This window comes from Lysinibacillus sp. FSL L8-0126, from assembly GCF_038630385.1.
Classification (GTDB): Bacteria; Bacillota; Bacilli; order Bacillales_A; family Planococcaceae; genus Lysinibacillus; species Lysinibacillus fusiformis_D.
Genome location: NZ_CP152028.1, coordinates 229,398 through 287,068, shown reverse-complemented (window position 1 = coordinate 287,068; position 57,671 = coordinate 229,398). Strand labels below are relative to the sequence as shown.

The following is a 57,671-nucleotide window of genomic DNA, read 5'->3' as shown; positions in this document are numbered from 1 at the left end:
GAAAAGATTGCCCTTGGCTGGCATTTAGATGGCAAGGCTTCTGCGGTTGTGGGGACACATACACATGTACAAACGGCCGATGCAAGAATTTACCCGAACGGCACAGCCTATATTACGGATGTAGGTATGACAGGTCCATATGATGAGGTTTTAGGCATGACGAAGGATAGTGTCATTTATAAATTCCAAACAAATATGCCATCCCGTTTTGAAGTACCGAAAAAAGGACGAGAGGTTTTAAGTGGTTTCTTTGTAGAGATGGATGATCGAACAGGGAAAGCTACTGCCTGTGAACGCATTTATATAAATGAAGATTATCCGTTTCAAGGATAAATAAGTCGAAGTATGTTGGTTTACGACTCTTTTGCTGTGGATACAGGTTTATTTGTGAAACTAGTCTATTTCCGTTTTGCGGAGCATAAAATGTGCTACGGACAATAACTTGAGGTCCAAAAAGGGGGACATGAGTTGTTGAGCGTAAACACTATTCGCGAAACGGGGAGGAATAATTGTGGATTCATTAAAAGTATCATCACGCTCTAATCCAAATTCAGTTGCAGGTGCATTAGTCGCGGTAATCAGAGAAAAAGGGCAGGCAGAAATGCAAGCAGTTGGGGCAGGTGCACTTAACCAAGCCGTAAAAGCAGTGGCCATTGCACGCGGATTTGTAGCGCCAAGTGGCACAGATTTAATTTGCGCACCGGCGTTTGCCGATATTTTAATTGCTGGTGAAGAACGTACAGCCTTGAAGCTGCTCGTGGAAAAACGTATTCGATAAAAAAGTAATGAACTAAAATGCCTTGTCACATAATAACGTGGCAAGGCATTTTTTCGTTTTCCTGTTTACATATGATACATGTCACTTGAAATAGAGGTGTGATTTTGCTTGGATTTGAAAATTACAACTTTATGAACAGGATTTTCAGTCAAAGGTCTGATTTTCGCCTAAATCGTTGAGAAACAATAGTGCAGAAGGTTTCTTCGTGTTAAACTTATGAAGGAAAAATAATAGTACACATTGGATTTAAGGAGTTGTTGACATGTTACATCAGCTTTCATGGAAAGTCGGTGGGCAACAGGGTGAAGGGATTGAGAGTACAGGTGAAATTTTCTCAATGGCAATGAATCGTCTAGGCTATTTCCTATACGGTTATCGTCACTTCTCTTCTCGAATTAAAGGTGGCCATACGAATAATAAAATTACAGTTCGTCCAACAGAAGTGCGTGCAATTGCGGATGATTTAGATATTTTAGTGGCATTCGATCAGGAAACAATCGATGTCAATTATAAAGAGCTCACAGAAAACGGTGTTATTTTAGCGGATGCAAAATTTGACCCGGTCAAACCAGAAGATTCAAAGGCGCCATTATTTGCTGTTCCATTTACAGAAATAGCAGCAGAGCTTGGTACATCGTTAATGAAAAACATGGTAGCCATCGGAGCAACAGCATCATTGCTTAACCTAGAGGATGCAGTGTTCCAAAATGTTGTTGATGATATTTTTGGGAAAAAGGGCGAAGAGGTCGTTCAAAAAAATATGGAAGCCATTACACGTGGTCGTCAAATTATGAATGAGCTTTTGGGTGAACGTGTAGGCCAATGGGAACTTGCACCTGCAGACGGCAAACGTCGTATGTTTATGATTGGTAACGATGCAGTGGCACTTGGTGCATTAGCTGCTGGGACACGCTTTATGGCAGCATACCCAATTACGCCAGCTTCTGAAATTATGGAATACTTAATTAAGAAGCTACCGAAATTCGGTGGGACAGTTATCCAAACGGAGGATGAGATTGCTGCGGCAACAATGGCAATCGGAGCTAACTTTGGTGGTGTACGTTCCTTTACTGCTTCAGCAGGCCCTGGTCTTTCATTGATGATGGAGGCAATTGGTCTTTCCGGTATGACAGAGCAACCATTAGTAGTAGTAGACACGCAACGTGGAGGCCCTTCAACTGGACTACCAACAAAGCAAGAACAATCGGACTTAATGGCTATGCTTTACGGAACACATGGAGAAATCCCTAAAGTAGTCATTGCGCCTTCAACAATGGAGGAAGCATTTTTTGATACAATCCAAGCATTTAATATTGCAGAGGAATTGCAATTACCAGTTATTTTAATGACAGATTTACAATTGTCTCTAGGGAAACAATCGGTAGAACCGTTTGATTACGATAAAATTGAAATTCGTCGAGGTAAAATTGTGATTGATGACCTTGATGAGGCTGTCGATAAAGCCTACTTCAAACGCTATGAAGATACTGAAGATGGGATTTCACCTCGTGTTTTACCAGGTACATTGCATGGTATTCACCACGTTACAGGTGTTGAACATGATGAAACAGGGAAGCCATCTGAGGCAACGGGCAATCGTCAAACACAAATGGATAAACGCTTCCGTAAATTAGAGAGTTTGAAATTTGATAACCCTGTCTTTGTCAATGCACCACATGAGGAAGCGGATATCTTATTAGTAGGCTTTAACTCAACAAGAGGAGCTATCGAGGAAGTGCAAGAACGACTTAATGCGCAAGGAATGAAAGTGAATCATGCGCATATTCGTTTAATTCACCCATTCCCATCTGCGGAAATGGCACCTCTTGTAGCACAAGCGAAAAAAGTGATCGTTGTAGAAAATAACTATACGGGTCAATTGGCTAATATTATGAAGATGAATATTGGTGGTCACGATAAAATCGCGACAATCACTAAATATAATGGTACGCCATTCTTGCCAGGTGAATTAGAAAATCGTGTGAAGGAGTTGACTCGCTAATGGCAACATTTAAGGATTTTCGTAATACAGTGAAACCAAACTGGTGCCCAGGTTGTGGAGACTTCTCTGTACAAGCAGCTATTCAACGTGCTGCAGCAAATGTCGGAATTGAGCCAAATGAACTTGCTGTGATTTCAGGAATTGGTTGTTCAGGACGTATTTCGGGCTATATTAATTCTTATGGATTCCATGGTATTCATGGTCGTGCACTACCGATTGCACAAGGATTAAAAATGGCCAATCGTGATCTACATGTCATCGCTTCTGGTGGTGATGGTGATGGATTTGCTATCGGTATGGGGCATACAATTCATGCTATCCGTCGTAATATTGATATTACGTATATTGTAATGGATAACCAAATTTATGGTTTAACAAAAGGTCAAACATCGCCACGTTCTGCTGCTGGATTTATTACAAAATCTACACCAGGTGGAGCGATTGAACCATCATTGAAACCATTAGAGGTAGCATTAACAAGTGGTGCAACATTTGTGGCACAAGGCTTCTCTACTGATATTAAAGAGTTAACAGCTTTAATCGAAGCTGGTATCAACCATAAAGGCTTCTCATTTATCAATGTCTTTTCACCTTGTGTAACGTATAACAAAGTGAACACATACGATTGGTTTAAAGAGAATTTAACAAAACTAGCGGATGTAGAAGGCTATGATCACAATGATCGTGGTATGGCAATGCGTACAGTGATGGAGCATGAGGGCTTAGTAACAGGTGTTATTTATCATGATACGGAAACAACATCGTATCAAGAAAAAGTACCTGGCTACTCAGAGCTACCATTAACAGATATCGATATTAAAATGAGCGAAAATGATTTCAATGATTTAGTAAAAGAATTTATGTAAAAATGATAGAATCAAAGCATTTGGAATGAGGACATTCCAAATGCTTTTTTTATGCTTTAGTAAGGAATCGCGAGTAAAAGCCTAGCCACCGCGAGTATTTGATATTGAATCCTTATAAAATCCTTATAATTGTTTTTTATACTAAGGTCATCGAAAGGATGATGACTAATGATGACAGATTTAATATTGAAGATAGAAAATCTTAATAAGTCGTTTAAAGGGCAAAAAATTGTGGATAATGTATCGTTAGAAATCCAACGTAATACAGTCTACGGTTTACTTGGACCAAACGGAGCGGGGAAATCCACAACATTAAAAATGATGACAGGTATGTTACGACCAAATGCCGGAAATATCATTTTTAATGGACATACATGGACACGAAATGATTTACAGGACATCGGCGTGTTAATTGAAACACCTCCCTTGTATGACAATTTAACAGCAACGGAAAATTTACAAGTTCGCACGATAGCGTTAGGTCTACCGCAAAGTCGTATTGAAGAAGTATTAAAAATTGTAGATTTAACGAATACAGGAAAAAAACGGGCGGGGCAGTTTTCCTTAGGTATGAAGCAACGATTAGGTATAGCGATTGCGCTGCTAAACAAGCCAAAGCTGTTAATTTTAGATGAACCTACAAATGGACTGGATCCGATTGGTATACAGGAGCTTCGTCAGCTTATTCGCTCATTTCCAGAGCAAGGCATCACCGTTATTTTATCTAGTCATATTTTGTCTGAGGTGGAACAGGTCGTGGATGACATTGGCATTATTGCTGATGGCAAGCTTGGCTATCAGGGACCGGCACCACAAGGTCAGGAATTAGAATCACTGTTTATGCAGGTTGTAGCTACCAATAGAAAGGTAGGTTACTAGCATGATAGCCATAATGAAAGCGGAAAAATTAAAATGGAAACGAACATTTATTGCCAAACTACTTTGGCTTACGCCCCTTGTGACCTTACTGATAAGTGCCGTGCTGATGGGTGGCGTGTATTTTCAAACAGGTGCTTATAACTGGTGGTATACTATGCTGCTGCCAGGTGCACTGACGATTTGCTGTGCCTTAGTGGTCGAAAAGGATAAAAAAATAAAATACCATAGTATTCTTGCTTTACCACTGGATCTTAAAAAGATTTGGCTAGGAAAAATAGTATCATTAAGCATATGGCTTCTTTTGATTACGATTATTTTCTTTGGGGGAATCACGGCTGGGGGCAGGCTATTCGGTCATAGTTTACCAATAGCGAGCAGTTTACTAAGTACTTTTGTTATTTTCCTGACGTTTTTGTGGCAAATACCTTTATGTCTTTTCCTAGCAGCTAAATTAGGCACCTATTTAACCATCTTACTCAATGTAGTAGCCAATATCTTAGGGATTGTTGCCTTTGCGGATGGGGAACTATGGTATTACTATCCATTTGCAATTGGTGCACGTTTATTATGTTCTACACTTGGCATATTACCAAACGGTCTACCAGTACCACAAGGCAGTCCTTTATTGGATAAAGGCGTTATACTTCCGGGCTTACTGATAGCACTAGCTTGGTTTATGATGATTAGCTTTCTAACTGCGAAGTGGTTCCAAAAAAGGGAGGCGAACTAGCGGATGGACATGTTACGATTATTGAGAGTGGAATGCCTTAAAACAAAACGAACACCTTTTTTGCTGACACATATACTTGTCCCCCTTGCTATTTCTGGGCTATTTCTAGCCTACTACTCCTATTCGCCATGGGATTTTCAAGGAAAAGTAACTGCCTATTTTCAGGGGTTAGCTTGTGGGCTACCGATTATTATAGGATTAGTATGTGCTATGGCATCTGAGCAAGAAGCAAACGCTGGTCGTTTCCAAGGCATGCTAGCTACAACAAACATAAAAATAAAGGCATACATGAGCAAGCTCATCTTATTATTATTGTTTAGCTTTGGAGCCATCTTTCTATCTATAGCTATTTTTAGTTTTGGCTTTAGAGAATTATTACATGAAGTAGATTTGAGCTATTCATTTTATAGTATGGCTGCTTGTATTCTATTCGGCAGTCATGTGATTTTCTATATGTTACATTTATTTGTAAGCCTCCAATTTGGTAAAGGCGCTTCGATTGGTTTAGGTATTGTAGAAGCGCTGTTGGTCGCCTTATTGCTTACAGGCTTAGGGGATCGTATTTGGCCCTTTTTACCTTATGGATGGAGCGGTCATTTTGTTTCATTATGGATTTTAACATCGATGGGAACCGATTTAACATTGCTCAAAACAAGTATTCAAACTGGCATAATGGCGTGCTTAGGGGGTATCCTATTGACTTTTGCGCTGTCTTGTTTATGGTTTTGGAGATGGGAAGGTAGAGCATCTGAAAATTAGAGGGTGAATTATGGCAAATATATTAGTAGTGGATGATGAAGTAGATATTTTAATGTTGATAAAGAATGCACTTTATAAAGATAAACACTTAGTAACCATTGTGTCCGAACCGACAGAAGTAGGAAAGATGGATTTAGGTTCCTTTGATTTAATTTTGCTTGATGTGATGATGCCTATTATGGATGGCTTTACATTATGTGGGCAAATTCGGCATGCTGTAGATTGTCCGATTCTTTTTCTTACAGCTAAATCCTTAGAAGAAGATGTGATGTATGGTTTAGGCTTAGGTGCAGATGATTATTTGATTAAACCATTTGGCATTGGAGAGCTACGGGCAAGGGTGAATGCGCATATCCGACGGGAAAGCAGAGAGAAGCGGAACATCCTTTATAGTGATAAAGTTCATTTTAATCTTTCTGGTAAAGAACTGTTTGTTCAGAATGAGCGCATCCTGCTAACTAAAAGTGAGTATGAAATATGTGAATTTTTAGCACGGCATCGTGGGCAAGTTTTCTCAAAAGAACAGATATACGAATCAATTTTTGGGTTTGATGGCAAAAGTGACAGTACAGCGATAACAGAACATGTCAAAAATATTCGGTCAAAGCTACATGCGTTTGACATAGATGTTATTGATACGGTTTGGGGGATCGGCTATAAATGGAGATGATAAAACCGAGGAAAGGAACACACCTTCATACATTTTTCCTGAGATATTTATTCTTTCTTTGCTTAAGTATCATTTTATTAGGGGCACTATTAATCGGTTTATTCATGTTTGCTTTTTCAGCTACTATTATTTTGCCAGCCAATTATGCTGAAACACAAATCACTTTTGCGAAAGACCGTATTGCTACAAGCAGTGAGGTCACAGATGATATGATTCCTGATCTTGTAGACTACGCAGTGATTTCTAATAAGGGGGAATTTCTTTCTGGTACTTTAACAGAAAAAGAGGCTTCCCATGCATGGCGTTTAAAGCAAAGGGGAGAGACGAAAAGTAATGTTCGATTTTATGCATTTGTTGAGCGAGAACAGGAAGTGTGTATTTTACGCTATGGTTTAGTCCCTGAGTATCGCTCACCTGTTATGAGAAAATATTTACCTAATCCCCAATTAACGGCTTTACTATTGTTTATTATAGGCGTTATCGTACAGGCAACGGTGCTTGCTGTGCATTTCGGCAGAAGACTTAAACGAAAAATGTTGGGCCTACAAGAAGCCATTGAAAAAATCCAACATCAAAATTTAGATTTTCATATAAAACCATCTGGGATTCGAGAAATTGATGATATTGCACTCTCCTTTGAGCAGATGAAGGAGGCATTAAATACTTCATTGACACAACAATGGCAGGCAGAAAGAGCACGCAGAGAACAAATTTCTGCACTTGCTCATGATTTGAAAACACCTCTTACAATTATTAGAGGTAATGCGGAACTTTTATTGGATACTGTTCAAGATGAAGTACAAAAAGAATACAACACTTATATATTAAAAAATACGCTAGAAATTGAAAAATTCACAAAGCAATTAATGGATATATCCAATATGGAGCAAAGTGTTGGTGGTGTAAAAACAACTGTAGAGCTGGCTTCATTTATACAACAGCTAGAACAGCAAATGAAGGCGCTTGCTTTAGAAAAAAATCTTGAAGTTAGTGTAGAAAAGGATAAACTGCCTGATGCCTTTATGATAGAGGAAGAGCTTTTTTATCGAGCTTTATTAAATTTGATCGTTAATGCTATAGAGCACACGCCACATAATAGCAAAGTCACTTTATCTGTTCAGGGAGAGTCCGATATTATTCATTTTACTGTGATGGATAGTGGGGCTGGTTTTTCATCGCAAGATTTAAAGAGAGCCACAAAGCAATTTTATCGGGGAGATCCAAGTAGAAATGCAGCAAATCATCATGACATGGGGCTTTATATTGCCGAGTCCATCATTCAAAAACATGGTGGAACACTAACGTTGGCTAATGATTCAATAACGGGAGGAGGAAAAGTGATAATCACCATTGCGACGTCTTAATTATAAGATGTCTTTTTTTATTGTTAGCGATCAATCGCGAGTAAAAGTACTGCTACCGTGAGTAAAGACACTGCAATCACGAGTATTCAATGTACAATCGTGAGTAAAAGCACAATTAAAGGTTTCATGTAAAAATTGTAGGGGGTGGTGCGGGCAATGTTCTTTTAAAAAATGCTACAATAAAAGAAAAAAAGAGGCGATGCACGTGAATAACGTCATTGATTTTATTGCAAAGAAAAAGGAACGTGAAGATCGAAAGCGTGCTCAGGATTTAGAGCGTTATGTAGCTACACAGTGTAATTTTCAGCAACCTGAAAATATTGATGCTCTTGTAGATGACAAACTGATTGAAGTGAAGGATCATACGTTGTTTCTGGGCTTTCTATCTATTTTAAAAGATGAGCAAATTGAGCCGCTCACGATTTTTCAAGATGTCTTTACGTTAGAACCTTCTCGTTTTGAGATGTCCTACAATATGAGATGGTGGTCAGTTGTGCAACTGGCGTTTACATTTTTAACAATTTTAAAGGAAAATGAGCCGCATACATATGCAGATTTTTTAGGTCTCTCCAAATAATCTAGGTATGTGTACGTCTGGTAAAGCCAACGTACACATACAAAACTAGATTTCTTCTTCATCTCCTCCATTCAGCTTTACAATGCTCCTTCACTTATTAAGTATTTTCATAGATATTTATAATTTCTCAATAATTTTTACTAAATATTTTTAAGACCTCCATACTTGCTTAATGTTTGTTTTATACCATTAGGGTTGTAAGCAAATAAAAATAAACCAAAACAAATGGAGGGTCCAACACATGGCAATTCAAAAATTGTGGAAAAAAGGTCTAATCGGTGCATTAGCCATTTCCATGTTGGCAGCTTGTTCTGACAGTTCATCTAGTGCAAATGAGGTAAACAAGGATTTATCGCTTGAAGAAATTACAGAAAAAGCAAAGGAAGAGGGCATTGTTAACTCTGTTGGTATGCCAGATACATGGGCGAACTGGGTGGAAACTTGGGAAGAGCTAGGAACCGAATATAGCATCAAACACAAGGATACGGATATGTCGAGTGCTGAGGAATTAGCGAAGTTTGAAGCAGAGAAAGATGATGCGACAGCAGATATTGGGGATGTTGGAATTGCTTTTGGACCAATCGCCAAGGACAAGGGCTTAACATTACCATATAAAACTTCCTACTGGGATGAAATACCGGATTGGGCAAAAGACGATGAAGGAAACTGGATTGTTGGCTATACTGGAACAATTTCATTTTTAACAGATACAAATAATGTAAAGAATGCCCCGACCTCATGGGAGGATCTGAAAAATGGGGATTATACAGTCAGTATTGGAGATGCATTAACAGCTAACCAAGCGCAGTTTGCTATTTTAGCAGCAGCTATGGCCTTTGGTGGAGATGAGTCAAACATCCAGCCGGGCGTTGATTTCTTTGCTGAATTAGCGAAACAAGGTCGTTTACAGGGGGATCCATCAGTAGCAAACTTAGAAAAAGGTGAAATCGATGTAGCGATTTTATGGGATTTTAATGCATTAGGCTATCGTCACCAAATCGATGAGGAGCGCTTCGATGTAGTGATACCAAAGGAAGGATCTGTTACTTCTGGTTATGCAACAATTATTAATAAATATGCCAAAAACCCTCATGCTGCCATGCTAGCACGTGAATACATTCTATCTGACGCTGGTCAAGAAAATTTAGCAAAAGGCTATGCGCGTCCGATTCGAGACAACGTAGAACTTCCACAAGATGTAAAGGATTTATTATTACCAGCAGATATGTATACGAATGCACAGCCAGTAAAAGATCAAAAGAAATGGGAAGAAACAACAAAGCAAATCCCTCAACTCTATCAAGAGCAGGTGTTAATCCATGCAAAATAACAAAGTGGTTCTTATTGTCATCGATGCATTGCGCTTTGATACAGCCTGTACACATATGGGATTCTTGCACCATTTAGTGGAGCGTCAGGTGGCTGCTCGCTATAAGATTTGCGCAGAGGTGCCATCATTATCAAGGCCATTATATGAGACGATTTTAACGGGGACACCCCCCATTGTTCATGGCGTTACTAGCAATATGACGGTACGCTTATCGACGCAGAAAAGTGTCTTTCATGTCGCGAAGGAGCATGGTTTATCCACGGCAGCCTCCGCCTATTATTGGGTGAGTGAGCTTTATAATAGAGCACCATTTAACTATATGGAGGACAGGCTACAGCTTGATACGCAATTACCGATTGACAATGGCTTGTTCTATTTTGAGGATCATTATCCAGATAGTCATGTATTTGCTGATGCAGCTTGGTTAATGGATCAAAAGCAGCCTGATTTCCTTTATATTCATCCTATGAATGTTGATGATGATGGTCACAAATTTACGGCGGATTCTGCACAATACCGCAATCGTGTGTTAGCGATGGATGCTCTGCTCTCATTATTTATTCCAAAGTGTATGGCACAGGGCTATGAGGTAATTGTGACGGCTGACCATGGTATGACAAGTGATGGTAATCATGGTGGAACAACGCATGAGGATCGTCATGTCCCACTGTTTGTCATTTCGGATTCCGTCAAGGCTGGTATAAAAGAAGAGATTATTTCGCAATTACAAATTGCACCACTGTGCTGTCATTTATTAAATATGGAGCCTGCGGATGATATGGAGCCCCTTTTGCTAGAAGGTGTGTATACAGCAAAAGAGGTGTAACTAATAGTAGTCGCTCCTTTTAGGTTGGAGCGACTACTATCCTTCTTGAGCCGCAAGTAATTATAGAAAGAAGTGGTTGTGTTGATATCGAAGCGGCAGTCCATTGCCTGGCTTTCGCCTTTTCTTGTACTACTCTTATTATTTTTCCTAGTGCCTTTACTGTATATGCTTATTACGAGCTTTCAAAATAGTGAGGGCTTTACATTAACGCAATACGAGTCCATTTTTACGAACGACTATATATTGCAAGGCTTTAAAAATAGTATTACATTGTCTGTTGTATCGGCTGTTATTGCATTAGTAGTCACATTGTTCGCTGTTTATGCCATGATGAAGTTGACTGAGCCAGTACGGGAGAAAATTTTAATACTAACGAACTTAACATCCAATTTTTCAGGTATACCGCTAGCATTTGCTTTTATCGTTTTACTTGGTAATAGTGGTCTATTTACATTGTTATTTGAAAAATGGGACATTGATGCTTTGACATCCTTTTCTCTTTATAGCTGGGGTGGTTTATTACTTATTTATATTTACTTCCAGCTGCCATTATCGCTAATGTTGTTATATCCCATTTATGATGGGATTCAGCAACAGTGGAAGGAGGCAGCAGCTTTATTAGGAGCGTCTAGTTGGCAATTTTGGCTGAAGATTGGTTTACCAGTTATGTTACCTGGGATTGTAGGAACGTTTAGTGTGTTATTTGCTAATGCAATGGGAGCGTATGCCTCTGCCTATGCTCTAACAAGCAGTAATTATAATTTAGTGGCCATTCGTATAGGTTCCTTAATAAAAGGTGATATTTTTGCTCAGCCAGAGCTAGCTAGTGCCATTGCTGTTATATTAGCAGTGACAATGGTGACAGCCATGCTAATTAGTGAGTGGAGTATCTCTAAAACAAGGAGGAAAGTAAAATGAAAAAGCGAGGCTTGGCTGATTTCTTTTTCCTCTTGTTAGTGGGGTATTTACTATTGCCAGTATTGGCAACGACGCTTTATGCATTTGCATCGAAATGGAATAAAACAATATTACCAGAAGGACTTACATTAAAATGGCTTGCCACATTGTTTCAGGATACCGATTTTATCCAGGCATTTGGCCGTTCTGTGTTATTAGCAAGTGGTGCGGTTAGTATTGCACTCCTTGTCATTGTGCCAGCCATTTTCGTTATTGTTTTGTATTTTCCTACATACGAAAAATGGATACAGATAGCAGTGGTCATGGTCTATTCTTTCCCTGCAATCATTTTAGCTGTAGGGCTCATTCGAGTGTATAGCCAAATAGGTATACCAATGATATTCGTTGTTCTAGGAGCCTATGTGGTGGGGATTCTTCCTTATATCTATCAAGGAACAAGAAATAGTTTAAGAAATATAGATGCAAGGCAGCTACTTGATGCGGCCCAATTGCTTGGTGCATCAAAAAGGCAGGCTTTCACAAAAATTTTACTGCCTAGCGTTTATCCAGGCTTATTTGCAGGTGCTTTGTTATCATTCTCCGTCTTATTTGGTGAATTTGTTTTGATTAACCTTGTGGTTGGTTCTCGCTTTGAAACAGTTCAAATTTACTTAATGAAAAAGCTTAGCACAAGTGGACATATTGCAAGTGCAGTTGTTTTTATCTATATCGTGCTAATGGGTCTATTAACATTTGTCATTGCCATTGTAACAAAACGATCGAAAGGTGCTACAAATCTATGAGTTATCTTATTATTGAAGGGCTTCATAAAAAATATGGACAAGCAACGGTTTTAAGCAATATTCAGATGAATATCCAAAAGGGTGAATTTATTACATTGTTAGGTCCTAGCGGCTGTGGCAAGAGCACCATTTTGCGCATTGTGGCAGGCTTAACAGATGCATCGTCTGGTAAAATTACAATTGAAGGAAAAGATATGAGTGGCGTACAGCCAAAGGATCGTCAAGTGGGCATGGTCTTTCAATCCTATGCACTCTTTCCTAATATGACTGTGCAAGAAAATGTTGCCTTTGGTTTGCGCATGCAAAAAGTCAATGCGGCAGACATCGAGCAGCGTGTTCAAGAAATGCTAGCCCTCGTTCATCTAAGTGAGAAAGCCAATGCTTACCCGAACGAATTATCGGGGGGGCAACAGCAGCGTGTTGCTCTGGCACGTGCGTTAATCGTCCGTCCTAAAGTGCTGCTATTAGATGAACCCCTTAGTGCACTCGATGCTCAAATTCGCAAGAAGCTACAAGCAGATTTACGAGCTATTCAACGTAAGCTCAATATGACAATGATTTTGGTAACGCACGATCAGGAAGAGGCTATGGCCGTTTCAGACAGAATATTTGTCATGAATAATGGGAGCATTGCTCAAAACGGTACACCAACAGAGATTTATACAAGACCGAATAATGAATTTATTGCAAACTTTATTGGGCATTATAATGTCTTTACACGCGAGACTTTAGAAAACATGCTTGGAGAATCTTTAGTCGAGCAAGCCTCTAAATTTGCCATTCGACCAGAAGCACTGCATCTCAATCAACGAGAAGGAGATATGTGTCTAGTAGGAATCGCTAAACAATCATTAATGAGTGGCAATATTATTCGTACTACATTTGATGGTGAAACGGTGTTTACAATGGAACAACTACATCAACAAGGCTATTCGATTGAAATGGGCAAACCCTATAACTGTTATGTCGCAAAAGAAGATGTGATTGCACTATCATGACGTACGCCAAACTTGAAAGATTTGATTTTATATTAAAGCAATTAGAGAGAGACGGGAAAATCATTGTTGCCAATATTGCCGATGCCCTTCAGGTAGCACCAGAAACAATTCGCCGAGATTTTGATGAATTAGAGCAGCAGCATTTATTATCGAGAGTCCATGGTGGGGCTATTAAATATACGAACGTGCGCAACGAGCCTGTATTTTTACGCAAGCTGCAAATGCAAAAAGAGGCAAAGCGCCAAATTGCTCGTATGGCAGCAAAACGTATTTGTGATGGTGATACCATTGCAATTGATACAGGTACGACAACGGTCCATATGGCCGATTTTTTACTAGCGGTTGATGATATAACGGTTGTAACGAACTCGATTGCAGCAGCAATACAATTTAATTTAGCCATAGAAGAACGACGTATGACAGGCAAGGTCATATTACTAGGAGGCACTGCGAATCCAAAACAATCTTCAGTTGCAGGTGCTATGACTTTAGAGATGCTTGATAATATGAATTTTGATAAGACATTTTTATCGTGCGGTGGCATTAGTGAGGGCATTGTTTATGATTACGATTTGGATGAATCCCTTATTTCTAAGAAGATGCTCAAGCATAGTAAAGTGAGTTATTTATTAGCCGATGCAACCAAAATAAATGGCAAATCATTTTTTCAAATTTGTCATCTTGATGAATGTACAGAAATTCTTTGTGAAAGTACTTGTCCATTAGAATGGCAAGCCTATGAGGAAAAATGGACGGTATGTAATGGAGGGAAAAGCTGATGACAATTGATTATCATGTACATTTAGAAGAGGGACCTTATTCATTTCGCTGGCTAGAGCGTACATCACAGGCACTGGAGTTTTTCCAGCATGAGGATGAGGCGAAAAAAGGCTCCAAGCAACAAATGTCCTGTCAAGTACAGCGGTTAGTACAGCGAGTACAAAAGGGGTGTTATAGTGAGGAATGGTTGGATTTATATCTCGAACAGGCCAAGCAGCTTGGCTTGCGTGAGGTAGGCATTGTTGATCATTTATATCGTTTTCAAGAAACGCGTGCCTATTTCGAACGCTTTATGAGGTTGGATGATAGTGAGATTGGTCAAGTACAGCGCTATTGGCTAGATCGCGTGATGACAGAGAATATAGATGCCTTTGTGTCGACCATTCAGCAGGCGAAGGAAAAATGGCATCAACATGGCATTACTTTGAGACTGGGTATAGAGGCAGATTATTTTATTGGAGGGGAAGAGCAATTAGCTGCTTTATTAGCTGGTTATCCTTGGGATTATGTGATTGGTTCTGTCCATTTTGTTGACGGCTGGGGCTTTGATAATCCTCAAACACAACATCTTTTTGAGCAAATGGATCAGTCTGCTTTACAACAAAGTTATGAGCAATTTTTTAAGGTTGTCGAGCAAATGATTCATTCCAATATGTTTGATTTTGTTGCACATTTAGATAATTTTAAAGTATTTAATTATCAGGTGGAGAATCATGCTTTTCTTGATGCCTGGTATAAACGGATTGCCCAGGCCCTAACGACAACTCAAACTGCCACTGAAATCAATGCTGGGCTGTATTATCGTTACCCTGTAAAGGAAATGTGCCCAGGCCCTCGTTTTTTACAAACCTTACTTGACCATGGAGTGGCTTTTACTATATCCTCTGATGCGCATTTCCCTGATGATCTAGGTAAATATACAAGTGCTAATACCGAGCTACTAAAAAATCACGGTGTTCAAGCTATTGTTGCTTTTGAGCAGCGAGTCAAAAAAATGATAGCATTAACGTGATGGAAAAAAGGTGATGTCAACAGCAGAAACAGCCATTTTGAAAGGCGAGGGGTTGATTTCCGTTCTGCCAGCGTCCTTTCCAGGGGGCGTCCGACGAGCTGCTTCACTCACTCCGTTCGCTCCAATGTCTCAACTGTGACGCTAATCCCCTAGGAGTGACGTTGGCTCCGCTCCAATCAACCATTCTGCAAAAGTGTCTTTTCCTGAACAAAATAGCCCATTATTTATATTATAAGAGAGGATAGCCTCTTATTTTCAATGTGGAGAAGTGATGTGTGACAACACCCCTCCATAAAGAGTAGTGAATACCTTCACTTGAACCTTTGCAAAAAAAGTTAACATTTTTATGGAGTGGAAGGCTACTTGACTCCCGTGGGATAGCGAGACAGGCGAGCCGACAGGAAAGTAAGTAATCTGCAACGGAAATCCATTTTCACCTTTCACAAAAATTCTATGGATAGTTTTGTTTTTCAACACTATGAAAAGGCACTAAAGTTACATAATAGTGCCTTTTCATTCTGTTACATAAGTATAATGTAGCTGGCATACAAATGATTAAATTCATTTTTATAATGTGAGGCGAGTCAAATTGACATGTATAAAAGAACAACCCTTTTTACCTATTATTATACAATCGGGTCAGTATGCCTACGGGGTTGCCCGCTCTTTTTATGAAGCGTATCGTATCAAGAGTCTTGTTATTGAGCCCACTGTAAAAGGGGCAACAATGCGTTCACTCTTTTTGGGAGGCTCACAGGGAATTGCTACGCAAAATAGTAGCATTCTGGATTTTCACTATGTAGAGCGTCTAGATGACCCTGCCCATTTTGTACAAGCTTTAATCGAGGTTGCCATGCAGTGCCAACAGAATAAATTGATTTTAATCGTTTGTGACTGCTATTATGCAGAGCTTATCATTGAAAATAAAGAACGGCTTGAAACATATTTTATTTTACCTTATATAGATCAAGCTTTACTAAAGAAGGTGCAAACGAAGGAAAAATTTTATCAGCTTTGTGATCAGTATAAGTTAAACTACCCCAAAACCATGATCATAACTAATGAGCATCACGCAGTCAGCGAACTCCCTTTCCAGTATCCCATTATCATTAAACCTTCCAATGCAGTGACATATACGCACTGTTCATTTCCCGAAAAGAAAAAAATATTTCTTGCAAATAATGCCAGTGAGATGCAATACATTATTCGCAGTATTTATCGTTCAAGCTATGAAGATTCCTTGATTGTTCAAGAATTTATTCCAGGTGATGATTCTTCTATTCGTGTACTAGATGTATTTGTAGGAAGAGATCATAAAGTCAAATTGATGTGTGTCAGCAATAAACTGCTTGAAGATCCTTCTCCGCAAAATAAAGGTATTTCTTTAGCTGTTATGACAGACTACGATGAACAGCTAATGGATTCCATTCGATACTTTTTAGAGGACATTGGCTATACAGGTTTTGCTAATTTTGATATGAAATATGATGCTCGAGACGGGATCTATAAGCTATTTGAAATGAATTTGCGAGCAGGGGCTTCCAGCTACTATGTGACGGCGAGCGGTCATAATTTAATGCAGTATATGGTGGATGATTATTTGCTTGGCGTTTATCATGAACGAACGTATGTCCAAACTAAGCATCTATGGTCACTACTTCCGCTAAAAACTTTATTTAAACACATGAACAATGAAAAATTAAAATTAGAAGCAAAGCGATTAGTGAAAGAAGGACAATACACAGATGCATTACTGTATAAAGAAGATATGAATATTAAACGTTGGATGAAGCTGAAATTGTATAATCAGTACTTACATGTAAAGTACAGCAAGTATTTTAATGAAAGCGATGGTTAGCATATGTAAACGAAAGGATAGCGCTTCAAAACTGAAGGATAGAACGCTAAAGCTGATGGATAATTACTCCTATCATCATGTAATTAAGTCGAAACCACGACATTTGAGGCGCAAACCTTGTAGGAAGTATCAACTATTCAGTATAATAATAAAATGGGAATTCAAGTGCATGGATTTCGTTTGAAAGGAGTTACCTGATTGCGATGAATGAGGAACAACGCTTAGCTAATCAACAGGTCAATCAACCAAAAAAAGAAGACAAGCCTGAAAAGGATTATAGTAAATATTTTGAGAAGGTCTTTACAGCACCTTCCTTAAAAGATGCTAAAAAACGTGGCAAAGAAGATGTCAAGTATCATAAGGATTTTAGCATTGCAGAAGAGTTCGCAGAAATGGGCAAAGATCGCACCTTCTATATTCGTACTTATGGCTGCCAAATGAATGAGCATGACACAGAAGTGATGGCCGGGATTTTTATGCAGCTTGGTTACACACCAACAGAGATGATTGAAGAGGCTGACGTTGTCTTGCTGAATACATGTGCTATTCGTGAAAATGCAGAAAACAAAGTATTTGGAGAACTGGGTTTCCTGCTGAAATATAAACGAAAAAACCCTGAGATGCTTATCGGGGTTTGTGGCTGTATGTCGCAAGAGGAATCTGTTGTTAATAAAATTTTAAGAAGCTATCCACACGTCGATATGGTATTTGGTACGCACAATATTCACCGTTTACCAAACATTTTAAAAGAAGCCTATATGTCGAAGGAAATGGTGATTGAGGTTTGGTCTAAAGAAGGCGATGTCATTGAAAATCTGCCGAAAAAACGACTTGGCTCCATTAAGGCTTGGGTTAATATTATGTATGGTTGCGATAAATTCTGTACGTATTGTATCGTTCCGTATACTCGTGGTAAAGAGCGCAGTCGTCGTCCAGAGGAAATCATTGCCGAAGTTCGTGAGTTAGCGGCTGCAGGCTATAAAGAAATTATGCTGCTGGGACAAAATGTCAACGCTTACGGGAAGGATTTTGAGGATATCGACTATCGTCTTGGCGATTTAATGGATGAATTAAGAAAGATCGATATTCCACGTATCCGTTTTACTACGAGTCATCCGCGTGATTTTGATGATCATTTAATCGAAATCCTTGCAAAGCGTGGCAACTTAGTGGAGCATATCCATTTACCAGTTCAATCTGGCTCGAATGACGTCCTAAAAATTATGGCGCGTAAATACACACGAGAGCATTTCCTTGGTTTAGTAGACAGAATTAAAGCCGCAATACCTGAAGTAACATTAACAACAGATATTATCGTTGGCTATCCGAATGAAACAGAGGAGCAATTTGAGGAAACATTGTCCTTATATCGTGAAGTTGGCTTTGAGGCTGCATTTACGTATATTTATTCTCCTCGTGAAGGAACACCAGCTGCCAAAATGGTCGACAATGTACCTGAAGAGGTGAAAAAAGAGCGTCTTCAACGTTTAAATGAAGTGGTGGGTGAATACTCACGCAAAGCATTAGAACGGTTAAATGGTGAGGTTGTCGAAGTATTAGTTGAAGGTACAAGTAAACGACGAGACGATGTGCTAGCGGGCTATACGCGGAAAAATCGTTTAGTTAACTTTAAAGCACCAGCAGAAGTAATTGGTCAATTAGTAAAAGTAAAAATAATAGAGACTACATCTTATTCACTTACGGGTGAATTTGTGGAAGTCGTAAAAAATGAAAAGGTGGAAGCGTAAATGACACAAGTGTTATATACAAAAGAAGATTTAATTAAAAAATCACATGAAATTGCACATATGATTGCAAATACACCAGAGGTTGAATTTTTCAAAAAGGCAGAAGCACAGATTAATGAAAATCAACAAGTACGTGAACGTATTGCAAGCTTAAAAAGCTTACAAAAACAGGCGGTTAATTTCCAACACTTAGGGAAAGAAAAAGCATTAAAAATGATTGAAGATAAAATTGCTAAAATCGAAGAAGAAATTAATGCTATTCCAGTTGTGCAACAATTTAAAGAATCACAAGGCGATGTCAATGACTTATTGCAACTGGTATCGAATACCATCGCAAATAATGTTACAAATGAAATTGTTCGCTCAACTGGTGGCGATGTTCTTCGTGGTGAAACGGGTTCATACGTAGAAAATACTCAGCCAGGTAGCTGCTCTTAATAAATCCTCGAAATCAAAGCTCGAATGACAGCATTCGAGCTTTTTTCATGTCTTCTTCTATTGAAGCATTCCCATGCTATAGCAGACCTCTCACGGAAAAAGATTTGGACGATACTTTTCATTCTCTAAAAATATATGTTCACCCAATGGGCGCTACCTGCATATGATGGAGTGAAAAGAGTCGAAGGAGGAATTGCGCTGAAACGTTTACGACAAATCGTGACGAAAGCAGTAGTTGCCAAAGGGAAGAAGAGAACGGAAGAACGTGTAACATTATCACCAACAAATAAACCGACAAGTATTTTAGGATGCTGGGTAATCAATCATACTTGCTCTGCGAAAAGAGTCGGGAAATTTGTAGAAGTAACTGGGAAATTTGATGTCAATGTGTGGTATGCCTATAGTAACCATTCGAAAACAGCTGTGTTTTCCGAAACGGTTCACTATAAAGACAAAGTGAAGCTTCATTATCGTGAAGGTGAAATTAGCGTTGGTGATGATGTTCGTGTACGTGTGATACAAGAACCAAATTGTATTGAAGCGATTATCTCTCCATGTGGTACGAAGTTTGAAATTGTTGTAGAACGTGAAGTAGTTGTCGAAGTAATGGGTGAAACAACAATTTGTATTAGTGTCCATCCATTAGACTATGAAGAAGATTGGAGCTTTAATGATGAAAGTTCTTCATCCTCCTCATCAAGCTCCAGCTCATCTTCCAGCTCTGATGGAGAAAGCAGGTATGTGTTAGAGTCCTCATCGTTTCCTGATGAACGACCAAGATAAGTCTAAAAAACATCATTTTTTGATACATGCGAAATGCTAGCATCTTAAAAAAGGTGAAGGAAGCGTTTCGCATGTATCTTTTGTTATAATAAAAATATCTATATGGTAAGAGCGAGGTAAATAATTATATGACAACATATACACCAATGATGCAACAGTATCTACAGGTAAAGGAAGACTACAAAGATGCCTTTTTATTTTTTAGATTAGGTGACTTTTATGAAATGTTTTTTGAGGATGCCATCAATGCCTCACAAATTTTAGAGATTACATTAACGAGCCGAGATGCAGGCGCAAAAGAGCGAATACCAATGTGTGGTGTGCCGCATCATTCGGCTAAAAATTATATTGAAACACTTGTGCAAAAGGGCTATAAAGTGGCGATTTGTGAACAAACAGAAGATCCAAAGCAAGCAAAAGGTGTGGTCAAACGTGAAGTGGTTCAGCTTATCACACCCGGAACCATTATGGAAGGTAAGGCGCTTGACGGTAAAACCAACCACTTTATTGGGGCAGCAGAGCAATTAGATGACACGACATTTGGCTATGCCTATTTAGATTTATCGACAGGTGAAGCAGTGGCTTCTTCTATTGAAGGCGATGGAAAAGCCCTCTTAATGCAAATGCAGGCTTATGGTATTCGAGAGCTTATTGTAACGGATAGTTTACAGCTACTATTAGCAGAGCACGCCGTTCATGCTGGGATTGTGCTATCAGTTGAAGTGGATGAAATGCCTATGGACAAAGCAGCAAGCTATTTAGAAGCCGTACCTCAGCCATTACAAGTTGCCTGTCTTCGTTTGTTAGCGTATATCGATCAAACACAAATGCGCTCTTTATCGCATATTCAAGCTTTCACGTTTAATGAAATTAAAAATTATTTACGCATTGATTCTAGCTCCAAACGAAATTTAGAGTTGATTCAATCGATTCGTGGTGGAGACCAAAAAGGAACACTTTTATGGCTATTAGATGATACCGTGACAGCAATGGGTGGGCGAAAATTAAAACAATGGCTACATCAGCCGCTGGCTACTCGTACAGCGATTGAGGACAGGCTGGCGATTGTCACGGATTTATTGGAAGAATATTTTGTGCGCACTGAGCTACAAGCTTCCTTAAAACAAGTATATGATTTAGAGCGTTTGGCTGGTCGTGTTGCGTTTGGCAATGTAGGCGGACGTGATTTAGCCCAATTACGTGATTCATTGCGCCAAGTGCCAGCTATTCAGCAGCAGCTGATGGGGGCAAATAAAGAGACGTTACAGCAACTAGGTGCAGCACTTGATACATGCACAGATGTCGAGGCTTTATTAGCAATGGCGATCACTGATAATCCACCTATTACCATTAAAGAAGGGGATGTCATCCGTGATGGCTACAATGAGCGCTTAGACGAACTACGCTATGCTGCTCGCAACGGTAAAGATTGGATTGCCCAACTTGAACAAGAAGAGCGAATGAAAACAGGCATTAAAAATTTAAAAATAGGCTATAATCGAATTTTTGGTTACTATATTGAAATTACAAAATCGAATATTCATTTAGCGGACTTAACACGCTATGAGCGCAAACAAACGTTGGCGAATGCAGAGCGCTATATTACACACGAACTAAAAGAAAAAGAAGCATTAATTTTAAATGCAGAGGAAGAAAGCTTAACATTAGAGTACAATCTGTTTGTGGAAATTCGGGAGGCATTAAAGGCATATATCCCACGTGTACAAGCACTTGCAGCAAGTATTAGTGAGCTAGATGTTTTACTAAGCTTTGCAAGTGTTTCAGAAAAATATCGTTTTACAAAACCAGAATTTCATGGTGGACGTGCGCTCGAAATTATAGAGGGACGACATCCAGTTGTTGAAAAAATGTTAAATAAGCAAATGTATGTACCAAATGATTGTGTGCTAGAAGAGCAGCATAATATGATGCTTATTACAGGGCCGAATATGTCTGGTAAAAGTACTTATATGCGCCAAGTAGCCTTAATTGTTGTTATGGCGCAAATGGGCTGTTATGTACCTGCTGAAAAGGCGAGACTGCCTATTACCGATCAAATTTTTACGCGCATTGGAGCGGCTGATGATTTAGCAGCAGGACAATCCACATTTATGGTAGAAATGCTTGAATCACAACATGCTATTATGCATGCAACAAAAAATAGCTTGATGCTATTTGATGAAATCGGACGTGGCACATCGACTTATGACGGCATGAGTTTGGCACAATCGATGATGGAATATATTCATGATAAAATCGGTGCAAATACGTTGTTTTCTACGCATTATCATGAATTAACGGCACTGGAAAAGGATTTACCTCGCTTACAAAATGTCCATGTATCGGCTACGGAAAAAAATGGAACGGTTGTGTTCTTGCATAAGGTGAAAAAAGGAGCCGCTGATAAATCCTATGGTATTCATGTAGCACAGCTCGCACAATTGCCAGAAGAAATTTTAGCGAGAGCGCGTGTTTTACTGGAGAATTTTGAGGCTGGGAAAGAAGTAGTTGCTGAAACACAAGTAATGGCTGAACAACCCGTGCAAATGTCTTTGTTTGCAGAGGAAGAGCCGATTTCACCAGCCGAGGCAGAGGTGCTAAAAAAATTAGAAAAAGTCAATATTTTAGGCACTTCACCTATGCAGGCAATGAATATTTTATATGAGCTACAGCAAGAGCTAATCAACGTAAAAAAATAGATAAAGGAGTGATACGTTAGTGGGAAACATACAAATTATGGACGAGTGGCTATCCAATAAAATCGCAGCAGGAGAGGTAGTAGAAAGACCAGCTTCTGTTGTCAAAGAGCTAGTGGAAAATGCCATTGATGCGGGGAGTACGTCCATTGATGTTTTTTTACTAGAAGCGGGTCTCACTTCCATTCAAGTAATAGATAATGGTAATGGTATGGATGAAGAGGATGCATTGATGTCATTCTCTCGCCATGCTACTAGTAAAATTCATCAGGAACATGATTTATTCCGCATTCGTACACTTGGTTTCCGTGGGGAAGCATTGGCATCCATTGCTTCTGTTTCTAAAATGACGCTGATAACATCAAATGGTGAATCTGGAACGCATTTAGAGCTTGAAGGTGGACATATCCTAACACATAAGCCTGGCCCTTTGCGTAAAGGTACGGATTTAACGGTATCTCAGCTATTTTTTAACACGCCCGCACGCTTAAAATATATGAAAACTATTCAAACTGAACTTGGGCATACGATAGACCTAATGAATCGCCTAGCACTTAGCAATCCACAAATTGCATTCAGATTACTGCATAATGGTCAACAATTATTGCAAACCAATGGGCGAGGAGATGTGCAACAAGTACTGGCCGCTATTTACGGTGTACATAATGCCAAGAAGATGGTGCCGTTCCAAGGCGAATCATATGATTATCGAATTTCTGGCTTTGTGTCCTTGCCTGAGGTGACACGTGCTTCCAAAAATTATATGTCTCTGTTTGTTAATGGTCGCTGGGTCAAGCATTATTTAGTGCAAAAAGTGGTTGTGGATGCCTACCATACGTATTTACCCATCGAACGCTATCCGATAGTTGTCCTTTATATAGAGGGAGATCCTTATTTAACAGATGTCAATGTGCATCCTGCGAAACATCAAATTCGTTTAAGTAAAGAGCCAGAGCTTTTGAAATTAATCGAGGAAACCATCCGTGAAAAAATACGCAGCGTTATTCGCGTACCTCAGATGGAGAAGAAAGAAAAAAGTGTCAAACCTACTAATGAGCAACTTAATATTTGGAAGCCTGCTCCCAAAATAGATGTAGAGAAGATGCATGCAATTGTTGAGAAACTATATGATGTCCAAACCATTCAAGAGAGCAATCGTGAACAGTTGGTCGTGCCAGAGCCTGTACCTACTATGATAGAGGATAGCTGGCAGCCCGATCTGCGATTGGAGACTGAGACAGTTGAACAAGTAACCAGTGTAGAACAACAAGAAGTAATTGAGAATGAGTCTACGAAAGAGCCATTTCCTGAACTAGAAGTAGTTGGGCAAATCCATGGCACATACATTGTTGCACAAATGGAAGATGGTTTTTATTTAATTGATCAACATGCTGCACAAGAACGCATTAAATATGAATTTTTCCGTGAAAAGGTCGGTCAAGTCAATCCGCATGAACGTCAAGCATTATTGCTTCCACTAACTTTCCACTATGCGGCCGATGAAGCACTTATTTTACGAGAATACAAGCATGAGCTAGAAGCTGTAGGTGTATTTTTAGAGGAATTTGGTCAGTCATCTTTTGTTGTACGTGAGCACCCAAGTTGGTTCCCACAAGGGGAAGAGCAGGAAATCATTGAGGATTTAATTGAACAGGTGCTAACAACGAAAAAGGCCGATGTCAAAAAATTACGTGAAGCAGCGGCGATTATGATGAGCTGTAAAAAATCGATCAAAGCCAATCATTATTTAACAAAAGAACAAATGGAAACATTACTACGAGATTTACGTAATGCAGATAATCCATTTACATGCCCTCATGGACGTCCAGTGCTTATTCATTTTACATCGTATGAAGTGGAAAAAATGTTCAAACGGGTTATGTAGAGACAAGGGGGAAGTTGGGATGGGCGAATTTATTTTAGCGATTGATCAAGGAACGACAAGTTCAAGGGCTATTTTATTTAATAAAAAAGGTGAAATTGTTCATGTCGCACAAAAAGAATTTCAGCAAATTTTTCCGAAGGCTGGCTGGGTAGAGCATAATGCAAATGAAATTTGGGGTTCTATTCTAGCCGTTATTGCGGCGGTCTTAACCGAAAGTGGGCACGAAGCAAGTGAGGTACATGCCATTGGTATTACCAATCAACGCGAAACGACAGTTGTATGGGATAAAAAGACAGGTCAGCCCATTTACAATGCGATTGTCTGGCAATCGCGCCAAACACAGGACATTGTGAATACCTTAAAAGATCAAGGCCATGAAGAGCTTTTTCAGCAAAAAACAGGGCTACGCCTAGATGCTTATTTTTCTGCAACAAAAATTAAATGGATTTTAGACAATGTGGATGGCGCACGCGCAATGGCAAACAATGGAGATTTGCTATTTGGGACGATTGATTCTTGGATTGTTTGGCGATTATCAAAAGGAAAGGCTCATGTAACCGACTATTCAAATGCAGCTCGAACATTGCTTTACAATATTCATGAATTGCAATGGGATGATGAGCTTTGTCAGCTTTTAGCTATTCCAATGTCAATGTTACCTGAAGTGAAAAATTCATCTGAAATATACACGGAAACAGCACCAAGTATTTTCTTTGGTGAAAAAATTCCGATTGCAGGGATTGCAGGTGATCAACAAGCCGCTCTTTTTGGTCAAACTTGCTTTACAAAAGGAATGGCTAAAAACACTTACGGTACTGGCTGTTTTATGCTATTAAATACAGGCCAGCAAGCAGTGACCTCTGAAAATGGTTTACTGACGACTATTGCTTGGGGGATAGATGGAAAAGTGACCTATGCATTAGAAGGTAGTGTTTTTGTAGCAGGGTCAGCAATCCAATGGCTACGAGATGGGCTACGTATGATTCGTACTGCTGAGGATTCCGAAACCTATGCTAAAAAGGTGAAGAACACGGATGGTGTCTACATTGTCCCTGCCTTTGTTGGTCTAGGAACTCCTTATTGGGATACAGATGCTCGGGGTGCCATTTTTGGCTTAACACGAGGAACATCAAAAGAGCATTTCATCCGGGCAACACTTGAATCATTAGCCTATCAAACAAAGGATGTACTGGATGCAATGGAAGAAGCAGCGGGTACCCCGATTGAAGTACTCCGTGTCGATGGTGGGGCTGTTAAAAATCAGTTTTTAATGCAGTTCCAAAGTGATGTTTTACAGCTACAAGTTGAGCTAGCACAGCTTAATGAATCAACAGCACTAGGTGCAGCCTATTTAGCAGGTCTTGCCACAAACTTTTGGCCAAACCAAGAGACCTTATCTGCATTATGGATGAGTGGCCAAACCTACCAACCACAAATGGAGGACGAGCAAGCCACAGCTCTTTATACTGGCTGGCAAAAGGCTGTAGAGGCCACACGAATTTTTAAATCATAGCTATTGGGGGAGAAAGGTATGTTTTCATTTGAGCATCGTCCAAAAATTTTATATTATCTAGAGCACTATAGCTTTGACGTATTAGTCATTGGTGGTGGTATTACAGGTGCAGGAATTGCATTAGATGCCGCATCAAGAGGCCTTTCTGTCGCATTAATTGACATGCAGGATTTTTCAGCTGGTACGTCGAGCCGTTCAACCAAGCTGATTCACGGTGGCCTACGTTATTTAAAGCAATTTGATGTGGGTGTCGTAGCGGAAGTGGGGCGTGAACGTGAAATCGTTTATGATAATGCGGTTCATGTCACAACGCCTGAAAAAATGCTATTACCTTTATATAAGAAGGGCTCACTTAGTCCGTTTACAACATCTATAGCATTAAAGGTTTATGACCGCTTGGCGGGTGTCAAAAAACATGAACGTAGAACAATGTTAAACGTCCAAGAAACCCTAGCATTAGAACCTTTACTTAATGAAGATGGACTTGTGGGTGGAGGGTATTATGTTGAATATCGTACGGATGATGCACGTCTGACGATTGAAGTATTGAAAAAGGCTGCAGAATATGGAGCATTGTGTCTCAATTATGCAGAGATGACGGAATTTATCTACAAAAAGAAAAAGCTTGTTGGCATTAAAGTGAAGGATCATGTTACGGGAACAATACTCGATGTACATGCAGCACAAATTGTCAATGCTACAGGCCCTTGGGTAGATGACGTACGACACAAGGATAAAGTAACAGATAACAAGCAATTACGTCTGACAAAAGGCGTTCATATTGTCCTCAACCAAAAGGATTTTCCACTGAAGCAAGCTGTTTATTTTGATATTCCTGATGGGCGTATGGCTTTTGCAATTCCGCGAGATGACAAAACCTATATAGGGACAACGGATACAGTCTTTGAGGGAAATCTTGTACACCCTGTTGCTACACAGCAAGATGTAGATTATTTAATTGAGGCTGCTAAAAAAGTCTTTCCAACTGCTACTATTACAAGAGAAACGATTGAATCATCCTGGGCAGGAGTACGCCCGCTCATTTATGAAAAAGGAAAGGACCCTTCTGAAATTTCAAGGAAAGATGAAATATGGACAGCGCCAAGTGGTTTAATGACAATCGCTGGCGGTAAGCTCACAGGCTATCGTCAAATGGCTGAAACAATTGTCGATAAAATTGTAAAAGCTCGTCGCTATAAGCATGCAAGTGCTTGTTTAACACGTGAGCTCTCACTGTCTGGTGCAAAAGGAATCAACGCGATTAATTTCCCTGACTATATGGCTTATAAAGCACGAGAAGGTGTACAATACGGCTTAAATTATGATGAAGCCAAACAGCTTGTACAAAAGTATGGCACAAATGTAGATGGATTATTTAATCGTGTTAAATTTTTACATGAACATGGCAGTACAATGCCTCTAGCTTTACACGCTATGCTACTGTATGGCATGGAAGAGGAAATGGTCTATACACCGAGCGACTTCTTTATTCGTCGTACAGGCTTGCTTTACTTCGATATTGAGGCTGTCAAGCTTTATAAGCAGCAAGTAATTCAAGTGATGCAACAACACTTGAATTATACGGAGGAACAAAAACACAAGTATATGGCTGAATTAGAGCAAGCCATTAAGGATGCAACAAATTTTGTGAAAAAAGGGGAGTAAGGGATGGAGCGTTATATTCAAATGTCGGATGGACATTTTGTCTTTACTCGAACATTGGAGCCCACAACGCCATGTATTGGTCATATTCACATTTTGCATGGTATGGCAGAGCACAGTGGTCGCTATTTAACATTTGCTAAAACACTCAATGCGGCAGGCTATGCTGTGACGATGCACGATCATCGTGGTCATGGTGAAACGGCGGCCTATAATGGCACGTTAGGTTTTTTTGCTGAAAAGAACGGCTTTGAGCGTGTGGTAGAAGATGCCCATGAAGTGGTCACGCAATTACATGCACCTTATGCAAATGTACCATTCATTATTTTTGGTCATAGTATGGGGTCATTCATTACTAGACGATATATTCAACTGTATGGTGAACAAGTAGACAATGTTATTCTCTGTGGTACGGGAAATGTGACAGCCCTGCATACTGTTGGAAATATCGTAGCCAAGGTATTAGCTAAGGGGCTAGGGAAAGAAACTGAAAGTAAGCTGCTAAATCAATTGAGTTTTGGTAGCTTTAATAAACAGTTTCCAAATCCAAAGACGGCCTATGACTGGCTATGTTCTGTCCAACAAGAGGTGCAGAAGTATATAGATGACCCATATTGTGGCTTTATTCCAACCAATCAATTTTTTGTCGATTTAACAACGGGCTTTGCAACACTTAATCGTAAAAAAGAATTAGCAAAAATAAGAAAAAATCTTCCTATTCTCTTGATAAGCGGAAGTAAAGACCCGGTTGGCGAACAGGGGCTGGGCGTTTACACAGTTGCTGAACAATTGGCAACAGTAGGAGTAAAAGATGTAACGGTTTATTTATTTGAGGACAAACGGCATGAAATTTTAAATGAAGACAATCAAGAAGCGGTCTTTCAAGTATTATTACGGTGGTTAGAAAAATATGATAGAAACTAAATTACAGCAGGCAGAGGTCGTAGCGATTGTAGGACCAACTGCCTCTGGTAAAACAGCTTTAAGCATTGAACTGGCGAAAAAATATAACGGTGAAGTCATTAATGGCGACTCCATGCAAATTTATAAAGGACTCGATATTGGGACTGCTAAAATTAAGGAAGAAGAGATGGAGGGCGTACCACACCATCTACTCAGTTTTTTAGAGCCGACAGAATCTTTTTCAGTAGCGGATTATCAAAAATTAGTCCGAGCAAAAATTGCAGAAATCCAATCTCGACAAAAATTACCCATTATAGTAGGTGGCTCAGGCTTATATGTACAAGCGGTCCTCTATGATTTCCAATTTACTGATGAGAAAGTTGATGAGGAAGCACGAAAAGCCTACTATGATGAATTAGCAAAGCTTGGCCCTGAGGCAATGCATAATAAATTAAAACAACTAGACCCTCAAACAGCGGAGACGATTCATCCAAACAATACGCGTCGTGTCATTCGTGCATTAGAAATGCTGGAATTAAGCGGTGTATCCAAAGCAGCTGAAGCACAAAACCGAGGGGAAGTACCTCTCTATAAGCATGTCATTTTGGGGTTAGGTCAAAATATGACCCGTGAAGTGCTTTATGACCGCATTAACCGTCGTGTTGATTTAATGATGGACAATGGCCTTTTAGAAGAGGTCAAAGGTTTATGGCAGCAAAATATTCGAAATGTGCAGTCCATACAAGCAATTGGCTATAAGGAATTGTATGATTATTTGGATGGCAAATGTACCCTCGAAGAAGCTATTGATAGCTTAAAACAAAATTCACGCCGCTATGCAAAAAGACAACTTACCTATTTTCGCAATAAAATGGATGTCCATTTTATTACGACGGATGAACAATTATAATAATTAAGAAAAATTTCTAAAAATTACTAATTGATAAATTGGTAGAACATGCTACTATAGGAGTGAAGAGGTAGAAAGTTAGTGGGGAGGCTATTTGATGAAATCAATCAACTTGCAAGATACGTTCTTGAACCAACTACGTAAAAACAGTGTTTTTGTAACTGTATTTCTGTTAAATGGATTTCAGTTAAAAGGGACTGTGAAATCATATGACAATTTTACAGTTTTATTAATGGATGCTGAAAATAAGCAGCACCTAATCTACAAGCACGCCATTTCTACATTCGTTCCAGCAAAACAAATAGAGTTTTTAGAGACAGAAGGATAAAAAATTGTTAAACAGCTTGTGTTCACCACACTGGCTGTTTTTTTTGTTACAAGCTATAATGTAAGTGGAATTTGAAATTTTGGAGGAAAAAAGTTCATGAAATCAATGGAAACAACACAATTACTAGAACGATTAGATGCAAATGAGGACCTATATATTATTGATGTACGTGAAGAGGATGAAGTAGCACACGGCATGATTCCTGGTGCCAAGCACATTGCCCTTGGGACAATCCCGGAACGTTTAGAGGAATTAGACGTAGAAAAGCCATATATTGTTGTTTGTAAGGCTGGTGCTCGTTCTGCTAATGCATGTGCTTATTTAGAAGCGCAAGGATTTGATGTAACAAATCTTGAAGGCGGCATGCTAGCTTACGATGGGGAATTAGAATTTAAATAAATGCCAAAATGAAAAATAAAACCATCCATAGCATTTTTGTGAAGGGTGAAAATGGATTTCCGTTGCAGGCTACTTGCTTTCCTGTGGGCGAGCGCCGAGCCGCTTCCTCCGTGCAGAGGCTCGCCTGTCTCACTATCCCACGGGAGTCAAGTAGCCTTCCATTCCAATGCATAAAAATGGTACCTTTTTAGCAAAGGTATTCACTACTCTTTATGGAGGGGTGTTGTTACTTACCACTTCTTCACATTGAAAATAAAGGGCTATCCTTTCTCTCATCAGACAAATAATGGGCTATTTTGTTCACTACGGTTCGTATGAAAGAGAAGGAAAAGCCACTTTTACATATGGTTGATTGGAGTGGAGCCAGTGTCACTCCTAGGGGATTTAGTGTCACAGAGGGGACCTTGGAGCGAACGCAGTGAGTGAAGCGGCTCATCATCGGACGCCCCCTGAAAGGACGCTGGTGGAACGGAAATCAACCTCTCGCTTTTCAAAGTGGCTGTTTCTATCATTGATATCACCTTTTTTATATACTTATTTTCGGAGTGTGTTCATGATGAGGCTGAAATTTTTTTCAAAGTTAATATACGGATTCACATTTTTTTGCCCACGAACCTTTAAAGCATAACTGGAAAAATTTAAACCAGCACCATATATTTGTAAAGCACCATTCGCAAGATCCCCCTTTTGAAGAAGTTCAAGACCATCTTTTAAGAAATTTTCACTCTCATCGAAGTGACATTCCGTCATGTATTTATCCCCGCTATAATATAACTTCAAATTTTCGATGATTATATTCGCTGTTTCGTTACTTATACTAGCATCGACATTCATTAATAACTGATTGATTGGTTTCACTAACTGAGCGTAGTGACTATCATAATTTTCACAAGTCTCCGCAATGGCATTTCTCAATTCTCTTGCATTCATCCTAATTCCTCCTCAAAGAAAATTTATGACCTACCTTACATTATACATACTCGTAATATTATGAAGGGATTAGTGATCCCTTTCTTTATAAAACTTACTCTTTAATTTTCAGAAATATGTTACAATTAAGTAGGTGAAGGAGGGATTTTGTATGTTTCGTTCAATAGCACCCCCAACAATGTCTTTACAGTAGAATCTACTGTTTAGGCATACAATAACAGTTTGCTCATTTTCAATAGATTCTACTGTATAGGTTAATACTTTATACGTAGAAAGTAGGAATTTGTAATGAGCGGAAAATTAGCATTTGTATTATCCATGATTATTTTTGGAGCAGTTGGTGTTTTTGCCAAGTATATTCCGTTAACTTCAAGTGAAATTGCTTTTTGGATGAGTTTAATAGGTGCTTGTTTTTTAGTAGTGATTTTTATTTATAAAAAGGGGAATTTTTCGAAATTAGAGATTATAAAAAATAAGTGGAAATTAATACTTTCTAGTATCGCCTTGTGTGGGAACTGGATTTTTTTATTTCAGGCTTATAAAGCAACAACGATTGCCAATGCTGCATTGAGTTATTATTTTGCACCAGTACTCGTTATCTGCTTATCTCCAATTATTTTAAAAGAGAAGCTAGTTGGCAGAAAAATAATGTATGTCTGTGTGGCCCTTATCGGACTATATTTGATTGTCCAAAGTCAAGGCACTGGGGACAGTGAGCATTTTATAGGCATTGTCTACGGTCTTATCGCGGCATGCTTTTACACAGCGCTAACATTGACAAATAAATTTATATGCGGCTTAAAGGAACCAGAAAATACAATGATTCAACTTTCTTTAGCAGCATTTTTCCTTAGCTTCTATCTACTTGGAACTACAGGATTTCAGGTCATGAAAATCAGTTTTGAATCAGTCCTATTCTTAATTACATTAGGCATTGTCCATGCAGGGGTTGGATTTTTATTGTTCTTTTTAGGCATGTCACAGTTAAAAGGACAAAGTATAGCCATTCTTAGCTATATTGATCCACTGACATCATTAGTAATTTCCACGATGATTATAGGAGAAAAAATGGCGCTTCTACAAATAATAGGAGCGGTCCTATTATTAGGCTCAACATTGCTAAGCGAAATAGAAAAAGAATAGGTAACCGAAGAAATGGTACAAGGCGAGTATTCTAATATTGACAGAAAAAATACGCTGTCGTAGATTATAAATAGTTTAATAAAAGCATTAGGTGCCCAATAGGGAGAATAGGGAATAAAGTGAAAAACTTTAGCGGACCTGCCACTGTATAAGGGAATGTCATCGTAAATGCCACTAGCGAATCGCTGGGAAGGCACGATGATATGTTGAACTAAGCCAGGAGACCTGCCTACTTGCTTCAGAAGTATATAGATGATGGAAAAGTCTGTAGTTTATTTGTCATGACAATAAACTACAGACTTTTTATTTTGTCTTCATGTAGAACGAGAGGAGAAACAATAATGCAATTATTACAAGACACGATTCAAAATATCCAAGGGGCTGATATGAATAGTATGGACCAAGCTAGAAAGCGAATTGATGCGCTTTGTAAGCCCCCAGGTAGCTTGGGTAAACTAGAATCACTTGCCGTACAGCTTTCAGGCATAACAGGACAATTATATCCAATGGTCGATAAAAAAGTGATGATTGTCTGTGCAGCAGATCATGGCGTTTGTGAGGAAGGCATAACAACGAATCCACAAGATGTTACGGTCTTTCAAACATTAAATTTTCCTAAGGGAGGTACAGGCGTTTGTGCGATTGCGGGCATTACCAATGCAAAGGTAGTAACAGTAGATGTTGGGGTAAAAGAAGATATTCCGCTTGATGCAGGTGTTATCATTCATAAAATTAAACATGGCACAGATAACATGGCACAGGGCCCTGCTATGTCAAGAGTAGAGGCTATTCAATCCATTGAAGTGGGGATTCATGTGGCAACAGATGAAATCACAAAAGGAGCCAACTTACTTGGAACAGGTGAAATGGGCATTGGTAATACAACGCCGAGCACTGCCATATTAGCTGCTTTGACTGGCTATGACCCTATTGAAATAACAGGGTTTGGCGCAGGAGTTGGTCAAGGAGGGATTGCTCATAAAGCAGCAGTAATTGAAAAAGCAATTACTCTCAACAACCCCAATCCTAACGATATCATTGATGTTCTAGCTAAAGTTGGAGGGCTAGAGATAGGGGCTATGGCTGGTATCATGCTGGCTGCCGCAAGTCACCGAAAACCTGTTATTATTGATGGTTTTATTTCGACTATTGCTGCGCTTATTGCTTATCAAATTGAACCGAAAGTAAAAGACTTTATCATACCTTCCCATGCTTCAGAGGAACCAGGGGCTAAAATTGCCGCATCATTACTTGGTGTAGAGCCAATGCTGCATATGAACATGCGATTAGGCGAAGGCTCTGGTGCTGCTCTAGCCTTTCCTCTTTTAGATGCCGCTTGTTCTATGATGAAAAATATGGTGACATTAGAAGAAGCCATGAATCTTTTGGCTAAATAGTTACTGAATAACAAATAAGCGCAAATAGTTAATGAACTCTTTGCGCTTATTCATTTTTTTATCAATTACAGTATCTATGCCCGATTCAACTTACGCAAAGGCAAACGCCACTTCATCATATAGGAAAGAATGCGTAATGCTGTAATCACTGCAAATAATACATAAAGGAAAATGTCTCCAGTCAAAACTTCAAATCCGATAACAAGCCCTGCGAGAGCAGCCCAAACACCATAGACTTCATCACGGAGAACTAGCGGCTTCCGTCTAGCTAATAAATCTCGCACAATACCACCACCTGAACCTGTTAAAACAGCAGCTACAACGACTGCGCTAATTGGCATATCTAGCTTCACTGCATAGAGTGCACCTTGAATAGCGAATGCGGATAAGCCAATGGCATCTGTGAAGTTGCCCCAACGATGCCAATGCTGAATCAAATGATGCGGGAAGATAAAAAATATCGTAATCGCAGCTAGTGCAATTTGAAACATCATATCCTGTCCCCATAAGGTTGTGACAGGCAGTCCGATGAGTAAATTTCGAATAGCTCCTCCACCAAAAGCAGTGACAATACCGAGTATATATACACCGAATAAATCGTATTCTTCTTCCATGGCAATGATTGCCCCAGAAATAGCAAAGGCAATTGTTCCAATAATACTAAAAACCTCCCAAGCCATCCCTTTCACCCCTTCTATCAATAAATGAACTTCTTTTTTAAAAGTTAAAAGACTTTTTTTGACGTAACAGAATCTATGAATTTAATAGCCAAAATCAGTCATTACATACGCTTCTTGAAGTAAGTCCGCACATTAGCTTAGCGTAAAATTCGCTTAGAAACAATAGGCAAGTTTTGCAGGGGTTCATACAAATTGATAAGATGTTATTGAAATAAAGAAAAACATTCGTCAAAAGCGTTGATATACCAGTAGTTATTTAGGGAATTCTAGAATGAGTGAAGTCAATTTAGAGAGTCGATAGATCTTACTGATTGAAATGCGGGACAATTGTGAAATGGAGAAGAAAAGAATGACGTTTACATCTAATTTATCAGCACAAACGCTATCCTTAGCGTCAAAAATAGAGGAGCAAGTTCGACCCTATCATGCAAAGGTAGAAGAAATGGCGTTTTATAATCAACAGAAGGTGCTAGCAGCATTTCGCAAGCATCAAGTAAGTGACTATCATTTACATCCATCCAATGGCTATGGCTATGACGATGAGGGACGCGATAATTTAGAGCGTGTTTATGCGGAAGTTTTTGGGGCGGAGGCTGCCATTGTACGACCACAAATTATTTCAGGAACACATGCAATCACGCTTAGTCTATTCGGTGTCCTTCGTCCTGGTGATGAGCTGCTTTATATTTCTGGTCAGCCATATGACACATTGCAATCCATTGTCGATGGTGGTAACAAAGATACCGGTTCACTGAAAGATTATAAAATAGGCTATCGACATGTGGATTTAGTGGAAAATAAAGCAATTGATTGGGTAGGTGTAGAAGCAGCCATTACTACGCAAACAAAAATGATTGCCATTCAACGTTCGAAAGGCTATGCGACACGTCCATCCTTTACGATTGCAGAAATTGCTGATATGTGCGAAAAGGTGCGCAAATTAGCCCCACATGCCGTTATTTTTGTAGATAACTGCTATGGTGAGTTCGTAGAGGCGAAGGAACCAACAGAGGTTGGTGCTGATTTAATGGCAGGCTCACTCATTAAAAACCCTGGTGGAGGATTGGCGAAAATTGGTGGCTATATTGCTGGCCGTGCAGATTTAGTAGAGAAATGTGCGTATCGTATGACATCTCCAGGTATTGGGGCAGAGGCAGGGGCAACATTAAATACATTAGGAGATTTTTATCAAGGATTTTTCCTAGCCCCACATGTCGTATCACAAGCCTTAAAAGGTGCGATCTTTACAGCAGCTATGCTGGAGGAAATCGGAATGAGCACTTCTCCAAGCTATGATGCAAATCGTACGGATTTAATCCAATCCGTTTCCTTCCAAACTGCACAGCAGATGATTGCCTTCTGTCGTGAAATACAAGCCAATTCTCCAATAAATGCCCATTATGCTCCAGAACCAGCTTATATGCCTGGTTATGAAGATGATGTCATTATGGCTGCGGGAACATTTATTCAAGGCTCCAGCATTGAGCTGACAGCAGATGGTCCAATCCGTCCACCATATACAGCCTTTATCCAGGGTGGACTAACATATGAACATGTTAAATTTGCTATTTGTAGTGCTGTTCAAGCCATTCAAAAAAAGTAATATGAAAATAAATAAACCTTAAATTTGAATAGTTTTTTACAATTTTCTATCGGATTGAAAAAAATAACGCCTTACATGTTAGGAAACCTCACATGGTTGGTTGACAGTGAAAAAATTTCGTTATATGATAAGCGGGTATTGGAGGAGGACTTAAATGAGTCGTGAAATTAGACGAACTATGCCGTTATTATCAATGAGTATTGTGATGCAATTAACTGAACTCTCGGCACGACAAATTCGTTATTATGAAGAACACCATTTAATTGAGCCGCACCGAACAGAAGGCAATCGTCGAATGTTTTCATTAAATGACGTCGACACATTGCTTGAAATTAAAGACTACTTAGAGCAGGGTATGAATATGGCGAAGATTAAAAAATTATTTGCTAAAAAGAAAGATCCTGTTGCTACAGATGAACAAGATTTAAGTGATTCAGAATTACGCCAAATCATGCGCGAAGAAATGCGTCAAGCTCAGCGCATGCAAAAATCATCCATCCGACGAGGGGATTTATCTCGATTCTATTAATAAATAGGGTAGGGTAAACATAAAAGCTAGACAAATTATAGGAGTGTGGAAAACTGTGGGTAAATACACAAAAGAGGACATTAAACGTCTCATCGAAGAAAAAAACGTAAGCTTTATTCGTTTACAATTTACAGATATTCTTGGCACAATCAAAAATGTTGAGATTCCTGTAAGTCAATTAGACAAAGCATTAGAAAACAAAATGATGTTTGATGGCTCATCTATTGAAGGTTTCGTTCGAATCGAAGAATCTGATATGTATTTATATCCTGATCTTGATACTTTCGTAGTATTCCCTTGGACTTCTGAAAAAGGGAAAGTGGCACGTCTCATTTGTGACGTATACACTGCGAAAGGCGAACCATTTGCTGGTGACCCACGTAACAACCTAAAACGTATTCTTAAAAAAATGGAAGATATGGGCTTCTCAAGCTTCAATTTAGGGCCTGAGCCAGAATTCTTCTTATTCAAATTAGATGCAAAAGGCGAACCAACGTTAGAAGTAAATGACCATGGTGGTTACTTCGACTTAGCTCCAACAGATCTTGGTGAAAACTGCCGCCGTGATATCGTATTAGAGCTAGAAGAAATGGGCTTTGAAATTGAAGCATCTCACCATGAAGTAGCTCCAGGACAACACGAAATTGACTTTAAATATGCCGATGCTGTTACAGCTTGTGATAACATTCAAACTTTCAAATTAGTTGTTAAAACAATTGCACGTAAACATGGCTTGCACGCTACATTTATGCCAAAACCATTATTTGGTGAAGCAGGCTCTGGTATGCACTTTAACGTGTCACTATTTAAAGGTAAAGAAAATGCATTCTATGATGAAGCTACAGAATTAGGTCTTTCTGAAACAGCTATGCAATTCATGGCGGGTGTTCTTGCACATGTACAAGGTTTCACAGCTGTAACAAATCCAACAGTAAACTCTTATAAACGTCTAGTACCTGGTTATGAAGCACCATGTTATGTAGCATGGTCTGCGCAAAACCGTTCACCACTAATTCGTATCCCATCAGCACGTGGACTTTCAACTCGTGTAGAAGTACGTTCTGTGGACCCTTCAGCAAACCCATATTTAGCAATGGCTGTTATTTTAGAGGCAGGTCTTGAAGGTATTCGTCAAAACTTAACGCCACCAGCAGCTATTAATCGCAATATCTATGTGATGTCGGAAGAAGAGCGTCAAGCTAATGGTATTGAAAACTTACCAGCAGCACTTGATGATGCTTTAACATTACTTGCTAAAGATAAAGTAGCGCAAGCAGCTTTAGGTGAGCATATTTACGCAAACTTTAAAGAAGCAAAAGAAATCGAGTTCGATATGTACCGTACAACCGTTCATCAATGGGAACGCGATCAATATTTAAAAATGTACTAAGAATTAATAAAAATATAAAAAAACGAGTGCCTCTTCACTTGGAAGGTACTCGTTTTTTTGTCTATAGTTCCAGAGCATGATAGGGCAGCATGGCACCCCATCGTTATTGTTAACGGCCCATATGTTTACGATGGTGTGGCATATGACAAGGGTTAGGTGGCATACCGCACATTGTATGTGTTTCACAGCATTCATTAACAACAGACTCTGTGCATGGGAAATAGTATTGATGATCAATCATATGTTTATTTACTGTTGTGACATGTGCTGGTTGTACATGTGGAACAACCGTATGGATATAATTTGTGCGAACATATTGCTCTGGTGGTAAAAATTGTGGTGGATCAAATTGCGTTGGCATTGTTTGTGGCGGACAGCAGTGTGGACCTTTTGCCGGATGGCGTCTTCGTTGAAACATGTTATTACCTCCTGTTTTGATAAGTTGTAGTTCATTATTAAGATATGAGATATACGTCGATAGGGTCTATTTATTTGCCTATTATTGAATAGGTAAATCTAACAAGTCGCTGAAATGGTAGAAAATCTATAGCTGGTTAGATACATATTGGGTGAAAGAAGCAGCTACTGAAAGCCTCTCCCAACATCAAAATGACATTGCTTAGAGCTATTGTTTTAAATAAATGCCATGAATTTTAGTCAATTATCTATTACACCTCAGCATCATTGCGACGAAATTTTCATAATAAATACAAAAATCCTACACCTTCTAAACTATATGGGAGGGAGTTGTAGGCTAATCAAGATAAAAAATTATTAAAAAAGTATGTTTTTTGAAAAAAAAGATATTGTCAATAAAACGGTCGTACAGTATACTCTTTAATTGATAATGAATATCATTATTGATTATATTTTAGGAGGAAATGTATGTCGAAATTATCACTACGCAATAAAAATGTTTCTATTCTTTTTGCGCTATTCTTAACATTCTCGCTTTTATTGGTGGGATGTGGAGATAAAGCATCGAACGGTAGTTCGCAAGAAAATGACAAAGCAGAAGAAAGTAACACAGAAGAATCTTCTAGCCGTGAGATTACACATGCTATGGGAACTACCACAATTGAAGGAACACCTACAAAAATCGTTACGCTATACCAAGGGGCTACAGATGTAGCAGTAGCGATGGGCATTAAGCCAGTGGGGGCAGTAGAATCTTGGGCTGAAGCACCTTTTTATAATTATTTGAAAAAAGATTTAGATGGCGTTGCGATTGTTGGACAAGAAACGCAACCTAATCTTGAAGAAATTGCAAAACTTAAACCAGATTTAATCATTGCATCGAAAGTGCGTCATGAGGAAATTTATGATCAGTTATCACAAATTGCACCGACTGTTGCTCATGAAACGGTTTTTGATTTCAAGGGAACAGCTGAAATGATGGGTCAAGCAATGGATCAGGAAGAAAAGGTGAAAGAGTTACTAGGAGATTGGGATACGCGAGTTGCTGATTTCCAAACAAAAATTCAAGAGAAGCTTGGCGATAAATGGCCATTCCATGTTTCAGTTGTTAACTTCAGAGCAGACCATGCACGTATTTATGTAACAGGATATGCAGGTTCTATATTGTCAGAGCTTGGCTTCCAAGGTCCTAAAAATTTAACAGATGACTCATTGGAAATCGTGAAGCTAACGGATAAAGAAAGTATTACACAAATGAATGCCGATGTTATTTATATGTTTATGGAAAATGATGACGCAGTCAAGAAAAATTATGAAGAGTGGACAAAACATCCGCTATGGAAAGAGCTTGATGCTGTGAAGGCAAATCAAGTTTATCAAGTAGATGAAATTAATTGGAATCTAGCTGGTGGACTTATTAGTGCTAATTTAATGCTAGACGATATTTATGACAAGTTTGAATTAGAAAAATAGTAAAAGAGACTAGGGCTGTTGAAAGTGTTATAGAATACTTGAATGACAGCCCTCTCATTATAGGGATTGGACATATTAGAAACCTACAATCCCTTTCATAAGATAAATTGTGGATCAAGAAAGTTGGCGTAAAATGAGAATTATTCTTTCCAGTACCTCGATGAAACAAGTAGGCTTATTCATCAGTTGTTTGATCCTTTTGCTGGCATTTTTAATCAGCATAGCTATTGGTCAAACGTCCATACCCTTCTCGTCAATCTATGATGCCATTTTTCATTTTGATGCTGCTAATAAGGAGCATGTTATTATTCGGACATCGAGATTTACAAGAGCTGTGATCGCTACAGTAGTTGGCGCAAGTCTTGCCATCGCGGGAGCATTAATGCGGGCATTAACAAGAAATCCTTTAGCAGCTCCTGATATTTTAGGGATTAATGCAGGGGCGATATTTTTTATTGTTAGTGCCATTACTCTTTTTTCCATCAATTCTTTAATGAGCTATATGTGGATTGCCTTTTTAGGTGCAGGTGCTGCGGGAGCTATGGTATTTTTCCTAGGGTCATTAGGAAGAGATGGTTTAACACCGATTAAAATAGTATTAGCTGGTGCAGCGATTACAGCTCTATTTGTCTCGTTTACGCAAGGGCTTTTAGTGATTGATGAACAAGGCTTACAAAGTGTTCTTTTTTGGTTAGCGGGATCTGTATCAGGTCGTAGCATTGACATGCTTATACCAGTTTTACCGTTTATTTTAGTGGTCACAGTTGTGGCAATAGGTATGGGTCGTTCTATAAATATTTTACAATCAGGTGATGATATTGCAAAAGGCTTAGGACAACGAACTATGATTACGAAAATCACACTCGGTCTCATTATTATCATTCTTGCAGGTAGTTCAGTTGCTGTAGCAGGTTCAATTGGCTTTATTGGTTTGATTGTCCCTCATATTGCGATTCAGCTTGTTGGTACGGATTATCGTTGGATTATTCCGTACAGTGCAGTATTAGGAGCAATATTGCTGCTGTTAGCTGATATGGCTGCGAGATATGTGATCATGCCATTAGAAATGCCAATTGGTGTAATGACTGCCTTTATCGGAGCTCCTTTCTTTATTTATATTGCACGAAAGGGGTTAGCGAAAAATGTCTAATTATAGGATAGTTCGAACGAAATCTGAACGTATATCTTTTCAAATTGCCAAAAGAACTAGTTGGATTTTACTGTTATTAAGCTTATTATTAGTCATCATAACAGTCCTTGGTTTATCTGCAGGTAGTGAATTTATCCATCCTATCACAGTGGTGAGGGAATTATTGGGCTATGGTAATGGAGAGTACGATTTTGTCTTACATACATTAAGGCTCCCACGTGTATTGATGGCATTATTAGTTGGTGCAGCGCTAGGAGTTGCTGGTTTAATTTTACAAGGGATTATCCGTAATCCACTTGCTGCTCCAGATATTATCGGTGTAACGAGTGGTGCATCCATGGGGGCGATTATTTTTATCGTGTACTTTATGGGGTCAGTCAGCATTCAATTTTTACCGTTAGCTGCTATTTTAGGTGCTGGCATTGTTTCCTTTATCATTTACCTACTGTCATGGAGAAAAGGCGTCACACCTATTCGTATGGTGCTTATTGGTATTGGGATTTCAGCCTTAGCAAAGGCCGTTGTGACGATGCTGCTTGTGATCAGTAATGTAGCTGCAACAACGAAGGCCTATTTATGGCTGACAGGTAGTTTGTATGGGGCTAATATGCAGGATGTCTATTTGCTTTTACCATGGGTTGCTCTGTTATTGCCACTAACGTTTATTTTGGCAAGAACAGTAAATGTGAAGGAATTAGGAGATGAAATTGCGATAGGGCTAGGGGTAAAGGTTCAAGTGTACCGTTTACTTTTTTTACTCATTAGTGTGATGCTAGCTGGCTCTGCGGTTGCATTTGCTGGTGGAATTGCCTTTGTTGGATTAGTAGCCCCTCATATGAGTAGAATGCTTGTAGGGCGTTCCTTTGCTGGATTGATACCTGTGACTGCTATAATCGGTGGGATGATTGTTATCGTAGCCGACATCGTAGCACGCACTGCTTTTTTACCAAAGGATTTACCAACAGGTGTCTTTACGGCTGCAATTGGGGCACCATTCTTTATTTATTTACTATTTAGAACGCGCAATCAATAAAGCTACAGGAAATAACAGTTAAAAGCGTGAGAAGAAGGTGACGGGATTTTGAAAAATGTTTTAGAAGCACAAGATTTACATGTAAGCTATGGTGAAAATCTTATTTTGGAGGATTTGAATCTTCAAATACCAAAAGGGAAAATAACAGTACTAGTAGGTGCTAATGGTTGTGGAAAATCAACGCTACTACGAACGTTTGCACGATTACAAAAACCAAAGTCGGGTGAAATTTTCTTAGAAGATGATTCACTAGATACCATTTCAACGAAAGAGGTGGCTAAACGGTTAGCCATTCTCCCACAGGGACCTGTTGCGCCAGAAGGACTAACCGTTCAACAATTGGTAAAACAAGGTCGTTATCCACATCAGAGCTGGTTAAAGCAATGGTCTACTGAAGATGAAAAAATTGTGAACAATGCGCTTGAGGTAACACAGATGACAGAATTTGCAGATCGACCAGTAGATGCATTATCAGGTGGTCAGCGTCAACGTGTATGGATAGCCATGACATTGGCTCAAAAAACAGATCTTATCTTACTAGATGAACCTACGACTTATTTAGATATGGCCCATCAAGTAGAAATTTTAGATTTACTATTTGATTTAAATGAAAATGAAGGGCGTACAGTCGTGATGGTCTTGCACGATTTAAACTTAGCCTGCCGCTATGCCCATCACATTGTAGCTGTGCGAAATAAACAGGTGTATGCGCAAGGTAAGCCAGAGGAAGTGGTAACACCTGAGCTTGTACAAGCTGTCTTCCGTATGGACTGTACGATTATGAGAGACCCTCTATTTGGTACGCCTTTATGTGTTCCACATGGCAAGGGACGAACAGTTCAGGTGGAGAAATTAGAGGAGGTAGGGTCAGTTGAGCTTACAACTGTCAGCTGAAGAAAAAGCAGTACTATTACGTGATTATCGATTGACAATTGAGCCAGCGGTAGATGCTGCTTACTCTCTACTAGCCCAAAATTTATTAGACACTGAACAAGCCTTAGCCTATTTACAAAAAATCGCACCTTTCTTTCATTCCACATCTACATTAGTTACAGCATCGTTATTTGCAAAGCGCTATAGCGTCTTAACGATGGCTTCAGCATTCTATGCTATGTCAAGATATGATAAGGGGCTATATGTTGGTATTGAGAATATTTGGGTGGAAGCAGAAGATCATGCGAAACCATGGCTTCCAAACATTCGCTTAATCGATGACTCTGTGTCAGTGCCAACACAAGATCGTGAAGCATGGCGTGATGAGGTTCTCCAAGGAATTTTTGTAGGTAATCTAGCGAAAGTGTGGCAGTCATTAACAAAAATAAGTAAAATCCCAAAAGCAATCTTATGGGAAAATACAGCTATTTATGTCAATTGGCTATATGAAACAAAAATAAGCGAAGGGGCCAGTGAGCAAGAAAAAGCTCGTATACAAGAAGACTATCACTATATTGTCAATCAAGCGCCAGGTTCTCTTTTTGGCGAAAGGAAAAATCCTTTGACAAATTATTGTGGTCTCAAAGTGACAATCAAGGAATCAGAGCAACCAATACGCTTGAGAAAAACATGTTGTTTCTATTATCATACCTCTGATGAAGCAAATGACTTTTGTATCTCTTGTCCCAAAATCAAAAGACTTGGCTAACCTCATGAAGCATTGACAATTCCACAAAGTGAATAAACAGTCGTGTGGTTTATTCACTTTCATGTTGGTGAAAAAAGATGATGTCAATAGCAGAAAAAGAACCTTTAGCAAGGCGAGGGGTTGATTTCCGTTCTGCCAGCGTCCCTTCTCCAGGGGGGCGGTCCGATGAGCCACTTCCAGGGTCTCAGCTGTGATGCTAAATCCCCTCCAATCAACCATATGCAAAAGTGTCTTTTCCTCTATCTTTCATACTAGTCGAAGCGATCAAAATAGCCCATTATTTGTATAATTAAAGAATAGAGGTTCTTATTTTCATTGTAGAGAAGTGATGAATGACAACACCTCTTCATAAAGAGTAGTGAATACCCTTCACTTTATTTGAAGACCTTTGCTAAAAAGGTACCATTTTTATGGATTGGAGTGGAAAGCAAGTAGCCTGCAATCACCTGTCACAAAAATGCTATGGATGGTTTTGTTTTTTAACACTATGCAAAGAGGCGGAAAAGTTATTATCTATTTTTGCTATTTTCGAAATAATCAAGTTTCTTCCCAGCCTCGTTTCCTTCCTATTAAAATTTCTGTTTATTATAATATAATATTGATATACTAGTTTTAAAGAAAAAAACTATACTAATTATGTATAAAAATTCAGAAAATTGTAGAGTTGAACCATATGTGTTGTTGCGTTTACAATAGTTTTATAACACGATTATGTTATAAAAACATGAATAGAGTCATTGTTTTTCTATTTAAAGCTCAAAACTTCATTGTTTTTGTAATAGTACTATAACAGAAAGAGGAGGGAGGTATTGAATGAACACTACATGTTTAGCTTATAGAGTATTACAGCAAACGAAGTATAGTGAAAGATAAAATTGGGGAATGCATCATACATAGTTACAAGTTTAAGCAATACTAAGAAATGAGGTTTCAGTCAAAAATGAAAAAGTATTCTGTTAGTACATATATTTATTTCATCATTCCTTCTTTAATTGGTATTTTTCTATTTATGACTCCTGTATTAACGGATGAGGGCTGGAAAGTACCGATTGCCATTTTAGCAAATATTTTAGCAGGTGTAGTGGCTCCAGTCATTAGTTATTTTACGATTATTATGTTTGCAATTTCCGCGTTTGGCGCACTTATAGCTAAATGGATTCCTCGAAAAAATATGAAAGAACCTAGTATTTTAGATACATTGTTTTATGTCAATTGGTTTTGGACGATTACTCGCTTTTTAGGTTTAGCTTTTGCTTCGATGGTTGTCTTTCAATTTGGACCTTCTGCCATCAACAATGAAAATACAGGTGGGCTACTGATGGATCCAAACGGTGGACTTGTGACGTTTTTATTTACCATTTTTTTATTCGCAGGTTTCCTTTTACCATTTTTAACAAACTTCGGTTTGCTTGAGTTTTTCGGTACAATGATGGTGAGAATCATGAGACCTCTTTTTAAAAGCCCAGGGCGTTCTTCGATTGATGCTCTTACGTCATGGGTCGGTGATGGAACGATTGGAGTGTTAATGACGAGTAAGCAATACGAGATGGGGAACTATACCAAAAAAGAAGCAGCGATTATTGCTACTAGCTTTTCTGTTGTCTCCATCACCTTCTGTATCGTAGTATTGGATACCGTCCACTTGGCACGCTATTTTATTCCTTATTATTTAACAGTAGTACTTTGCGGTGTTGTACTAGCGATTATTATGCCTCGAATTTATCCTCTTGCACAAAAGGAAGATACATATATCGATGGTACTCCAGTAGACTATTCGCGTGAGGAATTGCCAGAGGGCTATAATTCTGTGTCGCATGGCTTAGAAAATGCACTTGCTATTGCTCATGCAAATCGAGATCCGCGCCAATTTTTAAAAGATGGTTCTAGAAATGTTATTGATTTATGGGTTGGCGTTGCTCCTATTGTTATGGCTTTTGGTACAATTGCCTTAATGCTTGCTGAATTTACCAGTATTTTTGTGATTTTAGGAAAACCATTTGAGCCGATCCTAACTGTACTAGGCTTACCTGAAGCGGCAGAAGCGGCTCAAACAATGGTCGTAGGCTTTGCCGATATGTTCCTGCCTTCTATTTTAGGTGCAGGGATCGAATCAGATGTTACTAGATTTGTCATTGCTGTTGTTTCTGTATCACAGCTAATTTATATGTCTGAAGTTGGTGGACTTATTTTAGGAACAAAAATTCCATTGAAATTTTTCGATTTAGTCGTTTTATTTATATTACGTACGCTTATTTCCCTACCAATCGCTGCATTGGTTGGTCACATACTCTTTTAATGAAAAAGCCAAGTCTAGATCGACTTGGCATTTTTCATGAGATAATGATAACTGCCTTTTTTACGTATACATAAATAGATATAATGAGATACAAATTTGGAAAAAGTAATTAAAACACAAGGAATAGATGCACTTCAATCAAAGAATAAGGGGACAACCATTCATAAAAAGAATCAAATAAACAACAGAAACATCCTATTCCTATACAAAATAAGGTTTCCAAAAAGCCTTCTCAATTATGAGAGGGCTATTTTTGATGAGACTTTCCAATCAGATAAGCACTAAAAGGGATAAATGAAATGATTTTGATGAGCAGCATACAGACAAGTAAACTGGATAAAAAAAGAGAAATGACTTGAAGAGCAGTAGTGGGTAGTAATGCGCTATAGGGAGCTAAATATTCTTGAATTAGCCAGTGAATTAAAAAGATCCCAAAGGAATAGCGACTTAAAATAGGGATAAAAGGGAGCTTAGGCAAAACCTGTGCAAACGCCAGTATGCAAAACGCCATCGCCAACACGAATAGCATAATATCAATTCTTCTTGATGTAATTTGTTGGGCACCTAAATAATAATTTATATATAAAATAGCCATTGCAAGTATGACAGCTATAATTGTGAAATATTTATATTGGACGAGGTAGTGCGCGATTTTTTCATAATGACTGCCGATAATATAGGCTAGTGCAAAATATGGGAGCCAGCCGACAAAGAGCAGGCGCATAAAATGTTCATTTTGTATGAAATAATCTATATTGGCATTTGCTAGTGTCATATAGAAAATGCCAAGTAAGAACATAATGGGCGTAAACCAGATGCTGGATACCTGATATTTCTTGACAATATAGAAGAGAATATAGAGTTGAAAAATAGTCATGACAAACCATCCCGAAAAATCACCTAAAATAATATGGCGATATAATGCCTCCCAAAAGCTTTCATCATAATGAAGAGCTGCGTTGGCTGCATATAGCATGCCTGCAGCTATAAACGGAATAACAATAAACTGAAAACGACGTCCTATAAAATGGGGAGGTAGCTGATGTTGGTAGCGTTTAGCTAAAATTAAAATGGATAATAAGATAAAAGTGGGTGTAGCGAAACATAATAATAATCGAAAAAACTGATAGTAGGGTTGATCCATATAGCCATTAATACTTTCAATATTGGTCGTTGCATGTAATAACACAATACTCAGGCAAGCTACTACCCTTAAGACGTTCCACTCATACACCATCTTCATCACCCTCATTTTCAGTAAATTGTTAGGCATTTCGTTACCGAATGCAACCTAACTATATATATGAACATGTCTAGCGTGATAAAACCTGCCTTACTTGCTATGGCTGAAAATAGTTTATGCCGCAAAATATTATTAAAAAATCCTAGTAACATGGCGAGAGCTCCATTTTTGCATATGTGTCACATAACCACTATGCATATACTGTGGCAAGAGGGGGGGAGGTGAGCTTTTATGAGAATTAATTGGAAGGTTCGTCTTCAACATATTCCATTTCTACTAGGGCTATTTTCATTGTTACTCTTACTCGCACAACAAGTTGCAGCGATTTTTGGCTATGATTTCACAGGGGTAATGAGTGAGCAAATGTCATCTATTTTAAATACAGTTTTATCCATTCTTGTATTAATGGGTGTTATTGTGGATCCAACGACACGAGGCACCAGTGATAGTGAGCGTGCCTTAATGTATAGGAGACCGAGATAAATTAAACAAAAAGTGTAATTTTACAATAAGGATAAATATGTTATACTGTTAGAAAATTGATAAAGTGGGGAGGATGATTGAATGTCTCTTGAATTGGAGCGAAGAATTGCTAAGCTCGAAGAGGAAATGGCAGATTTACGTCAGGAATTGTCTTCGTTAAAAGGTACACAAAGTACCGAAAAAATAAATACTCTTGATGCCAGACAGTCGATGATCAAGCAATCAGAACCAATAAAACCAAAACCAGCACTGGAGTCGAAGTCTGTCCCGACTAAAGTAACGGAAAAAGAAGTGCAACCGCAGCCATCGATGGAGGAGCGTGTTATGTGGGCACTGCCAAAAGTATTCATGGTTATTTTAGTAATGGGCGTACTTTGGGGCCTAAAACTTGTTAGTGATTATGGTTATTTATCGAATGGCGTGAAAATCATCCTTGCCTATGCATTATCGGTAGGTTTGGCGGTTATAGCCTATGTACTAGAACGTAGAAAAGTAGGCTCATCTGCTATAACGATTTCCTTATATGGCGGGGCATTTATTGTCGGTATTTTAACAACTGCCGCGAGTGCCATTTTATATGAAATCATTGGTCTTACTCCAGCACTAGGCATTACACTTCTTTATATTGGCTATGGTATTGCCATTAGTTATTGGAAGAAAAATGAAGCACTTACCGTTTTTGTAGCCTTTACATCGTTATTGCTACCTTATTTATTAGAATATATGGATTTTAATGCGGTCATTATCTTGCTTTTTGTCGTGATATTATTTGCTTCATTGCAATGGGTCATTTATCAGCACAAGCAAAAGCTAGCTCTCTATATTGCTACATTCTTCTCGGTGCTAGCGGTGAGCGTAGTAGCGTTTATGAATATTGATAAGCAAGTTATCTTCGCATTTGGTTTATTGGTGATTCTATCAATATTTTACGTAATTTGGTGTTTAATGTATAACGCACAATCCAAATGGAAGCCTCTTCATATAGGGCTTCAATTTTCCTTAGGCTCATTTAGTTTATTGCTGATGAATCTTATTATTCGTTCACTTCCGCATGGAGAAATGCTGCTCCTTGTCCTAATGGCTTTATTTGGAGCGGTGGCGTTATATAGCTATCGCCAAAAATGGCAGGAAGTATTGGATAGCGCTGTTACACTCGCATTTATCACCCTATGTAATACGATACTTTTAATGAATATACCAAATAAAGTGGATGATTTACTTTATCCGATGATTGCTTTTGCTGGCGTGATGATGAGTTTGCGACTACGGGCAAGTATGATGAAGGTCGTTTCTTCATTTGTTCTTATCATCACATTCATTTTAAATTTCATCTTTCATGAACCAAAACCATTTTTCAGCATAGATCATTTAAGCTTGTTCATGCCAATTATTTATTTCGTTATTATTTACTTATATGCAAGACGTCCAAAAGAGACACTTACGACATTTGAAAAGGTCATGAAGGATCTGTATGTGATTGATATTTTAGCAGTGGCCACAACTGGCTATTTCTTAGCCTATATTGGCAAACTAGATACCGTTTATTTTGCAGCAACAAATGGCATTCCATATATGATGTGTATCGTATTAGCTGCCTTATTTACTGGCTCTCTATTTGTAGAGGAAACCTATAAAGGTCGTGCTTTAACACCAGTTCTCGGCTCATTTTTCCTATTATTCTTCTTGATGATCAGCACCAAGCCGACCATGATGGAAAGCTTAAATATTATAACTAGATTGGTATATATGGCAGTCATTGTCGCCATCATCGTAGATATTCTAGTAAAAGGGTTTATTTATCGATTGTATGAAGTGCGTCTGGGGAAATATGTAGATGCTATTGTAAGCACTGGTATCGTGCTCACGATGATTTCAATATGGGGGCTGATCCATCAATTTACGTTTAACAACGTCCTTGATTGGAAGCTAAGCATCGCACTGACAACCATTACATTATTTTTGACGGCAAGCGTTTCCCTATGGATAAGCTCCACACATCAATTAAAAACACTGCGCTCAACAGGTTTTATTCTGTTAGTCATGGCGTTTATTAAGCTAATTTTCTTTGACTTATCTGCCCTTGATTTATTAATTAGAGCTATTCTATTTATAACGATTGGTGGTATTGGCATGCTGCTATCGGGTAGGTTGTTGAAGAAATAAAGAAGAAGAGATTCCAATGCATTTTGGAATCTCTTTTTCTATTGTTCTACTAATTCATTTTCTTTTATTAAAGTGATAGGATCGCCAATTTCTGTATGTCCTGAAGAAGGTGGTTGGATTGTGCCTTCTGTAAATGTAACGGAGGTACCTCCATTAGCTAGTAAATTATCAGAAATAATAGCTCCTTTAATGTGAGCGCCGCCTTCTAAAATGACAGAAGCATTTGGTACAATAATATGTTGACCATTTGAGTTTGAACCACCATTAAAAGTAACCTTAGTTGCTCCTGCATATATATTCCCCGTTAATCCTATCCCCCCTGTGAATGTTAAATTGGCTTGCTTAGAATAAAGAGAGGCAGCGCTTTGTGTTTCTCCTGCAATTGTGATAGCTGATGCTCCGTTATAATATAAATTTATTTGATTAGCATTACCGTTCCTGTTTAAAGATCCTTTTAGATTAAAAGTATTATTAATATATACATTTAACTTTCCTGTTCCTACAATTTTAATATGCCCCTGTAGTATATTAAAATCTTCGATATATAAATTTTTATCTGTATCTCCTACATTTATAGTCAACGTATTATTTTGATCCACTTTGAACTGTTTGAAATGTGTATCACCATTTAACTGTAAAGTATAGTTATTAGTCATCCAATTATCAGCTAAAAAATGTCCATTATTAATGATGAAGGTTTTGTTGTGTGGATCTTTGATGACTTCTTGATTTGGAGGAACAGGTAATTTTGATAATTGTTGCATTTTCTCTAATGGAAATAAAGGCAGGATACTTGAACCAGGATATTTCCTACTTTGCGTAAGTTTGCTTGATAAATCCCCCATCCAAGATGGATATTGGAAATGATCACTTGAAGCACCTACAGTACCAGAAATAGATGAACCACCATCCAATGAAATTATACCGATGTCAGTAGCTACATCTCCCTTTATGGATGCCCCACCTGTTAGCTTAATATTGCCTTTAGTTTGTACTGCAAATTCAGGGGTAGCAGTATTTAAATTTTCCTCATCATCCCCACCATTATTATTAGTTGTTTCGGCATCAAGAACAAAGTCTACACTTTGCTGTAGTTCTCTTTTTTGTGAAGGCGATTCTCCATATGTACCGATAGAAGTTATCCAATATCGAAGATTCGTATCTAAATCCTGTTTTAGGGTAATCCTGGCAATAGGTTGCATTCCTAGTTGTTCTTCAAAATTATTTATAATGTTTTCGTTATTTAATAGTGGTTCTATTATGCTTTTAATATTCTCTTCATATAATTCTACAAATTTTTCATACTTTTTCTGTTGAATTGGTAAACGATCGTATTCTGCTTTTGCACTTTGATAAGCTTCATTCGCTTTTTCTAATAAAATTGCTTTTTCATAATTTACACCTGCCTCAGCAATGTAATAAATGGATTGATCTTCTCGCTCATGTTTAGAGAGTTTTAAGGAATTTGAAGATACAGCAAGTAAACCTAGACCTAAAATCGTCACTAATACAATGGTTAAAAAAACTAATAAAAATGAAAAGCCTTCATCATTTAGTAGATTTTTTTTCATCTTTTGCACCGTCACCACTCCTAAAAGATAGTTGTGTAGAGATTGTGTGTTCGTTAATACTTTCAATATTAATGGAAATAGAGTCGCCAATACTTGTTAAGGAAAATGAGTGTATATGAGTTGCAATAACCTCGTTGTTACGAGTAATAGTATTTTTTTCAGCATCAAAGATATATGTGTATTGAATAGAACCATCTCTGTTTTTAAATGTTGAATTATTAGGATCATACGTAATGGTTTTTCTCATATCTTTCGTAATGAGCTTTAAAACATAAGACAACTCGGATAGCTGTTCATTATTTTCAAGTTGTTTTTTATTAGTTTCTTTGCTAGACGAAAGTATACTAAAAAGAATTGTTGAAACAATGCTTAAAATTAAGATAACAGCAAGTACTTCCACGAGTGTAAAACCTCTGTTATTTTTTATGAACCTCATGTATTCACTTCCTACTATATATATTTTCCATCTTGCTTTTGAGTACATCGTTCTCATAAACTTCGATAACAATAGTATCTAGATATTCATATTGACAATGGCGCTTAATGGTTAGAATAAACCGTCTATCTTCCATCTGTTTTTCATAGCTCCAAATAGTTGAAAATTTACTATTTTTACTACAACTAATATATTGAGGATTTTCTGTACTTGTATAGAGTAATTGTCTAGCTAGTTGTTCTTCTGTTCTGCCTTTGATTTCTCTAAATATATTTTCCATTTCATTTTGAGCAAGATAGGTAGAATCTACGATTGTGCTAGAAGTTTTGGAAGTTTTGTTAGATTGAATAAATAATCCGAAAAATGAAAGCAATATTATTGTAATTAGAATTAAAGAAGCAACGACTTCAATTAATGAAAAGCCACCTTCATTTTTAAAATTTTTTTGCAATAATATCGCCCCTTATAAGTTTTTTGTGTCAAAAGAACCAAATGGTTATTTAGTGAATTATGTATTATGAAAAGAGTAGTTCAAAAAGCGTGATTCTAATCGACTAGTAATAAAGTATTCATAACGATAATATAACATTATATAAGAGATAAACTAGTCTAAATCGTGAAATTTTTATATATTTTGAAGGGGTTATTTAAAATAAATTAGGTTTTTAGTAGTGTAATATAGTAGTAAATATAGTATTCTAGTATCTGGATGAGCATAAAGTTGCAAACCAATAAATTACGATGTTTAAGGGGGATTGACAGATGAAAAAAATTATAACCATTACTGTATTATTGATTGGAATATTTATACTAGCTGTAGTCTGTCTACCTAATTTTATAATAAATGGGAAAGTTTTTGCTAGTGATGAGACAAAAAGTTCAACAATTGGAGGTATAAAAGTCGGGGGTGTTAATAGTGCAAATTTATTACCAACTGTGGAAAAAGCAATTAAAGACTGGCAGCAAACAGAAATAAATGTTAAAAGTGCTAATATCTCTAAGACCATTGACCCGAAACAATTAATTTTTGATACTACTACAGCCATATCACAGTTTGAACTGCTGACAAAAAAACCATGGTATGCCTTTTGGAAAAATGAAAAAATTGTACATATCCCCATTCCTGTAACTGCCAGCGACACTGTTATTCAGGAACTAGATGAAATGGGCATTTTGGATACTGATAAAACGCTTCAAAAAATAATAGTACAAGCAAGTTATTTGAAAGAACATGAGGTTGAAGCAGTAATCAATGCTGCTGCTTTGCAAATGCAAGAAAGGATTGCCTTTCAAATTGCGGATGTACCGACAGATAGTCAAGGGGTTGCAAAACTAATCCCTTTATTAAATGACGTCACACTTGTACCGAACCAGTCATTCTCCTTGCTTTCACTTTTAGGGGAACAGGCTGGAGCTGCGAATGATACAGGTTTAGATTTTGTAGCTTCCATCCTCTATAGTGTAATTCTTCAGACAGAGTATGAAGTTCTAGAAAGACATTCTCAACAAACAAAGCCCAACTATTTACAACTGGGGATTGAAGCGGATGTCAATGCTGCATTAGCGAAAGACTTACAATTTATTAATCGTTCTCATCAGCTTGGCAAAATGCAAGCTACAATTGAGGGCAATCAATTAAAAATAGAAATATTTACAGCAGTAAAAGACAAAGATATAACGGTTCGTATCAGTAAAGATAAAATCGTTAAGCCACGAACTATTTACCGTTATTCAGAAGATTTAAAGGCTGGTCAAGAGCGTGTGGAACAAGAGGGGAAAGAAGGGGTGAGAGTTGAAGTTTATCGTTCCATTGTAGAGAACGGTGCAATGGAAGAACAGTTTATTAGCAGAGATTACTATGCGCCTCAAAATCGGATTGTGACACGTTCATCGCAGGAGCCTATTACAGTCACTCCACCAACAAAAAACGCAGGGCAAAGTATAGCAGATCCTGATTTAGAGATAGATTTAGATGGCAACGGCTTACCTGATATAAAACCTTCAACACCTGAAGAATCTGAGCAAGAAGATGGACCAGAAATTGTCTATGGTTATTATGACAAGGGCGGTAATTTTGTACAAACAAGTCCATAATGATTGGAGGTATTTTTATGGCGATGAAGCCAGGTCGTAAACGTTTAGGGGATTTACTTGTTGAATCAGGCGTTATTACAGCAGAACAGCTAGAGTATGCACTGACTACTAAGTTGAAAAATGAGAAACTAGGTGATTTTCTCATTAAAGAAAACGTCTTAACGGAGCAACAACTCATTGAAGTTTTAGAATTTCAGCTAGGTATCCCTCATATTAGCTTAAATCAATTTTCAATCAGCCCTGAATTATTGCAATTAATTCCTGCTGAGTTGGCAAAGCGGACAAATATTATGCCTATCCGCAAAGAGAAAAATAAATTGTTTATTGCGATGGAAGACCCGATGGATTATTTTGCTATCGAAGAAGTCCGTATGACGACAGGCTGTCAGATTGAAACAAGCATTGCTGCAAAAGATGATCTATATCGTACAATTACCAAATATTATGATTTGCAGGAGTCGATGGATGCTGCAATGTTAGATTTAGCGGCAACTAGTACTGAAACGCAAGACGAGATTGAGAATGAAGATTCACCCATTGTTCGTTTAGTAAATCAAATTATTGCCAATGGTGTAGCACAAAGAGCCAGTGATATTCATTTTGATCCACAAGAAACAGAGCTACGTGTGCGCTACAGAGTAGATGGAGTACTTCGTACAGAGAGGTCATTGCCCAAGCATATGCAAAACGTAGTATTGGCTCGGATTAAAATAATGGGCAATTTAAATATTACAGAAAATCGTATTCCACAAGATGGGCGTATAAAAACGAATGTCAATTTTAGGCCAGTTGATATACGATTAGCCACATTACCGACTGTCTTTGGAGAAAAAGTTGTTATGCGTATTTTAGATTTAACCAATTCGTCCAATGATATTGAGAAATTAGGCTTTAGTGCTACGAATGAAGTACTATTCAGGAAAATGATAAGCCGTCCCAACGGCATGATGCTTATTACTGGACCTACGGGTTCTGGTAAATCCTCTACGTTATATGCAGCTCTTTCGCATTTAAATGAGGAAGGCGTCAACATTATTACGGTTGAGGATCCTGTGGAATACCAATTAGATGGCATCAATCAGATCCAAGTAAAGGAAGAGGTTGGCTTAACGTTTGCGGTAGGGTTACGTTCGATTTTACGACAGGACCCTGACATTGTGATGGTAGGGGAAGTTCGTGATCTTGAAACAGCGCAAATTGCTATACGTGCTTCACTTACAGGACATTTAGTGTTAAGTACGCTGCATACTAATAGTGCAGTAGAATCCATCTCACGTTTACATGATATGGGCATTGAACCATTTCTACTATCTTCCTCACTTGTAGGCATTATGGCTCAACGACTTGTACGTAAAGTTTGTCGTGATTGTGCTGAACCATATGTATTCACCTCACGTGAATTAGAAATACTAGAGGAAAATGGGCTGGAAGGTGTTACCCAAGGTAAAAGGGGGCGTGGTTGTCCTGCATGTAATCATACAGGCTATCGAGGACGTATGGCGATTCATGAAATCCTTCCAGTGGATCGAAAAGTGAAGGACATGATTTTAAATCGAGAAGGTGATTTGGTTCTTCGGGATTATATGAATGACAAAGGCTATCACACCCTATTAGTAGATGGACTATTAAAGGTTGTAGCAGGTCAAACAACAACATCAGAAATTTTACGTGTTGCAAGTGTAGATTAGGGGCGATAAAAATGACATCTTATTCAATCGTTGAATTATTAACACGTGCGTTTGAAGAAAAAGCATCGGATCTTCATTTAACAAAAGGTATTCCGCCAGTATATCGTATTCATGGGCAGTTGGAACATTACGGTGCAGATCCATTAGATTCTGAAGAATTAAAGGGAATGGTAAATGCCATTCTTCCTGTACATAAACAACAGGAGTTTGAGGAAAAGGGAGAAACTGACTTTAACTTTTCATTGCCTGGGAAATGTCGATTCCGTGTAAATGCCTATCATCAGCGAAATGAAGTGACAATAGCGGCTCGTTTAATTGAAGCTAAAATTCCTTCTATTGAAGCACTTAATATGCCACAAGTGTTATATAAGCTTGCGGAAAAACCACAAGGTTTAATTTTAGTAACTGGTCCAACAGGCTCAGGTAAATCAACTACATTAGCAGCAATGATTGATTATATCAACGAGACAAGATCAAAACATATTATTACGTTAGAGGATCCAATTGAATACTTGCATACTCATAAAAAGTCTATCATCAATCAGCGTGAGGTTGGTGTCGATACAATGAGTTTTGCGAATGGTTTACGAGCATCATTGCGTCAAGACCCAGATATTATTTTAGTTGGGGAGATGCGAGATTATGAAACGATTTCAACGGCTATCACGGCTGCTGAAACAGGGCATTTAGTAATGGCAACACTTCATACAAGTAGTGCACCAACTACAATCGACCGTATTATTGATGTATTTCCACCGCATCAGCAAAGTCAAATTCGAGTACAGCTTGCGAATGTACTGCAAGGTATTGTTTCACAGCGTTTATTTATTCGTAAAGATGTAAAAGGGCGCATTGCTGCGACAGAAATTTTAGTACAAGCTCCTGCCATTTCGAATTTAATTCGCAATGAAAAAATTCACCAAATTCCAAGCGTAATGCAGACAAGTAAAGCATTGGGCATGCACACATTAGAATCTTCGATGCAGCACCTGATTACCACAGGTAAGATCTCGCTAGAAGATGCACGGCCATACATGAACGCTGGTGATTATAGTTGACTGTATTTCGTTATAGTGGTCGCACCAAAACAGGAGCACCTAAAAAGGGCATTATTGAAGCCCCAAATAAAAAAATTGCTATGGAGAAGCTTCGTGCACAAGGAATAAATGCGCGAGAGCTTCAAGAATCAAATAGCATTTTACATAAGGACATTGCCATTGGTACAAAAGTGAAGCACCAAGAGTTTGTTATTTATTGTCGGCAGTATGCGACATTAATTCGTGCTGGTGTCCCTGTCGTTGAAGCGACGCGTATTTTGGGTGAGCAAACACGGAATAAACCACTAAAGCGAGCATTGATGCAAGTTGAAGAGGATATTCGGAGTGGGATGGCATTTTCAGATGCAGCAGGCAAACATACCAAAGTGTTTCCCTTGCTTTTTGTCAATATGATGCGTGCTGGAGAGGCTACTGGTAACGTTGACGACACATTAGATCGTCTGGCAAGCACACTAGAAAAGCAATATAACATCAAGAAAAAAATTCAATCGGCAATGACCTATCCAGCAATATTATCCCTTTTAACGCTGGTGGTTGGCATGTTTTTAATGGTTTTTATTGTGCCTACCTTTATGGATGCATTTAAAGATATGGACTTAGAAATGCCGCTAATTACAGTTATTGTTGTTGGTATAAGTGATTGGCTGATTCAGTTTTGGTATCTCGTGATTTTAGGGCTATTAGTGTTAGTAGTGGGATCACGTTATTTTTATAAAAATAATAAAGAGTTTCATTATACGGTTAATGTTTTGTTACTCCGCATGCCTATCTTTGGCCAACTTTTACAAAAAGATATTATAGCGAGAATGACGAGAACTCTATCTACTCTTTTTAGTAGCTCGGTGCCGATTTTACAAG

General features: G+C 38.4%; 53 protein-coding genes and 1 riboswitch (2 of these 54 cut by a window edge). Of the genes, 46 read left to right on the top strand and 7 right to left on the bottom strand.

What is annotated here, in order from left to right; all coding sequences use genetic code 11:
• The 29 genes from MHI34_RS01435 to MHI34_RS01295 all read left to right on the top strand — a co-directional run.
• Window positions 1-333: the final stretch of a TIGR00282 family metallophosphoesterase gene (locus tag MHI34_RS01435; RefSeq protein ID WP_058843922.1), read on the top strand. The gene continues 465 nt to the left of window position 1, outside the view; 333 of the gene's 798 nt are visible here — the last part of the coding sequence; its start codon lies off the left edge, out of view; its stop codon occupies window positions 331-333.
• 178 nt (window positions 334-511) lie between these two features.
• Window positions 512-778: a stage V sporulation protein S gene (locus MHI34_RS01430; protein ID WP_004224903.1), complete on the top strand. Its 267-nt coding sequence runs from the start codon at window positions 512-514 to the stop codon at window positions 776-778.
• A gap of 262 nt (window positions 779-1,040) precedes the next feature.
• Window positions 1,041-2,780 carry a 2-oxoacid:acceptor oxidoreductase subunit alpha gene (locus tag MHI34_RS01425; protein ID WP_036121251.1) on the top strand — a complete coding sequence of 580 codons (1,740 nt, stop codon included), beginning with the start codon at window positions 1,041-1,043 and terminating at the stop codon, window positions 2,778-2,780.
• On the top strand, window positions 2,780-3,646 hold the full coding sequence (locus MHI34_RS01420; protein ID WP_058843921.1) for a 2-oxoacid:ferredoxin oxidoreductase subunit beta: 867 nt from the start codon (window positions 2,780-2,782) through the stop codon (window positions 3,644-3,646). Before MHI34_RS01425 ends, MHI34_RS01420 begins: the two co-directional genes overlap by 1 nt.
• 171 nt (window positions 3,647-3,817) lie before the next feature.
• The gene (locus MHI34_RS01415) at window positions 3,818-4,525 is read left to right on the top strand and encodes a lantibiotic protection ABC transporter ATP-binding protein (RefSeq protein ID WP_058843936.1); all 708 of its coding nucleotides are present in this window, start codon (window positions 3,818-3,820) and stop codon (window positions 4,523-4,525) included.
• 1 nt (window position 4,526) lies between these two features.
• On the top strand, window positions 4,527-5,255 hold the full coding sequence (locus MHI34_RS01410; RefSeq protein ID WP_330493467.1) for a lantibiotic immunity ABC transporter MutE/EpiE family permease subunit: 729 nt from the start codon (window positions 4,527-4,529) through the stop codon (window positions 5,253-5,255).
• A 3-nt stretch (window positions 5,256-5,258) separates the two neighbouring features.
• Window positions 5,259-6,014 carry a lantibiotic immunity ABC transporter MutG family permease subunit gene (locus tag MHI34_RS01405; RefSeq protein ID WP_330493468.1) on the top strand — a complete coding sequence of 252 codons (756 nt, stop codon included), beginning with the start codon at window positions 5,259-5,261 and terminating at the stop codon, window positions 6,012-6,014.
• A 10-nt stretch (window positions 6,015-6,024) separates the two neighbouring features.
• Window positions 6,025-6,684, top strand: coding sequence for a response regulator transcription factor (locus MHI34_RS01400; RefSeq protein ID WP_036121239.1), 660 nt, complete (start codon window positions 6,025-6,027; stop codon window positions 6,682-6,684).
• On the top strand, window positions 6,675-8,048 hold the full coding sequence (locus MHI34_RS01395) for a HAMP domain-containing sensor histidine kinase (RefSeq protein ID WP_342504049.1): 1,374 nt from the start codon (window positions 6,675-6,677) through the stop codon (window positions 8,046-8,048). The genes MHI34_RS01400 and MHI34_RS01395 overlap by 10 nt, the downstream gene beginning before the upstream one ends.
• A 199-nt stretch (window positions 8,049-8,247) precedes the next feature.
• Entirely contained in the window at window positions 8,248-8,625 is a 378-nt protein-coding gene (locus MHI34_RS01390) for a 2-oxoglutarate ferredoxin oxidoreductase subunit beta (protein WP_230593789.1), read from the top strand.
• Window positions 8,626-8,866: 241 nt separating this feature from the next.
• Window positions 8,867-9,955: an extracellular solute-binding protein gene (locus tag MHI34_RS01385; protein WP_342504048.1), complete on the top strand. Its 1,089-nt coding sequence runs from the start codon at window positions 8,867-8,869 to the stop codon at window positions 9,953-9,955.
• Window positions 9,945-10,781 carry an alkaline phosphatase family protein gene (locus tag MHI34_RS01380; RefSeq protein WP_036121228.1) on the top strand — a complete coding sequence of 279 codons (837 nt, stop codon included), beginning with the start codon at window positions 9,945-9,947 and terminating at the stop codon, window positions 10,779-10,781. The genes MHI34_RS01385 and MHI34_RS01380 overlap by 11 nt, the downstream gene beginning before the upstream one ends.
• Window positions 10,782-10,853: 72 nt before the next feature.
• On the top strand, window positions 10,854-11,699 hold the full coding sequence (locus MHI34_RS01375) for an ABC transporter permease subunit (protein ID WP_170829782.1): 846 nt from the start codon (window positions 10,854-10,856) through the stop codon (window positions 11,697-11,699).
• Complete coding sequence (locus MHI34_RS01370; RefSeq protein WP_330493470.1) at window positions 11,696-12,481, top strand: ABC transporter permease subunit; 786 nt, start codon at window positions 11,696-11,698, stop codon at window positions 12,479-12,481. The genes MHI34_RS01375 and MHI34_RS01370 overlap by 4 nt, the downstream gene beginning before the upstream one ends.
• On the top strand, window positions 12,478-13,479 hold the full coding sequence (locus MHI34_RS01365) for an ABC transporter ATP-binding protein (RefSeq protein ID WP_036121224.1): 1,002 nt from the start codon (window positions 12,478-12,480) through the stop codon (window positions 13,477-13,479). Before MHI34_RS01370 ends, MHI34_RS01365 begins: the two co-directional genes overlap by 4 nt.
• Window positions 13,476-14,258: a DeoR/GlpR family DNA-binding transcription regulator gene (locus MHI34_RS01360; RefSeq protein WP_036121221.1), complete on the top strand. Its 783-nt coding sequence runs from the start codon at window positions 13,476-13,478 to the stop codon at window positions 14,256-14,258. Before MHI34_RS01365 ends, MHI34_RS01360 begins: the two co-directional genes overlap by 4 nt.
• A complete protein-coding gene (locus MHI34_RS01355) occupies window positions 14,258-15,271 on the top strand; it encodes a histidinol phosphate phosphatase domain-containing protein (RefSeq protein ID WP_089932031.1) in 1,014 nt (337 codons plus the stop codon). The genes MHI34_RS01360 and MHI34_RS01355 overlap by 1 nt, the downstream gene beginning before the upstream one ends.
• A gap of 589 nt (window positions 15,272-15,860) precedes the next feature.
• Entirely contained in the window at window positions 15,861-17,129 is a 1,269-nt protein-coding gene (locus MHI34_RS01350) for an ATP-grasp domain-containing protein (protein WP_036121207.1), read from the top strand.
• Window positions 17,130-17,332: 203 nt separating this feature from the next.
• Window positions 17,333-18,877, top strand: coding sequence for a tRNA (N6-isopentenyl adenosine(37)-C2)-methylthiotransferase MiaB (gene miaB, locus MHI34_RS01345; RefSeq protein ID WP_036121204.1), 1,545 nt, complete (start codon window positions 17,333-17,335; stop codon window positions 18,875-18,877).
• A complete protein-coding gene (locus MHI34_RS01340; protein ID WP_058844648.1) occupies window positions 18,878-19,315 on the top strand; it encodes a RicAFT regulatory complex protein RicA family protein in 438 nt (145 codons plus the stop codon).
• 135 nt (window positions 19,316-19,450) lie between these two features.
• Entirely contained in the window at window positions 19,451-20,098 is a 648-nt protein-coding gene (gene cotE, locus MHI34_RS01335; protein ID WP_170829783.1) for an outer spore coat protein CotE, read from the top strand.
• Between the two features lie 128 nt (window positions 20,099-20,226).
• On the top strand, window positions 20,227-22,797 hold the full coding sequence (mutS, locus tag MHI34_RS01330) for a DNA mismatch repair protein MutS (protein ID WP_058844649.1): 2,571 nt from the start codon (window positions 20,227-20,229) through the stop codon (window positions 22,795-22,797).
• A gap of 19 nt (window positions 22,798-22,816) precedes the next feature.
• Window positions 22,817-24,679 (top strand): DNA mismatch repair endonuclease MutL, encoded by a 1,863-nt coding sequence (mutL, locus tag MHI34_RS01325; protein WP_340833820.1) that lies wholly within the window; start codon window positions 22,817-22,819, stop codon window positions 24,677-24,679.
• A gap of 19 nt (window positions 24,680-24,698) precedes the next feature.
• The gene (gene glpK, locus MHI34_RS01320; RefSeq protein WP_271912546.1) at window positions 24,699-26,192 is read left to right on the top strand and encodes a glycerol kinase GlpK; all 1,494 of its coding nucleotides are present in this window, start codon (window positions 24,699-24,701) and stop codon (window positions 26,190-26,192) included.
• 18 nt (window positions 26,193-26,210) lie between these two features.
• Window positions 26,211-27,857 (top strand): glycerol-3-phosphate dehydrogenase/oxidase, encoded by a 1,647-nt coding sequence (locus MHI34_RS01315; protein ID WP_036124680.1) that lies wholly within the window; start codon window positions 26,211-26,213, stop codon window positions 27,855-27,857.
• A 3-nt stretch (window positions 27,858-27,860) separates the two neighbouring features.
• The gene (locus MHI34_RS01310; RefSeq protein WP_271912547.1) at window positions 27,861-28,778 is read left to right on the top strand and encodes an alpha/beta fold hydrolase; all 918 of its coding nucleotides are present in this window, start codon (window positions 27,861-27,863) and stop codon (window positions 28,776-28,778) included.
• Window positions 28,765-29,667 (top strand): tRNA (adenosine(37)-N6)-dimethylallyltransferase MiaA, encoded by a 903-nt coding sequence (miaA, locus tag MHI34_RS01305; protein WP_342504047.1) that lies wholly within the window; start codon window positions 28,765-28,767, stop codon window positions 29,665-29,667. Before MHI34_RS01310 ends, miaA begins: the two co-directional genes overlap by 14 nt.
• Before the next feature lie 97 nt (window positions 29,668-29,764).
• The gene (hfq, locus tag MHI34_RS01300) at window positions 29,765-29,995 is read left to right on the top strand and encodes an RNA chaperone Hfq (RefSeq protein ID WP_036124674.1); all 231 of its coding nucleotides are present in this window, start codon (window positions 29,765-29,767) and stop codon (window positions 29,993-29,995) included.
• A gap of 96 nt (window positions 29,996-30,091) precedes the next feature.
• Window positions 30,092-30,394 carry a rhodanese-like domain-containing protein gene (locus MHI34_RS01295; RefSeq protein WP_036124673.1) on the top strand — a complete coding sequence of 101 codons (303 nt, stop codon included), beginning with the start codon at window positions 30,092-30,094 and terminating at the stop codon, window positions 30,392-30,394.
• A gap of 534 nt (window positions 30,395-30,928) precedes the next feature.
• On the opposite strand, the gene MHI34_RS01290 is transcribed toward MHI34_RS01295, so the two are convergent.
• Window positions 30,929-31,324: a hypothetical protein gene (locus MHI34_RS01290; protein ID WP_036128186.1), complete on the bottom strand. Its 396-nt coding sequence runs from the start codon at window positions 31,322-31,324 to the stop codon at window positions 30,929-30,931.
• Between the two features lie 288 nt (window positions 31,325-31,612).
• Between MHI34_RS01290 and MHI34_RS01285 the strand changes: the two genes are divergently transcribed.
• A complete protein-coding gene (locus tag MHI34_RS01285) occupies window positions 31,613-32,467 on the top strand; it encodes a DMT family transporter (protein WP_342504046.1) in 855 nt (284 codons plus the stop codon).
• Window positions 32,468-32,539: 72 nt separating this feature from the next.
• Window positions 32,540-32,715: riboswitch (cobalamin riboswitch) on the top strand.
• A 93-nt stretch (window positions 32,716-32,808) separates the two neighbouring features.
• Entirely contained in the window at window positions 32,809-33,864 is a 1,056-nt protein-coding gene (cobT, locus tag MHI34_RS01280) for a nicotinate-nucleotide--dimethylbenzimidazole phosphoribosyltransferase (protein WP_342504045.1), read from the top strand.
• Window positions 33,865-33,938: 74 nt separating this feature from the next.
• On the opposite strand, the gene MHI34_RS01275 is transcribed toward cobT, so the two are convergent.
• Window positions 33,939-34,544: a trimeric intracellular cation channel family protein gene (locus MHI34_RS01275; protein ID WP_101966381.1), complete on the bottom strand. Its 606-nt coding sequence runs from the start codon at window positions 34,542-34,544 to the stop codon at window positions 33,939-33,941.
• Between the two features lie 349 nt (window positions 34,545-34,893).
• Between MHI34_RS01275 and MHI34_RS01270 the strand changes: the two genes are divergently transcribed.
• The 3 genes from MHI34_RS01270 (at window position 34,894) to glnA (ending at window position 38,066) form a co-directional block, all read left to right on the top strand.
• A complete protein-coding gene (locus tag MHI34_RS01270) occupies window positions 34,894-36,147 on the top strand; it encodes a methionine gamma-lyase family protein (protein WP_342504448.1) in 1,254 nt (417 codons plus the stop codon).
• 154 nt (window positions 36,148-36,301) lie between these two features.
• Entirely contained in the window at window positions 36,302-36,676 is a 375-nt protein-coding gene (locus MHI34_RS01265; protein WP_036128174.1) for a MerR family transcriptional regulator, read from the top strand.
• A 55-nt stretch (window positions 36,677-36,731) separates the two neighbouring features.
• Complete coding sequence (gene glnA, locus MHI34_RS01260) at window positions 36,732-38,066, top strand: type I glutamate--ammonia ligase (protein ID WP_036128172.1); 1,335 nt, start codon at window positions 36,732-36,734, stop codon at window positions 38,064-38,066.
• 109 nt (window positions 38,067-38,175) lie between these two features.
• On the opposite strand, the gene MHI34_RS01255 is transcribed toward glnA, so the two are convergent.
• Window positions 38,176-38,484 carry a CotD family spore coat protein gene (locus tag MHI34_RS01255; RefSeq protein WP_036128170.1) on the bottom strand — a complete coding sequence of 103 codons (309 nt, stop codon included), beginning with the start codon at window positions 38,482-38,484 and terminating at the stop codon, window positions 38,176-38,178.
• Between the two features lie 467 nt (window positions 38,485-38,951).
• Between MHI34_RS01255 and MHI34_RS01250 the strand changes: the two genes are divergently transcribed.
• From MHI34_RS01250 to MHI34_RS01225, 6 genes are all read left to right on the top strand, one after another.
• Window positions 38,952-39,956 (top strand): iron-siderophore ABC transporter substrate-binding protein, encoded by a 1,005-nt coding sequence (locus MHI34_RS01250; protein ID WP_101966380.1) that lies wholly within the window; start codon window positions 38,952-38,954, stop codon window positions 39,954-39,956.
• 133 nt (window positions 39,957-40,089) lie between these two features.
• Entirely contained in the window at window positions 40,090-41,106 is a 1,017-nt protein-coding gene (locus MHI34_RS01245; protein WP_036128167.1) for an iron ABC transporter permease, read from the top strand.
• Window positions 41,099-42,139, top strand: a complete 1,041-nt coding sequence (locus tag MHI34_RS01240) for an iron ABC transporter permease (RefSeq protein ID WP_036128166.1) — start codon at window positions 41,099-41,101, stop codon at window positions 42,137-42,139. The genes MHI34_RS01245 and MHI34_RS01240 overlap by 8 nt, the downstream gene beginning before the upstream one ends.
• 48 nt (window positions 42,140-42,187) lie before the next feature.
• Window positions 42,188-43,033 carry an ABC transporter ATP-binding protein gene (locus tag MHI34_RS01235; RefSeq protein WP_058843946.1) on the top strand — a complete coding sequence of 282 codons (846 nt, stop codon included), beginning with the start codon at window positions 42,188-42,190 and terminating at the stop codon, window positions 43,031-43,033.
• Window positions 43,011-43,781 carry an IucA/IucC family C-terminal-domain containing protein gene (locus MHI34_RS01230; protein ID WP_342504044.1) on the top strand — a complete coding sequence of 257 codons (771 nt, stop codon included), beginning with the start codon at window positions 43,011-43,013 and terminating at the stop codon, window positions 43,779-43,781. The genes MHI34_RS01235 and MHI34_RS01230 overlap by 23 nt, the downstream gene beginning before the upstream one ends.
• A 940-nt stretch (window positions 43,782-44,721) precedes the next feature.
• Complete coding sequence (locus tag MHI34_RS01225; RefSeq protein WP_058843948.1) at window positions 44,722-46,077, top strand: YjiH family protein; 1,356 nt, start codon at window positions 44,722-44,724, stop codon at window positions 46,075-46,077.
• Between the two features lie 247 nt (window positions 46,078-46,324).
• Here the strand turns inward: MHI34_RS01225 and MHI34_RS01220 are convergent, their stop codons facing one another.
• Window positions 46,325-47,314 (bottom strand): acyltransferase family protein, encoded by a 990-nt coding sequence (locus MHI34_RS01220; protein ID WP_340810083.1) that lies wholly within the window; start codon window positions 47,312-47,314, stop codon window positions 46,325-46,327.
• A gap of 237 nt (window positions 47,315-47,551) precedes the next feature.
• Here MHI34_RS01220 and MHI34_RS01215 point away from each other — a divergent pair, with 237 nt between their 5' ends.
• Entirely contained in the window at window positions 47,552-47,803 is a 252-nt protein-coding gene (locus tag MHI34_RS01215; RefSeq protein ID WP_016991985.1) for a phage holin, read from the top strand.
• Between the two features lie 81 nt (window positions 47,804-47,884).
• Window positions 47,885-49,966: a DUF2339 domain-containing protein gene (locus MHI34_RS01210; RefSeq protein WP_342504043.1), complete on the top strand. Its 2,082-nt coding sequence runs from the start codon at window positions 47,885-47,887 to the stop codon at window positions 49,964-49,966.
• Window positions 49,967-50,004: 38 nt separating this feature from the next.
• Here the strand turns inward: MHI34_RS01210 and MHI34_RS01205 are convergent, their stop codons facing one another.
• Genes MHI34_RS01205 through MHI34_RS01195 form a run of 3 tightly spaced genes read right to left on the bottom strand, consistent with a single transcriptional unit; the run spans window position 50,005 to window position 52,424 of the window.
• Complete coding sequence (locus tag MHI34_RS01205; RefSeq protein WP_340810085.1) at window positions 50,005-51,546, bottom strand: hypothetical protein; 1,542 nt, start codon at window positions 51,544-51,546, stop codon at window positions 50,005-50,007.
• On the bottom strand, window positions 51,515-51,973 hold the full coding sequence (locus MHI34_RS01200) for a type II secretion system protein (RefSeq protein ID WP_036128114.1): 459 nt from the start codon (window positions 51,971-51,973) through the stop codon (window positions 51,515-51,517). The genes MHI34_RS01205 and MHI34_RS01200 overlap by 32 nt, the downstream gene beginning before the upstream one ends.
• A gap of 4 nt (window positions 51,974-51,977) precedes the next feature.
• Window positions 51,978-52,424 carry a prepilin-type N-terminal cleavage/methylation domain-containing protein gene (locus MHI34_RS01195; protein WP_058843953.1) on the bottom strand — a complete coding sequence of 149 codons (447 nt, stop codon included), beginning with the start codon at window positions 52,422-52,424 and terminating at the stop codon, window positions 51,978-51,980.
• A 311-nt stretch (window positions 52,425-52,735) separates the two neighbouring features.
• Between MHI34_RS01195 and MHI34_RS01190 the strand changes: the two genes are divergently transcribed.
• The 4 genes in view from MHI34_RS01190 to MHI34_RS01175 are tightly spaced (at most 17 nt apart) and all read left to right on the top strand, a layout consistent with a single transcriptional unit that may run on beyond the window.
• Window positions 52,736-54,067: a G5 domain-containing protein gene (locus MHI34_RS01190; RefSeq protein WP_089932047.1), complete on the top strand. Its 1,332-nt coding sequence runs from the start codon at window positions 52,736-52,738 to the stop codon at window positions 54,065-54,067.
• Between the two features lie 17 nt (window positions 54,068-54,084).
• Window positions 54,085-55,755 (top strand): ATPase, T2SS/T4P/T4SS family, encoded by a 1,671-nt coding sequence (locus tag MHI34_RS01185; RefSeq protein WP_244504801.1) that lies wholly within the window; start codon window positions 54,085-54,087, stop codon window positions 55,753-55,755.
• 11 nt (window positions 55,756-55,766) lie between these two features.
• A complete protein-coding gene (locus MHI34_RS01180; protein WP_089932048.1) occupies window positions 55,767-56,813 on the top strand; it encodes a type IV pilus twitching motility protein PilT in 1,047 nt (348 codons plus the stop codon).
• Window positions 56,810-57,671: the 5' portion of a type II secretion system F family protein gene (locus tag MHI34_RS01175; RefSeq protein WP_089932049.1), read on the top strand. The gene runs 344 nt beyond the window's last position; only the first 862 of its 1,206 coding nucleotides appear in the window; it begins with the start codon at window positions 56,810-56,812; the stop codon falls past the right edge of the window. Before MHI34_RS01180 ends, MHI34_RS01175 begins: the two co-directional genes overlap by 4 nt.

Bases quoted from the DNA above. Each gene is read 5' to 3' on its own strand.
- MHI34_RS01425 (WP_036121251.1), top strand. From the start codon at position 1,041: ATGTTACATCAGCTTTCATGGAAAGTCGGTGGGCAACAGGGTGAAGGG.
- MHI34_RS01420 (WP_058843921.1), top strand. From the start codon at position 2,780: ATGGCAACATTTAAGGATTTTCGTAATACAGTGAAACCAAACTGGTGC.
- MHI34_RS01415 (WP_058843936.1), top strand. From the start codon at position 3,818: ATGACAGATTTAATATTGAAGATAGAAAATCTTAATAAGTCGTTTAAA.
- MHI34_RS01410 (WP_330493467.1), top strand. From the start codon at position 4,527: ATGATAGCCATAATGAAAGCGGAAAAATTAAAATGGAAACGAACATTT.
- MHI34_RS01405 (WP_330493468.1), top strand. From the start codon at position 5,259: ATGGACATGTTACGATTATTGAGAGTGGAATGCCTTAAAACAAAACGA.
- MHI34_RS01400 (WP_036121239.1), top strand. From the start codon at position 6,025: ATGGCAAATATATTAGTAGTGGATGATGAAGTAGATATTTTAATGTTG.
- MHI34_RS01395 (WP_342504049.1), top strand. From the start codon at position 6,675: ATGGAGATGATAAAACCGAGGAAAGGAACACACCTTCATACATTTTTC.
- MHI34_RS01390 (WP_230593789.1), top strand. From the start codon at position 8,248: ATGCACGTGAATAACGTCATTGATTTTATTGCAAAGAAAAAGGAACGT.
- MHI34_RS01385 (WP_342504048.1), top strand. From the start codon at position 8,867: ATGGCAATTCAAAAATTGTGGAAAAAAGGTCTAATCGGTGCATTAGCC.
- MHI34_RS01380 (WP_036121228.1), top strand. From the start codon at position 9,945: ATGCAAAATAACAAAGTGGTTCTTATTGTCATCGATGCATTGCGCTTT.
- MHI34_RS01370 (WP_330493470.1), top strand. From the start codon at position 11,696: ATGAAAAAGCGAGGCTTGGCTGATTTCTTTTTCCTCTTGTTAGTGGGG.
- MHI34_RS01365 (WP_036121224.1), top strand. From the start codon at position 12,478: ATGAGTTATCTTATTATTGAAGGGCTTCATAAAAAATATGGACAAGCA.
- MHI34_RS01360 (WP_036121221.1), top strand. From the start codon at position 13,476: ATGACGTACGCCAAACTTGAAAGATTTGATTTTATATTAAAGCAATTA.
- MHI34_RS01355 (WP_089932031.1), top strand. From the start codon at position 14,258: ATGACAATTGATTATCATGTACATTTAGAAGAGGGACCTTATTCATTT.
- miaB (WP_036121204.1), top strand. From the start codon at position 17,333: ATGAATGAGGAACAACGCTTAGCTAATCAACAGGTCAATCAACCAAAA.
- MHI34_RS01340 (WP_058844648.1), top strand. From the start codon at position 18,878: ATGACACAAGTGTTATATACAAAAGAAGATTTAATTAAAAAATCACAT.
- cotE (WP_170829783.1), top strand. From the start codon at position 19,451: ATGTTCACCCAATGGGCGCTACCTGCATATGATGGAGTGAAAAGAGTC.
- mutS (WP_058844649.1), top strand. From the start codon at position 20,227: ATGACAACATATACACCAATGATGCAACAGTATCTACAGGTAAAGGAA.
- glpK (WP_271912546.1), top strand. From the start codon at position 24,699: ATGGGCGAATTTATTTTAGCGATTGATCAAGGAACGACAAGTTCAAGG.
- MHI34_RS01315 (WP_036124680.1), top strand. From the start codon at position 26,211: ATGTTTTCATTTGAGCATCGTCCAAAAATTTTATATTATCTAGAGCAC.
- MHI34_RS01310 (WP_271912547.1), top strand. From the start codon at position 27,861: ATGGAGCGTTATATTCAAATGTCGGATGGACATTTTGTCTTTACTCGA.
- miaA (WP_342504047.1), top strand. From the start codon at position 28,765: ATGATAGAAACTAAATTACAGCAGGCAGAGGTCGTAGCGATTGTAGGA.
- hfq (WP_036124674.1), top strand. From the start codon at position 29,765: ATGAAATCAATCAACTTGCAAGATACGTTCTTGAACCAACTACGTAAA.
- MHI34_RS01295 (WP_036124673.1), top strand. From the start codon at position 30,092: ATGAAATCAATGGAAACAACACAATTACTAGAACGATTAGATGCAAAT.
- MHI34_RS01290 (WP_036128186.1), bottom strand. From the start codon at position 31,324: ATGAATGCAAGAGAATTGAGAAATGCCATTGCGGAGACTTGTGAAAAT.
- MHI34_RS01285 (WP_342504046.1), top strand. From the start codon at position 31,613: ATGAGCGGAAAATTAGCATTTGTATTATCCATGATTATTTTTGGAGCA.
- cobT (WP_342504045.1), top strand. From the start codon at position 32,809: ATGCAATTATTACAAGACACGATTCAAAATATCCAAGGGGCTGATATG.
- MHI34_RS01275 (WP_101966381.1), bottom strand. From the start codon at position 34,544: ATGGCTTGGGAGGTTTTTAGTATTATTGGAACAATTGCCTTTGCTATT.
- MHI34_RS01270 (WP_342504448.1), top strand. From the start codon at position 34,894: ATGACGTTTACATCTAATTTATCAGCACAAACGCTATCCTTAGCGTCA.
- MHI34_RS01265 (WP_036128174.1), top strand. From the start codon at position 36,302: ATGAGTCGTGAAATTAGACGAACTATGCCGTTATTATCAATGAGTATT.
- MHI34_RS01255 (WP_036128170.1), bottom strand. From the start codon at position 38,484: ATGTTTCAACGAAGACGCCATCCGGCAAAAGGTCCACACTGCTGTCCG.
- MHI34_RS01250 (WP_101966380.1), top strand. From the start codon at position 38,952: ATGTCGAAATTATCACTACGCAATAAAAATGTTTCTATTCTTTTTGCG.
- MHI34_RS01245 (WP_036128167.1), top strand. From the start codon at position 40,090: ATGAGAATTATTCTTTCCAGTACCTCGATGAAACAAGTAGGCTTATTC.
- MHI34_RS01240 (WP_036128166.1), top strand. From the start codon at position 41,099: ATGTCTAATTATAGGATAGTTCGAACGAAATCTGAACGTATATCTTTT.
- MHI34_RS01225 (WP_058843948.1), top strand. From the start codon at position 44,722: ATGAAAAAGTATTCTGTTAGTACATATATTTATTTCATCATTCCTTCT.
- MHI34_RS01220 (WP_340810083.1), bottom strand. From the start codon at position 47,314: ATGGTGTATGAGTGGAACGTCTTAAGGGTAGTAGCTTGCCTGAGTATT.
- MHI34_RS01215 (WP_016991985.1), top strand. From the start codon at position 47,552: ATGAGAATTAATTGGAAGGTTCGTCTTCAACATATTCCATTTCTACTA.
- MHI34_RS01210 (WP_342504043.1), top strand. From the start codon at position 47,885: ATGTCTCTTGAATTGGAGCGAAGAATTGCTAAGCTCGAAGAGGAAATG.
- MHI34_RS01200 (WP_036128114.1), bottom strand. From the start codon at position 51,973: ATGAGGTTCATAAAAAATAACAGAGGTTTTACACTCGTGGAAGTACTT.
- MHI34_RS01190 (WP_089932047.1), top strand. From the start codon at position 52,736: ATGAAAAAAATTATAACCATTACTGTATTATTGATTGGAATATTTATA.
- MHI34_RS01185 (WP_244504801.1), top strand. From the start codon at position 54,085: ATGGCGATGAAGCCAGGTCGTAAACGTTTAGGGGATTTACTTGTTGAA.
- MHI34_RS01180 (WP_089932048.1), top strand. From the start codon at position 55,767: ATGACATCTTATTCAATCGTTGAATTATTAACACGTGCGTTTGAAGAA.